Source organism: Paracidovorax sp. (genome assembly GCF_057642795.1).
In genome coordinates this window covers 1-55,827 of the sequence record NZ_JBXYZY010000011.1, presented here as the reverse complement: position 1 = coordinate 55,827, position 55,827 = coordinate 1, and the positions used below count along the sequence as shown (strand labels likewise).

The following is a 55,827-nucleotide window of genomic DNA, read 5'->3' as shown; positions in this document are numbered from 1 at the left end:
CGTGCACGTGGCGGCGGCGGCGCTGGGCGTGAGCGCGCTGCTGGCCACCTCGGCCGCGGCCTTCACGGTGCTCAAGTGGGCCGGCGCGGCCTATCTCGTCTATGTGGGCGTGCGCATGCTGCGCGCACGGCCGGGCCAGGGGCTGGCCGCCGTGGCGCGCAGCGCGGGCACGGCGGCGCAGGCCGCCACCACCACGCCGCTGGGCGAGGTGTTCAAGGGCGGCTTCTGGACCAACGTGCTCAACCCCAAGGTCGCCGTCTTCTTCCTGGCCTTCGTGCCGCAGTTCATCGCGCCGGGCACCGAGCACAAGGCGCTGGCCTTCGCGCTGCTGGGCACGCTGTTCAACCTCAACGCGATTCCGGTGAGCGTCGGCTGGGCGCTGGCCGCCGCCTGGATGGCGCGGCGCATCGGCGCCGTGCAGCGCGGCATGCACTGGCTGGACCGCGTGGCCGGCGCCCTGTTCGTCGCATTCGGCATCCAGCTGGCGCTCGCCGAGCCGCCGGCCCCCTGATCGGAGACCTCTTCCATGTCCATCACCCCCCAGGAAGCGCTGCAGCGCACCATCGAGCACCGCGAGATCTTCCACGACGAGATGCTGCACCTGATGCGCCTGATCATGCGCGGCGAGCTCTCGCCCGTGATGACGGCGGCCATCGTGACCGGCCTGCGCGTGAAGAAGGAAACCATCGGCGAGATCACCGCCGCCGCGCAGGTGATGCGCGAGTTCTCCCACAAGGTGCACGTGCAGGACACGCGGCACCTGGTGGACATCGTGGGCACGGGCGGCGACGGTGCGAATACCTTCAACATCTCCACCTGCGCGATGTTCGTGGCCACGGCCGCGGGCGCCAAGACGGCCAAGCACGGCGGGCGCGGCGTCTCCAGCAAGAGCGGCAGCGCCGACGTGATGGAGTCGCTGGGCGTGCGCATCGACCTGCCGCCCGAGGCCATCGCCCGCAGCATCGCCGAGGTGGGCATCGGCTTCATGTTCGCGCCCAACCACCACCCGGCGATGAAGAACGTGGCGCCGGTGCGCCGCGAGCTGGGCGTGCGCACGATCTTCAACATCCTCGGCCCGCTCACCAACCCGGCCGGCGCGCCCCACATCCTGATGGGCGTGTTCCACCCCGATCTGGTCGGCATCCAGGTGCGCGCGCTGCAGCGCCTGGGCGCCGAGCACGCGCTGGTGGTCTATGGCCGCGACGGCATGGACGAGATCAGCCTGGGCGCGGCCACCATGGTGGGCGAGCTGAAGAACGGCGAGATCCGCGAATACGAGATCCACCCCGAGGACTTCGGCCTCGCCATGGCCAGCAACCGCACGCTCAAGATCGAGACGCCCGAGCAGTCGCGCGAGATGCTGATGGGCGTGCTGCGCGGCCAGCCCGGCCCGGCGCAGGACATCGTCTGCCTGAACGCGGGCGCCGCGCTCTACGCTGCGGGCATCGCCAGCTCCATCGCCGACGGCCTGGGCAAGGCGCGCGCGGCCATCGCCAGCGGCGCGGCCCTGGCCAAGCTGGAGCAGCTGGTGGCCTGCACGCACAAGCTGGCGGATGCAACAGCCGCCGCACAACCGTAACCGGAGGGAACCCGGGCGGCCCCGCCCGGCTCCCTGTTCTGCAGGCCGGCGCGCACCGCATCCCTCCCGCCGCCGGCCGCCCTCCTTCCCCCATTTCTGCCATCCGAAGGTCACCACACCATGTCCGACATCCTGAACAAGATCGTTGCCGTCAAGCGCGAGGAAGTCGCTGCCGCGCAGAAGAAGATGCCGCTCGCCGCCATGCGCGCCGACGCCGAGAGCCGCGTGCTCACGCGCGACTTCGTCGGCGCCCTGCGCGCCAAGATCGCCCAGGGCCAGGCCGCCGTGATCGCCGAGATCAAGAAGGCCAGCCCCAGCAAGGGCGTGATCCGCGCGGACTTCGTTCCCGCCGACATCGCCCAAAGCTACGCCGATGGCGACGGCAAGGTGAGCGCGGCGTGCCTGTCGGTGCTGACCGACCGGCAGTTCTTCCAGGGCCAGCCCGACTACCTGAAGCAGGCGCGCGCCAGCTGCCAGCTGCCCGTGCTGCGCAAGGACTTCATGGTGGACCCCTACCAGATCTACGAATCGCGGGCCATGGGCGCCGACGCCATCCTGCTGATCGCCGCCTGCCTGGACGACGCGCAGATGGCCGATCTCGAAGCCATCGCCCTCGGCCTGGACATGGCCGTGCTGGTGGAGGTGCACGACCACGCCGAGCTGGACCGGGCCCTGAAGCTCAAGACCCCGCTGGTGGGCATCAACAACCGCAACCTGCGGACCTTCGAGGTGTCGATCGCCACCACGGTCGAGCTCAAGCAGCACGTGCCGGCCGACCGCCTGCTGGTGGGCGAATCGGGCATCCTGAAACCCGACGACGTGAAGACCCTGCGCGATGCGGGTGTGAACGCCTTCCTGGTGGGCGAAGCCTTCATGCGCGCGGACGATCCGGGCCTGGCACTGGCCCAGCTGTTCGCCTGAACCCGCCAACCCACCACCCTCCGATCGCTATCAATTCGATAGCTTACTGCGCTTGATCCACCTGGGCCAGAAGCCGATCAGACCATGAACCCCACGCACGGCACGCCCTCCGCCCCCGCCACCCAGCTGCAAAGCGCCGACCCGGCCGACTGGCCGGTGGCGCCCGGCTGGCAGCCGCTGGTGGACGACTTCTTCGCCAGCGGCCGGGGGCAGGCGCTGCTCGCCTTCCTGCAATCGCGGCTCGATGCCGGCGCCGTCATCTTCCCGCCCCGGCCGCTACGCGCGCTGGAGCTGACGCCGCCCGAGGCCGTGCGCGTGGTGATCCTGGGGCAGGACCCCTATCACGGCCGCGGCCAGGCCGAGGGGCTGGCCTTCTCGGTGGCGCCGGGCGTGCAGCTGCCGCCCTCGCTGCGCAACATCTTCAAGGAGATGCAGCGCGACCTGGGAACGCCCTTCCCCGCCTGGCCCGAGCCCGGCGGCAGCCTGGTGAAGTGGGCGAAGAACGGCGTGCTGCTGCTCAACACCGGTCTCACCGTGGAAGAAGGCCAGGCCGCCAGCCACGCCGGCAAAGGCTGGGAGCTGCTGACCGACGCGGTGATCCGCCATGTGGCCGAGAGCGGGCAGCCGGTGGTGTTCATGCTCTGGGGCGCGCACGCGCAGTCCAAGCGCGCACTTATCCCGCAGGACCGGGGCCATCTGGTGCTGCAGTCCAACCATCCGTCGCCGCTCTCGGCGCTGCGCCCGCCCGTGCCCTTCATCGGCAACGGGCACTTCGGGCAGGCGCGGGCCTTTCGGCTGCAGCACGAAGCACAAGGCTGACGGCAAGGCCGATCAGGGCTGATGGAGGCTGGATCCGCTGCCGCTACTCCGGCGCCGGCAGCCGCTGCGTGAGCAACTCCAGGAACGCCTGCGCGGCCACCGGCAGGCTGCGGCCGGCCAGCGTCTGCACCTCGATGTCGCGCAGGTCCATGCCCGCATCGGCCAGCGGGCGCGCCAACACCAGGCCCTCAGCCACCATGTGGCGGGCGCTGATCTCGCTGGACACCGAGACCCCGCCGCCGTGCGCGACGAAGTTCAGCAGGGTCTTGGCGTGGTTGGACTCCAGCACCGGCGCCAGCCGCAGGCCCTGGCGGCTGCAGGCGATGTCCACCATCTGCCGCACCGCCGTCTCGGGCGGCGGCAGGCCCAGCGGGTATTGCGCCATGCGCGCCAGCGTCACGCGCGGGGCCCGGGCCAGCGGATGGCCGGGCGGCAGCAGCGCCAGCACCGGCGCGCGCTGACGGTGCGCCACCTGGATGTCCTTCTGCGGCGCCCGGCTGAAGCACAGGCCGATGTCGGCCGCGCCCGAGCGCACCGCCTCGGACACCTGCGGCGTGGGCAGCGACTGCACGCCGAAGACGATGCCGGCATGCGTGCGCTGGAACTCCACGCACAGGCGCGGCACCAGCTCGTTGGCGAAGGCGTCGGAGGTCGCCAGCCGCACCTGGCCGGCGCGCAGGCCCTGCAGCGCGCCGATCTCGTCCAGCGCGCGCTCGGCGTCCAGCCCCGTGCGGCGGGCATGGGCGGCCAGGATCTCGCCGGCCGCCGTCAGCACCATGCCGCGCGGATGGCGCTCGAAGAGCGGCGAGCCGAGCTGCGCCTCCAGCCCCGCGATCTGGCGGCTCAGGGCCGAGGCCGCCACATGCAGCCGGGCCGAGGCTTCGGTGAGCGAGCCGCACTGTGCCACTTCGAGGAAGTAGCGCAGTGCAGTGTCCTGGAGCAGATGGCGACGCATGGGGTGGCGGGCAGCGAGGGATGGGGTGAGGAAAAAAGCAGCGGAGACAGCCGGCGGCAGCCTTGCCGGACCAGCCGCCCGAGTATCAACCGCTTTGCCGCTTCGGCAAACCGGATTGCCCAATCGGTGGTGGTCGCGCCAGCGCGGCTTTCCTAAGATGGCACGCACTGCACCGTGCCGCCGCATCGCCCCACCGACGGCCCCAGGCTGCGCACCGGCTTCACTCAGCAAAGGCCTTTTCCATGCGACTTTCCTCTCTTTTCGCAATCCTGCTGGCGGCCACCACCTGGGGCGCCCAGGCGCAGCAGCCCGCGGCCTGGCCGCAGCAGCCGGTGCGCGTGATCGTGCCCTTCCCCGCCAGCGGCGCGACCGACCTGGTGGCGCGCGTGGTCACGCAGCGCGTGGCGCAGGATCTGGGCCAGCAGTTCGTGGTGGACAACAAGCCCGGCGCGGGCGGCACCATCGGCACGGCCGAGGCGGCCAAGGCCAGACCCGACGGCAACACCCTGCTGCTGACCACCAGCAGCACGCACGCCATCTCGCCGCACCTGATGCCACGCCTGGCCTATGACCCGCAGCGCGACTTCGTGCCCGTGGCGCATGTGGCCGACGCGCCCAGCGTGCTGCTGGTCACGCCCTCGCTGCCGGTGAAGACGGTGGCCGAACTCATCGCCTACGCCCGTGCGCACCCGGGCCAGCTCAACTACGCCACCAGCGGCAACGGCACGATCGTCCACCTGAACACCGCCGCCTTCGCCGCGCAGGCCGGCATCGAGATGACGCACGTGCCCTACAAGGGCACGGCACTGGCCATTCCCGACCTGGCCGCCGGCCAGGTGCAGGTGCTGTTCGATTCGCTGCCCACCGGCATGCCGCACGTCAAGAGCGGCCGCCTGCGCGCCCTGGCCGTGACCAGCGCCCAGCGCAGTTCGCTGGCGCCGGAGCTGCCCACGCTGGCCGAAGCGGGCCTGCCCGGCTTCTCGTCGGTGACCTGGTTCGGCGTCTATCTGCCGGCAGGGGCCTCGCCCGCCCTGGTCAAGCGCGTGCACGACGCCTTCGCCCGCGCCATCCAGGCGCCCGAGGTGGCCCAGAGCCTGGCCCGGTTGGGCGTGGAGCCCGCACGCCCGAGCACACCCGCGCAGTTCGACGCGCTGGTGCAGGCCGACAGCGCTCGCTGGGCGAGCGTGATCCGGCAACACAAGATCACCCTGGAATGACCAAGAATCACACGCAAGGAGACTCTTCCATGACCGCATCGACCGCCGCTTCGGCCGCCCCCCTGGACTGGGCCCTGCCCTACGCCTCCCACCGCAGCGCGGTGATGGGCCGCAACGTCGTCTCCACCTCGCAGCCGCTGGCCGCACAGGCGGGCCTGTCCATGCTGCAGGCCGGTGGCAACGCCGTGGATGCCGCCATCGCCGCCGCCATGGCGCTCACGGTCGTCGAGCCCACCGGCTGCGGCCTGGGCAGCGACGGCTTCGCCATCGTCTGGGACGGCCAGGAGCTGCACGGCCTGAACGCCTCGGGCCGCTCGCCCGCCGCGTGGACGCCGGAATACTTCGAGCAGTTGGGCGGCACCATCCCCGAAACGGGCTGGAACGCGGTGACGGTGCCGGGCGCCGTCTCGGCCTGGGTGGCGCTTTCCCAGCGGCTGGGCAAGCTGCCCTTCGCGCAGCTGGCGCAGCCGGCCATCGGCTATGCGCGCCACGGCTTTCCGGTCTCGCCCACCATCGCCCGGCTATGGGCGCTGGGCGCGGCCAAGCTGGGCGGCCAGCCCGGCTTCGCCGAGTGCTTCATGCCCGGTGGCAGGGCGCCACGCGCAGGCGAGATCTTCCGCAGCGAGGCCCATGCCCGCACGCTGGAGCTGATCGCCGCCACCGAAGGCGCCGCCTTCTACAGCGGCGAGCTGGCCGAGCGCATGGCCGAGCATGCGCGCGCGAACGGCGGCGCGATGACGGCGGAAGACCTCGCGGCCCACCAGGCCGAATGGGTGGGCACCATCAGCCAGCGCTTCGGCGATTCGGTGATCCACGAGATTCCGCCCAACGGCCAGGGCATCGCCGCGCTGATGGCGCTGGGCATGCTGGACGCGCACGGCGTGGGCCGCCACCCGGTGGACAGCGTGGAAACCCTCCACGCCAGCATCGAGGCCATGAAGCTCGCGCTGGCCGACCTCTACCAGCACAACGCCGACGCGGCCCACATGCAGGTCGCCCCGGCCGATCTGCTGCAGGCGGACTACCTGGCCGAACGCGCCGCGCTGATCGACATGGCCCGCGCGGGCGATCCGGCCTACGGCGCGCCGCGCCCGGGCGGCACGGTGTACCTGGCGGCGGCGGATGCGTCCGGCATGATGGTCTCGTTCATCCAGTCCAACTACATGGGCTTCGGCTCGGGCGTGGTGGTGCCGGGCACCGGCATCAGCCTGCAGAACCGGGGCCACGGCTTCACGCTGCAGGCCGGCCATGCCAACCGCGTGGCGCCGCGCAAGCGGCCCTCGCACACCATCATCCCGGCCTTTGCCATGCATGCGGACGGCACGCCGCAGCTGGCTTTCGGCGTGATGGGCGGCCCGATGCAGAGCCAGGGCCACACGCAGATGGCGCTGCGCGTGCTGCGCTACGGCCAGAACCCGCAGGCTGCAGCCGATGCGCCGCGCTGGCGCGTGACGGGCGGCCGGGGCGTGGCAGTGGAGCCGCATTTCGACCGCGCCACGGTCGAGGCGCTGCGCGCCCTGGGGCATGAGGTGACGGTGGAGGACGGCAACGGCGTCTTCGCCTTCGGCGGCGCCCAGCTGGTGCTGCGCGAGGGCGGCCACTACATCGCGGGCTCGGACCCGCGCAAGGATGGGCAGGCCGTGGCGTTCTGAGCGATAGCTACCAAAACCATAGCGGAGAGCGCTTGTGTATCAAGCACTCCCCGCTCTTTTTCCATTCAACGCGTCTCGCGCACCGTGAGCCAGGCGCTGGCCGCGCCGCTCAGCACGATGGCTGCGATGCCGGCCATGGCCCAGGGGTCGGGCACATGCCGGAACACCAGCCAGCCGGCCAGCATGGCGAAGCCGATCTGGCTGTAGAGAAAGGGCGCGAGGGTGACCGGCGTGGTGCGCGCATAGGCCTGCATCAGCAGCATGTGGCCGCTGGCGCTGAGCAGCCCCATGAGCAGCATGCCCAGCCAGAGCCACAGGTCCTGGATCGGCACCCAGGCGAAGGGCACGGCCAGCGACACCAGCGCGGTGGCCAGCCAGCCGGTGTAGAGCTGCGTGGTCGCCGGGCTTTCGCGCCCGGCCATGCGGCTGCTGACGACCTGGTAGCCGGTGTTGGTCGCCAGCAGGCACAGCGGCCAGACCAGCGCCCAGCCGAAGGCCTGCCCGCCCGGGCGGATGATGGCCAGCGTGCCGGCCAGCCCCAGCGCCACCAGCACCCAGCGCGGCGCGCTCACGCGCTGGTGCAGCCAGAGCGCGGCCACCACCGTCACGCAAAGGGGCGTGGTGGCGACGATGGCGGTGAACTCGGCCAGCGGCATGTGCAAGATGCTCAGCAGGCCGCACAGGCTCATGGCCGCGAACAGCACGGCGCGCAGCACCTGGAAGCGCGGCTGCGTGGTGCGCAGCACGCCCGGGCCCTCGCGGTGCAGCACGAAGGCGGTGGTGAGCAGGGTGTGGAACAGGTAGCGCGCCCAGAGCATCATCACCAGCGGCACGGCACTGCCGACCTGCTTGGTGGTGAGATCCAGCAACGCGAAGCAGGCGCAGGCCGCCACGGTCAGCGCGATGCCCGCCAGCGCCCCGCCCGGCCGGGCGCCGGGCGGCACGGTGGTCGAGGCGCCCCGGCCGCGCGCGCTGCCGTCCCCGGTCATGCCACGCGGGGCCCGCTGCGTTCGAGCAGCATGGAGTCGCCATAGCTGAAGAAGCGGTAGCGCTGGGCGATGGCGTGGCGGTACAGGCCCATGACCTGGGCGTAGCCCGCGAAGGCGCTGACCAGCATCATCAGCGTGCTCTTGGGCAGGTGGAAGTTGGTGATGAGCAGGTCCACCACGCGAAAGCCGAAGCCCGGGGTGATGAAGATGTCGGTGTCGCCCGTCGCCTGGCCCGAGCGCGCCCATGATTCCAGCGTGCGCACGGTGGTCGTGCCCACCGCCACCACGCGCCCGCCGCGCTGGCGGCAGCGCTCCAGCGCGGCCAGCGTGGCCAGGGGCACCTCGTACCACTCGCTGTGCATGCGGTGCTCGGCCAGGTTCTCGGTCTTGACGGGCTGGAAGGTGCCGGCGCCCACGTGCAGGGTGACGCTGGCGCGCTCGATGCCGCGCGCCGCTAAACCGGCCAGCACGGCCTCGTCGAAGTGCAGCGCGGCGGTGGGCGCGGCCACGGCGCCGGGGGCACGGGCGAAGACGGTCTGGTAGCGCTGGCTGTCCTCGGCTTCGTCCGGGTCGTGGTCGGCGTTCTGCTGGCGCTCGATGTAGGGCGGCAGCGGCAGGTGGCCGTGGCGCTCCATCAGCTCCCACGGGCTTTCACCGGCCGGGCCGTGCAGCGCGAAGCGAAAGAGCGGGCCGTTGTCGTCGGGCCAGCGGCCCAGCAGGGTGGCATCGAAGCCGCCCGCGGCGCGGCCACCGGCCATCAGCACGGTGCTGCCGGGCAGCGGCTTCTTGCTGACCTTCATGTGGGCCACGACTTCGTTGCCTGTCAGCACCCGCTCGATCAGCAGTTCGAGCTTGCCGCCGCTGGCCTTCTCGCCGAAGAGCCGGGCCTTGACCACCCGGGTGTCGTTGAACACCAGCAGATCGCCCTCGCGCAGCAGGCCGGGCAGCTCGCGGAAGATGCGGTCGACAGGCTCGCGGCTGCGTCCGTCGAGCAGGCGCGAGCCGCTGCGCTCGGGGGCCGGGTGCTGGGCGATGAGCTCGGGCGGCAGCGCGAAGTCGAAGTCGCTGAGGGTGAAGGTGCGCGCGGGCGCGGCGGCGGCCTCGGCGCTGGGCGAGGACGAAGGCGAAAGAGAAGAAAGAGGCGTCTGCATGTCACTTGAGGGCCTGACAGGCCCGTGCCAAGGAGGAGGATCGGGGAAGGGAAGGAACGGGACAAATGGGCGGCCAGCGCCTGCTTTGTGCGCCGGATTCTCCCACGCAGCCGCTTTCAGCCCTGCGGGCCGCCCCAGAGCGCCGAGAGGTCGGTAAAGCCCCAGCTCGCCGGATCTTCGCGGGCGACGATGCGTTCGGTACAGCCCGGCGCTGCCAGATTCACCGGCTCGGGCGTAATGCGCAGGCCGGACTTGGTGGAAAAGAACACGTTCACGCAGGGCGCGATCAGCGCCTGGCCGGACTGCCGCATGACCACGCCCAGGCGCCCGGAGGTCAGCCGCACCAGCGAGCCCACCGGATAGATGCCGATGCTCTTGACGAAGGCCTGGAAGAGCCGCGGATCGAAGTGCGCAGGGCCCCACTCCGCCATGCGGCGCACCGAGTCCGCCGGGTCCCAGCCGCGCTTGTAGGCGCGGTCGGAGGTGATCGCGTCATACACGTCGCAGATGGCCGCCATGCGGGCGATCAGGCTGATGCCGTCGCCCCGCTGGCGGTGCGGATACCCGGAGCCGTCCATCTTCTCGTGGTGGTGCAGGCAGGCTTCGAGCACGAGCGCAGTCGCGCCGCCCACCTCCTGCAGCATGGCGTGGCCTTCCACGGGGTGTTCGCGCACGATGGCGAACTCCTCTTCGGTGAGCTTGCCGGGCTTGTTCAGGATATTGAGGGGAATCGCCGCCTTGCCCAGGTCGTGCAGCAGGCCCGCCATCCCTGCCTGACGCACTTCGTCTTCGGGTAACTGGACCTGCCGGGCCAGCGCCACCATCAGCGCACACACAGCCACCGAATGCAGGTAGGTGTAGTCGTCGGCCGTCTTCAGGCGCGCCAGGCTGATGAGGGCGCAGGGATTGCGGGTCACGGAATCGGTGATCTCCTGGACCAGATCCCGCGCGCCGGACGCATCCACGGCGCGACCCAGGCGCGCTTGGGCGAACATGCTGGCCACCGCCTCGCGCGCGCGGTTGCAGATCAGCGCGGCGGCGCGCAGTTCGGCCTCCATGGAGGTCGGTGGATTGCAGGGCGACGGGGCGGACGGTGGCGCCGCAGGCAGCTCGCAGGCCCCCTCGGCAGCCTCGGCCATCTCGGCGAACTGGCTGTCGATCTGGGAGTCGGCCTCTTCGCGGCTGACACCGGGCACGCCGCTGGCCACGTCCAGACCGCGCGAGGTGTCGATCCAGACTTCGCGGACGGCGGTCTCTCGGATGCGCGCCAGATCGTTCGGGTCTTTCAGCACGAACCCGCTGCGCCAGAATGGATGGTCCATCCACGAACCGCAGAACTGGTGCAAGTACATGCCCAGGGAAAGATCTCTGACGCTGATTCGCTTGAGCATGATGCCGATCGGCCCACGTGCTGCAGGCCCCAATACAGGCTGGGGAGATACCAGGGGAGCCATGGTAGCCTTTTTCCCCAATGATTCATTGCAAATTATTACAAAGCATCTCCCATGCCCCGCGCCCGCAGTGACAGCGCCGCGCCGCCACCTGCGTCTGCGGTAGCAGCGCCCCCCGCCGCCGCGGCAGCCACGCCCCGCAAGCAGCCCAGCCCCGCGCAGAAGGCCCTGCACAAGCTCGGGCTGGTGCGCGACATCGACCTGGCACTGCATCTGCCGCTGCGCTATGAGGACGAGACCCGCATCACGCCCATCCGCAACGCGCGTGACGGAGACACCGTGCAGATCGAGGCGACGGTCGTCGCCTGCGAGATCTCGCTGCGCCCGCGCCGCCAGCTGGTGGTGACGGTGGAGGACGACACCGGCACCTGCGAGTTGCGCTTCTTCAGCTTCTACCCCTCGCACCAGAAAACCATGGCGGTGGGCGCGCGACTGCGCGTGCGCGGCGAGATCAAGGGCGGGTTCTGGGGCCGGCAAATGCTCCACCCGGCCTTCCGGCTGGCAGGCGGCGAGCTGCCTGCCGCCCTCACGCCCATCTACCCCACCGTGGCGCAGCTGCCCCAGGCCTATCTGCGCCGGGCCGTGGCGGGCGCGCTGGTGCGGGTGGACCTGTCGGACACCCTGCCCCCGGACGCCCAGCCGCCCGTGCAGATGGCCTATGGCCCGGATGGCTTGCAGCGCTTGTGGAAGCTGCGCGAGGCGCTATGGTTTTTGCACCATCCAACCCCCGACGTGGCGCTGGCCACGCTGCAGGACCACAGCCACCCCGCCTGGCAGCGGCTGAAAGCCGAGGAGCTGCTGGCCCAGCAGCTGTCGCAGCAGCGCTCCAAGCGCGAACGCGACCAGCTGCGCGCCCCGGTGCTGCGCCCGCAGGCCGGCGCGGGCGCCGCCCCGCTGCATGAACAGCTGCTGGCCGCCCTGCCCTTCGGCCTGACCGGCGCCCAGCACCGTGTGGGCGAGGAAATCGCCCACGACCTGGCCCGCCCCGTGCCCATGCACCGGCTGCTGCAGGGCGACGTGGGCTCGGGCAAGACCGTGGTGGCGGCTCTCGCCGCCGCCGTGTGCATGGATGCGGGCTGGCAGTGCGCGCTGATGGCACCCACCGAGATCCTGGCCGAGCAGCACTTCGCCAAGCTGGTCGGCTGGCTGGAGCCGCTGCTGGCCGCCAGCGGCCGGCGCATCGCCTGGCTGGCCGGGGGGCAGAAGAAAAAGGAACGCGCCGCCATGCTGGCGCTGGCCGAAAGCGGCGAGGCCGCGCTGGTGGTGGGCACGCATGCCGTCATCCAGGAGCAGGTGCGCTTCAAGAACCTGGCGCTCGCCGTGATCGACGAGCAGCACCGCTTCGGCGTGGCCCAGCGGCTGGCGCTGCGCAAGAAGCTGGAGCACCACGGCATGGAGCCGCACCTCCTGATGATGAGCGCCACGCCCATACCGCGCACGCTGGCCATGAGCTACTACGCCGACCTGGACGTCTCCACCATCGACGAGTTGCCGCCCGGGCGCACGCCCATCGTCACCAAGCTCATCGCCGACAGCCGCAAGGACGAGGTGATCGAGCGCATCGGCGCCCAGGTGGCGAGCGGGCGGCAGGTCTATTGGGTCTGCCCGCTGATCGAGGAGAGCGAGGCGCTGGACCTCTCCAACGCCACCGCCACCCACGCCGACCTGGCCGAAGCCCTGCCCGGCGTGCAGGTCGGCCTGCTGCATTCGCGCATGCCCGGCGCCGAGAAGAAGGCGGTGATGGAGCAGTTCAAGAGCGGCGCAATGGGCGTGCTCGTCTCCACCACCGTGATCGAAGTGGGGGTGGACGTGCCCAACGCCTCGCTCATGGTGATCGAGCATGCCGAGCGCTTCGGCCTGAGCCAGCTGCACCAGCTGCGCGGGCGCGTGGGGCGCGGCGCGGCGGCCTCGGCCTGCGTGCTGCTTTATTCCACCGGCGACAGCGGCCGCCTGGGCGAGACCGCCCGCGACCGTCTCAAGGCCATGGCCGAGACCAACGACGGCTTCGAGATCGCCCGGCGCGACCTGGACATCCGCGGCCCCGGCGAATTCCTGGGCGCGCGCCAGTCGGGCGACGCGCTGCTGCGCTTCGCCGACCTGGCCACCGACGGCCTGCTGCTGGACTGGGCCCGCGAGCAGGCCGCGCTCATGCTGGACCGCTACCCCGAGCTGGCCGAGCGCCACGTGCAGCGCTGGCTGGGCGGGCGCTCGGACTACCTGAAGGCCTGAGGGCAGGCGGGGAGGCGGGGAGGCGGACAAGCAGCCCCCGACGACGGGGTCACCATCGCAGACGAGACAGTCACTATTGACGAGGAAAATCGGCCATACGAATGGAAAGCGGTTACGCTTGCCCCCTTTGGACGGGCGCCTCCTGTGGTAAGCACCCCGCGTGCGAGGCCGCCTGAGCGCATCAGGGCTCGGCGTGACGCCGTAGTGCCGATGCGCCGCCCTCTTCCGCCCCGACCACCCATGACTCTCACAGAACTCAAGTACATCGTCGCCGTCGCCCGCGAAAAGCACTTCGGCCGCGCTGCAGATGCGTGCTACGTCTCGCAACCCACGCTGTCGGTCGCCGTCAAGAAGCTGGAAGACGAGTTGGAAGTGAAGCTCTTCGAACGCAGCGCCGGCGATGTCTCGGTCACCCCGCTGGGTGAAGACATCGTGCGCCAGGCGCAGAGCGTGCTGGAGCAGGCCGCAGCCATCAAGGAAATCGCCAAGCGCGGCAAGGACCCGCTGGCGGGCGTGCTGACCCTGGGCGTGATCTACACCATCGGCCCCTACCTGCTGCCCGAGCTGGTGCGCCACGCCATCGCCCGCACGCCGCAGATGCCGCTGATGCTGCAGGAGAACTTCACCGTCAAGCTGCTCGAAATGCTGCGCACCGGCGAAATCGATTGCGCCATCATCGCCGAGCCGTTCCCGGACACTGGCCTGGCCATGGCGCCGCTCTACGACGAACCCTTCCTCGCCGCCGTGCCGAGCAGCCACCCGCTGGCCGAACAGAAGTCCGTCTCGGCCTCGCAGCTCAAGAGCGAAACCATGCTGCTACTGGGCGCGGGCCATTGCTTCCGCGACCACGTGCTGGAGGTCTGCCCCGAATTCGCCCGCTACGCGAGCAACGCCGAAGACATCCGCCGCACCTTCGAAGGCTCATCGCTGGAAACCATCAAGCACATGGTCTCTGCCGGCATGGGCGTGACCCTGGTGCCACGCCTGTCGGTGCCGCGCGACGCACTGGCCACCGGCTCGCGCCGCCGCAAGAGCGACGACACGCATATCCGCTATCTGCCCATCGCCGAAGACGACGGCAGCGCCCCGCCCATGCGCCGGGTGGTGCTGGCCTGGCGGCGCAGCTTCACGCGCTACGAGGCCATCGCCGCGCTGCGCAACGCCGTCTATGCCTGCGAACTGCCGGGCGTGACGCGGCTGTCCTGATGCGATGGCGGGGCGTGATGCACCGCCAGGCCCCGGAGCAGCGGACACGCCTCGGGCCAGACCGCCGGCGCGCCGGGTTGCGCTACAGTCTTTGTCGAGCGTCCGCAGCGCGTGCCCGCCACTCCCCCCGCGGCACGCCCCCCTTGCCTTTCACACCCAGGAGGTTGTTTCACCATGGCCAAAGCCCCCAGCAAGACCGCCGTCAGCAAGACCGGCGCCCCCCGCATCAACATCGGCATCAGCGACAAGGACCGCGCCGCCATCGCCCAGGGCCTGTCGCGCCTGCTGGCCGACACCTACACGCTCTACCTGACCACGCACAACTTCCACTGGAACGTGACCGGCCCCATGTTCAACACGCTGCACACCATGTTCATGGGGCAGTACACCGAACTGTGGAACGCCGTGGACCCGGTGGCCGAGCGCATCCGCTCGCTGGGCCACCCCGCGCCGGGCTCCTACGCCCAGTTCGGCAAGCTGACTTCGCTGCCCGACGTGCCGACCGAGCCGCCCCACGCGCTGGAAATGGTCCGCATCCTGGTCGAAGGCCATGAAGCCGTGGCGCGCACTGCGCGCGAACTCTTCCCCATCGCCGACAAGGCCAGCGACGAGCCCACGGCCGACCTGCTGACCCAGCGCCTGACGGTGCATGAGCAGACCGCCTGGATGCTGCGCTCGCTGCTCGAAGACTAAATTCGGCGCTTGCTGCGCCAAGCAGCCCACCGGACAACGCCCGCAGCCGCGGGCGTTCCCATTTCCAGCTCGGACTATTTCGCACCATGCCCCCCCACACCGCCGCTGAGCCCACGCCGCCCACGCCGCCCACGCCGCCCACGCCCCCCCGATCCCGCCTGTCGCTGTATCTCGACCTGATCCGCTGGAACCGCCCGGCCGGCTGGCTGCTGCTGCTCTGGCCCACGCTGTCGGCGCTGTGGATCGCGGCCGGGGGCTTTCCGGGCTGGCACCTGCTGGCGGTGTTCACGCTGGGCACCATCCTCATGCGCAGTGCCGGCTGCTGCGTGAACGATGTGGCCGACCGGCGCTTCGACCGCCACGTCAAGCGCACGGCCCAGCGGCCCGTGACCAGCGGCGCCGTGTCGGTGCGCGAGGCGCTGGCCGTGGGCGCCGCACTGGCCCTGGCGGCCTTCGCCCTCGTGCTGACGACCAACGCCGCCACCATCGCCTGGTCCGTGCCCGCGCTGGCCGTGACGCTGGCCTACCCCTATGCCAAGCGTTTCGTCTCCATGCCCCAGGCGGTGCTGGGCGTGGCCTTCAGCATGGGCATCCCCATGGCCTTCACGGCCGTGGGCCGCGAGGTGCCCTGGCTGGCTTTCTGGCTGGTGCTGGGCAACCTGTTCTGGGTGCTGGCCTACGACACCGAATACGCCATGGTGGACCGCGACGACGACCTGAAGATCGGCATGAAGACCTCGGCCATCACGCTGGGGCGCTGGGACGTGCCGGCGGTGATGGCGTTCTACCTGCTGCTGCTGGCGATCTGGGGGGGGGTGCTGGCGCCGCTGGGGCTGGGGGTGGCCTGGTATCTGGGGCTCGGGGTGGCGCTGGCGCAGGTGGGGTGGCACTGGACGCTGATTCGCGGGAGGACGCGGGAGGGGTGTTTTGCTGCTTTCAGGGCGAATCATTGGGTGGGGTTCGCCTTGTTTGCGGGGGTGGTGCTGGGGTTCGCCTTTCGGTGATTTGCTACTTTTTTCGTAGCTTCATGCGATTGTTCTTTCTGGGTTCTGGGCATTTTTTGTGCTGATCGAGTGATTGCTTCCCGGGGTTCGGGATGTGCGCCCGACAGCGCACTCACTTTCTTTTGCTTCGCCAAAAGAAAGTAAGCAAAGAAAAGGCGACCCCCAGTCTGCGACCCCTGCGCTTGCGCTACGGGGCAGACCTGCGTCGGGGCGCTTGCGGGGTGCCGCCGCAGAACTCACTTCGCGCTGCGCGCTCCGTTCGGACAGCCGCGGCGAGTCAGAGCACGAGGCATGCGTGTCCTTCGGCACGCATGCGCACCCCGCAAGCACCCCGCCGCAGGCGCAGCCAGCAGGGGGTGAACCGCCGCACACGGGCCATTGCTTCGCTCGGCCTGGCACGCGCGCGCTTCGCGCTGCGCTGGGCTTTCCCCATGCGAGGGCCGAGCGCAGCGATGGCCCGACTGGTTCCCCACTCCCTTCTGTGCGTGCCGAGAAGCGCAGCGCGGCGGGTGCGTGCGTGTGCCGAAGGACACACGCACTTCGTGCTCGGACTTGCCGCAGCATGTTTGAACGGAGCGCACGCAGTGCGCGCAGTGAGTTCTGCGGCAGCACCCGCCGACCGAGCATCGCAGGTTGCCCGTAGCGCAGCGGAGGGACACGCACAGTAGGGTCGCCTTTCTTTTGGGTACTTTTCTTTGGCGAAGCAAAGAAAAGTACCTCGCCCGCCGGGGCGAGACCCGGCCCCGGAAAACAACCACTCAGCAAAACCCAGCAACAAGCAGAGCAGGAATCAGCCCCCAGCCCCCACCCGATCCACCAACACAGCACTCGCCTCACTCAACCCCACCACCTCCACCCCACTCCCCTGCCCCCTGAACCGCTCCACCACCTTCTCAAGAGCCCCCACCGCCGTCACATCCCAGAAGTGCGCCCCAGAGACATCAATCCGCACCGCCCGCCCCCGGGCGGCCAGCACATCGAACGCCTCGATGAACGCATCCGCCGACGCGAAGAACACCTGCCCCCGCACTCGCCAGACGAGCGGCTCCGCCGAGCCGGCATCGAGATCGGCCTCCGAAGGCCCCTGCACGTCCAGCATCCGCGACACCTTGAACGCGAAGAACACCCCGCTCAGCAGCACCCCCACCGCCACGCCGGCAGCCAGGTTGTGCGTGGCGATGGTGACCACCACGGTCGCCAGCATCACCGCGCTGGACAGGCGCGGGTGCCGCAGCAGCTGGCCCAGCGACTTCCAGTCGAAGGTCGATGCCGACACCATCACCATGATCGCCACCAGCGCGATCACCGGCACGCGCGAGACCCAGTCCTTGAGCGCCACCATCAGCACCAGCAGGAACACGCCCGCGAACAGCGTGGACAGACGCCCGCGGCCGCCGTACTTCACGTTGCTCACCGCCTGGCCGATCATTCCGCAGCCCGCGATACCGCCGAAGCAGCTGGCCGCCATGTTCGCCAGGCCCAGGCCGGCGCATTCGCGGTTCTTGTCGCTGGGCGTGCCGGTCAGATCGTCCACCACGGCCGCCGTCAGCACCGACTCCAGCAGGCCGACCAGCGCGATCGCCAAAGCCGGCAGCGCGATGATGCGCAACGTCTCCCACGAGGCGGGCACGGCCGGCAGGCCGAAGAACGGCAGGCTGTCGGGCAGCCGGCCCAGGTCGGCCACGGTGGGCAGGTGCAGGCCCAGGGCGGATGCCAGCAGCGTGAGCGCCACCACGCAGATCAGCGGCGACGGAATGGCCGTGAGCGCCCGCAGCCCCAGCCGCCGGCCCAGCCAGGACAGGCCGTAGATGATGGCCAGCCCCAGCTCCAGGAAGGCCCAGGTGGCGGGCTGCGCGTCCTTCAGGTGCGGCAGCTGGGCCGAAAAGATCAGCACGGCCAGCGCGTTGACGAAGCCCGTGCGCACGGAGCTGGAGACGAAGCGCATCAGCACGCCCAGCTTCAGCAGCCCGAACACCACCTGCACCGCCCCGGCCAGCAGGCCCGCCGCCAGCAGATAGCCCAGGCCGTGCGCCGCCACCAGGGGCGCGGCCACCAGCGCCACCGAGCCCGCCGCCGCCGACACCATGGCCGGCCGCCCGCCCGCGAAGGCGATCACGATGCTGATGACGAACGAGGCGAACAACCCCACCGACGGATCGACCCCGGCGACGAAGCTGAAGGCGATCACCTCCGGGATCAGCGCGAAGGTGGCGACGGCGCCGGCCAGCAGCTCGCGGGGAACGCTGGGCGCCCATTCGGCGCGCAGGCGGGAGATCAAGGCGGTGGTGCTCATGGGAAGAACGGCGAAGAAAGCGAAAAAAGCAACGCGCGCCGAAGCGCGCGTGGAATCAGGGGCCAGCAGGACGCGACCGCAGGGTCGCCGTCAACTCAGTTCACGCCGCAGCACTTCTTGTACTTCTTGCCGCTGCCGCAGCTGCACGGGTCGTTGCGGCCGGGCGTGTCGGCGCGGCGCACGGCCTCGACGCGCGGACCCATGCTCTTCCAGAGACGGCGCAGGTCGTAGATGGCCCAGATGGCTTCGCCGAAGGCCTCGACGCGGGCCTGGCTGGTGCTGGGCGGGCCGTCTTCGGAATACATGCAGACCTCGGGCTTGCCGGTGTCGTCCTCGGTCAGCGCGACGATGGCGTCCAGCGCCTCGTTGAGCCAGTCGGCGGCCTCGCGGTCGCGCGGCGCGGCCCATTCCTCGGGCCAGTTCTCCACGGCGAACATGAAGCCCAGCGCCCAGACCTGGCCGAAGGACGGGATCTCCTGGCCCTCCATGTCGGCGCGCTCTTCTTCGGGCAGGCTGGCGATGGCGCCGCGCATGTCCATGGCCTCGGGCTGGAAGGCGTCGTCTTCGTCGAGCGACTGCACGTCGGCGTCGAGCTGGCTCACCACCTCGTTCCAGCGCAGCGTCCACAGCTCCAGGAAGCGCGCCTGCTGGGCCGCATCGGCGAACGCCGGCAGCAGGGGCAGGGGCTCGCCCTCGGCCACGTCCAGCTCGCCGCCGTCGCCCAGCAGCATGGGTAGCCATTCGGCGACGGGCACGGGCCGGCGGGTGCAGGCCAGGGCAGTGAGGAAGCCGTCGCAGAACTCCCACTGCGGGATTTCTTCCGCGCGCGAGCGCAGGTCGTCCAGCAGGGTGTCGAGTTCGTCGAGCTGGTCAGCGCCGAGCGCGGCGGAGGGCTCCTGGGAGCTATCGGGGGTTGGGGACATGGTGGTGGCCTGGCGTGTGGGGTTGAAGACGTGAGCAGGAAGGGGGCGGAAGGCGCTGCCGCCGGCCGGCACGGGCCGTCGGGGCCACCCGCAGGCGGCGCTGCGGCGCCACCGGGAAAGGCCGGCAGTTTAGCCGGCCCGCCCCCGCCCCGCTGCGGCAGGGCCTCGTCGTCAGTCATCCCGCGCTGCCACCGCCGGCGGCTGGTGCGCGCCGGCCGGGTGGACGCAAAAGGTTGCGGCGCCCTTCAGGCGCGATGGGCCGCCAGCGCCTGCGCACGCTGCTGCTCGTATTCCTGCGCGCTCACCGGCTTGGCATCGACGTCGCCCAGCTGGCTCATGGGCACGCGGAAGGTTTCGCGGGCGGTGAAAGCCGCCAGTGCGGAGATCACGGTGACGCCAAAGGCGATGGCACCCACGGTGAGCCAGATGTTGGCCGCGCCGGGGGGCGCCACGGCGGTGAACAGCGCCGGCAGCATGGCGGTGATGGCGGTGCCCACGTTCTGGGAAATGGCCATGGCGGACACGCGGGTGCGTGTCGGGAACAGCTCGGGGTAGAACGATGGGAACACGGCGTTGTAGCCCTGATAGACCAGGCCCCACATCAGCAGCGACATGCAGATCGCCAGCGGCACGTTGCGGATGCTGATGGCGTAGAGGTAGCCGAAGGCCAGCAGCCCTGAAAGCAGCGCGCCGATGATGATGGGCGGGCGACGGCCGATCTTGTCGGAGAGGTTGCCGACCAGAGGGATCACCAGCACGGCCAGGATGTTGCCCAGCACGGGAATCCACAGGTAGATGTCCTTCGCGAAGCCGATGCCGTAGGCCGGCTGCACGGCATAGGCGGCGCCGAAGATGGTGGCGACCACGGGAATCACGTTCATCAGCGCCATGCAGACCACGCGCAGCATGTCGGGCCAGTGGTACTTGAACGCATCGACGATGGGCGAGCGCACGCGCTCCTGCTGCGCAGTCTCGTCGGTGAAAGCCGGGGTTTCGGCCACTTCGCGGCGGATGATCCAGCCGGCGATGATGACGATGAAGCTCAGCAGGAAGGGAATGCGCCAGCCCCAGCTGTTGAACTGCTCGGTGGGCATGTAGTGCGCCAGCGGCAGGAACACGGCGGCGGCCAGGATCTGGCCGGCCTGCACGCCCTGCAGCGTGAAGCTGGCGAAGAAGCCGCGGCGGCCGAAGGGCGCGTGCTCCAGGATCATCGAGCTGGCGCCGGAGATCTCGCCGGCCACGGCAAAGCCCTGGATCAGGCGCATCAGCACCAGCAGCGCGGGCGCCCACAGGCCGATCTGGTCATAGGTGGGCAGCAGGCCCACGGCGATGGTGGAAAAGCCCATCAGGAACATGCACCACACCAGCACCTGCTTGCGGCCGTGCGTGTCGCCGATATGGCCCAGCACGAAGGCGCCGATGGGGCGCGCCACGTAGCCCACGCCGTAGGTGGCGAGCGAAGCGATGATGGCAATCGCCGGATCGCCCTTGGGGAAGAAGATCTGCGGAAAGATCAGCGCCGCCGCGGTGGCGTAGATGAAGAAGTCGTAGTACTCCAGCGCGGAACCGATCCAGCCGCTGGCTGCGGCTTTCTTCGACTGGTGCCGGCCTTGCGGCTCGGTAGCGGGTGCATGGGCCATGGTGATGTCTCCAATGTTGGCGGGAAAACGGAAAACTCGTCGTTCTAGGTGGAAGGGATCAAGGACAGGAAAAGGTGCCGGCAGGGATGAGGGCCCGGGTTCAGCGCTGGGCCAGCGAGGCCAGCCGCGCCGCTGCGTTGGCAGCGCCCCAGCCGTCGTAGCCGCCCACGCGCTGCGCGATCTCGAAGAACAGGCCACCGGCCTGGCTTTCGGTATAGGCGTGCAGGTAGTCGCCCTCGGGGGAGCGGTCGAACAGCACGCCGGCCGCACGCAGACGTTCCAGCAGGCCGGGCGCCAGGTCCAGGCGGGCCTGCAGGTCGTCGTAGTAGTTGCCGGACACGGGCTCGAAACGCACGCCGCGCGCCTGCAGTGCGGCCACCGACGCGAAGATGTCGTCGCAGCCGAAGGTGATGTGATGGACCGCTCCCGCGCCGGTCACGCCTAGCTGGCGCGCCGTGGCCGTGCGCTGGCTCAGCGGCACGTTGAGCACCAGGCGCAGGCTGCGCTCGGCATTGGCCACGCCCTGGCTGCGCACCAGGCCGAAGGGGTCGGCCAGGTCCAGGCTCTCCATGCAGTCGAGCCCCAGCACGGCGCGGGTGAAGAGCGCCCAGGTGTCGCGCTGGTCCTGGCCCAGGCCCAGCGTCAGGTGATCGACGCATTGCAGGCCGGGCACCGGCCCCGCGTCGTCCTGCGCGGCGGCGTCCCGCACGAAGTCGGACTCGAACAGGCCATCGGCGCCCAACGCGGCCGGCACGAAGTGGATCAGGTTGCCACCCGGCGCCACGGTGGCGGGCACGCGCTGCTCGTGCGGACCGAGCGGGCTGTCGTAGGGCAGCGAGCGCATGGCCTTGGCGCGCCCCAGCGCGCCAATGGCGTCGTCGCAGCGCAGGCCCAGCGCGCAGACGGAGGTGCCATGCAGCGCGAAACGGCCGCGCGCGAACGAGTCGGGCTGGGCGTTGACGATGAGGTGGATGTGGCCCTGGCGATAAAGCGTTGCGGCCTTGGAGCGGTGACGCCCCACCCGCGCGAAGCCCAGGCCGCGCAGCACGCCGTCCAGTGCCTCGGCCGCGGCTTCGTCGGCCGCGAATTCGATGAACGACACGCCCTGGAAGGTCGGCGCGGGCGGCGGGTTGAAGAGTTCAACGCGCAGAGGCGGCGCAGAGACCGGGGCGCGCGCGGCAGCGGACTGCGCGGTGGACTGCGGGGTGGTGAGGCGCTGGCGCACCTCGCTTTCCAGATAGAGCAGCGAGCGCATGGCGTCCACCGCCGTGCGGCGGTTGGGCGTTTCTCGGAACAGGTCGTTGAAGATCTCCAGCGACAGAGGCCCGGTGTAGCCGGCGCGCAGCACCTGCTCGAAGAAGCCGATCACGTCGAAATCGCCCTGGCCCGGGAACACCCGGTGGTGGCGGGCCCACTGCAGCACGTCCAGCGACATGAGCGGCGCATCGGCCATCTGCACGAAGAAAATGCGGTCGCCCGGAATGCCAGCGATGGGCGTCGGGTCGTCGCGCAGCGAGAGGGTGTGGAAGCTGTCCAGGATCAGGCCCAGGTGCGGGTGGTCGGCCCGCCGGACGATGTCCCAGGCCTGGCCGAAGCGCGAGGTGTGTCGGCCCCAGGCCAGCGCCTCATAGCCCACGCGCAGGTTGCGGCGGGCGGCGCGCTCGGCCAGCGTGTGCAGCTGGGCGGCGGCCAGGTCTGGATCGTCGGTGGAGTGCGGCAGGGTGTTGGAGCAGCACAGCACCAGGGGCGCGCCCAGTTCCTGCATCAGGTCGAACTTGCGCTCGGCGCGCTCCAGGGCGCGGGAGAAAGCGACGTCGGGCAGGCCTTCCATGTCGCGCAGGGGCTGGTAGAGGTCGATCGACAATCCCAGATCCGCCGCGATGCGGCGCAGTTGGGCCGCCGAGCCCTGGAAATGGATGAAGTCGGCCTCGAACAGTTCGATGCCGTCGAAGCCGGCGGCCGCGACGGCCTCCAGCTTCTGGCGCAGGGTGCCGCTGAGCGAGACGGTGGCAATGGAACGGTGCATCGAAGGAGCCGCCATGGCGGTCAGGCAAGCGCGCCGCGCACGCTGCAGGCCCAGGCCATCACGGTGCCGGCGGCGGCCTGGAAGCAGCAGAAAAGTGCGCGAGTGGAAAACATGGCGGGACTGTAGGAGCCCGCCTGCGGCCAAACAACGCTTGGCGCGCCACGAGCGATCGATGATCGATCAAATGCGTTCGATATTCGCGCGGAATGCGGGATTGACCTAGGTCATTGCGGGGGCTGCCATTCTCGCAGCGCCCGCACCTGTTCCCGCGCGATACGGCCCGCGCCTTCGGCGAGCGATGGGCTGAACCACTCCTCGGCTACCGTGCGCGGCAGCCCCGCGCACGCGCTGGCGATGTGCTCGGCCATGCGCTCCGGGCGCACCTGCAGCCCCGGCAGTGCCACGGCCAGGGCGCGGGCGCCAGCGTGCGCGCAGCGCAGCAGCTGCGGCCATTCGGCCAGCTCGGCCTGCATGCCGCCCAGCCCGCGCTCATGCTGCTGCACCATGGCCGCGAGCAACGCGGCCACGCGCTGCGGAGCGCGCTGGGCGGCTGCCAGCGCCACCATGGAGGCCACTGGGTTGCGCTTGTGCGGCATGGTGGTGGCCGCGCCCCGCCCGGGCTCGTGCGGCTCGGCCACCTCGCCGACCTCATGCTGGCCCAGCAGCACGATATCGCCCGCGATCTTGCCCAGGCTTCCCGCGATCACGCCCAGCTCGCAGCCCAGCGCCACCCATTCGTCGCGCTGGGTATGCCAGCTGCCGCCGGGGTCGGCCAGGCCCAGCTCCTGCGCCATGCGGCGGCGCACGGCAGCGCCCTGCGCGGGCGGCATCTGCGCCAGCGTGCCCACGGGCCCGCCCAGCTGCAGCTGCAGCGCCCGGCCGGCCGCCGCGTGCAGGCGGCTGCGTCCGCGCACCAGCGGCGCGGCCCAGCCGGCGCATTTCAGGCCGAAGCTGGTGACCGAGGCCGGCTGCATCAGCGTGCGTGCCAGCAGGGGGGTGGCGGCATGGCGCTCGGCCAGCGCCAGCAGGGCCTGCACGGCGCGCGCGAGGTCGGCATCCAGCAAGGAGACGGCCTCGCGCGTAGCCAGAGCCATGGCCGTGTCCACCACATCCTGGCTGGTGCTGGCGTAGTGCACATGGCGCGCCGCATCGGCGTTGAAGAGCGCCACCGCCTCGGTGAGCGCGCGCACCAGTGGAATGGCGATGCTGCCGGCGCAGGCGCTGTCGCGCACGATCTTGGCCACGTCGAACAGCTCGACGCGGCAGCTCGCGACGATGGAGCGGGCCGCATCGGGCGGGATCAGCCCTTCGGCGGCCTGGGCACGGGCCAGCGCGGCCTCGAAGCGCAGCATGCCGGCGACGATGGCCTGGTCGCCGAAGGCTTCTAGCGTTTCGGGCGCACAGAGAAAGCCTTCGAAGACGCTCATGCGCGCCGTGGCTGCCAGCCGGTCCGCAAAGTGTGTGGCCCCATGGGTCTGAGCCAGTTCAGCGCTAGTACTGCAGCCGGGCCACGGCACGCAGCTCTTCGGGCGTGGCGGTGCCGAAACCGAAGAATTCCAGGTAGGCGGGGATCATCTCGAACAGCATGTCGGTGCCGACCTGCACCGCGCAGCCGCGGGCGCGAGCGGCCTGCAGCAGCGGCGTGTATTCGGCCTTCATGACCACCTCGCCCACGAAGGTGGATGGCGCAATGCGCTCTACGTCGAAGGGCAGCGGGTCACCCTCACGCATGCCCAGCGGCGTGGCGTTGACCACCACGTCGTAGCCGGCCGGATCGTTGGAGCCCGTACGGACCACAAGCTGCGCATAGTGCTCGCGCAACCGCGCGGCCAGCGCTTCAGCCGAGGCGGCATTCATGTCGAACAGCATCAGCTCGGCCGCGCCAGCCGCCGCGATGGAGGCGGCAATGGCCGAGCCCACGCCCCCTGCGCCCGAGACCAGCACGCGCGTGCCGGCGAAGGGCCGGCCCTTGCGCTCCACGCCGCGCACGAAGCCGGCGCCGTCGAACTGGTCGCCCAGCATCGTTCCGTCCGGGCGCAGCAGCACGGCGTTGCAGGCGCCGGCAATGCGAGCGGTGGGCGTGACCTCATCGACCAGCTCCATGGTCGCGACCTTGTGCGGCATGGTGACGAGCGCGCCGCGCAGGTTGGTGAAGCGAAAAATCTGGCGCAGCGAGGCGGCGTAGTCCTCGGGCTTGACGCCCATGGGCACCACCACGGCGTCAATGCCCCGGCTGTCGAACCAGGGGTTGTAGATCATCGGGGCCTTGAAGGTCTCGGTGGGGTAGCCGATGTGGGCGATGAGCGTGGTTTTGCCGGAGATCATGGGAAAGGCGTTCAAAAGCGGGAGAAAACGAGGGACGACGCGAGAGCCGCCGTTCAGGCGACGCTGGCCGAGCGGTAGCGGATGGGCGCGGCGATCTCGGCGCGCATGGCGGGTGGGTAGATGATTTCGCGCAGGAAGGTCATGTCCTCGCAGAGCGCGTCGGCCACCTCGGAGTAGCCGAAATAGCGGAAGTAGTGCGGCATCTGCTGGATCAGCATCTCGAAGCCGGCCTGTGCATGCAGTCCGCGCGCGCGGGCGGCACGCACGAGGGGCGTGGGCTGGTTGCGCAGCAGGATGTCGAAGAGCGCGGCATGGGCGTCCATGCGCTGCACGTCCACGGGGCTGGCGTCGGCGTCCTGCAGGCCCAGCGGCGTGGCGTTGATGACGAGGTCGTAGCCCTCGGGCGCGTTGCTGTCCACGGCCACGATGGTGGCGTCGAAGAAGGCGTCGAGCTGGGCCGCCACACCGGCGGCCTTGCCCGAAACCGTGTCGTGGAAGGCGATGCGTTCGGCGCCATTGACGGTCCCTCCCTCGGCCAGCGCCAGGCCGATCGCGGCCGCGCTCACGCCCGCGCCCAGGATGAGCACGCGCTTGCCGCGAAACGGGATGCCGTAGTGGTCCAGCGCGTCGAGCAGTCCATCGCCGTCGAACAGGTCGCCCTCGAGCTGGCCCTCATCGGTGCGGCGCACCACGTTGACCGACTCGGCCACGCGCGCGCAAAGGCCGCAGCTGTCCAGCAGATCGACCACGCGCGGCTTGTGCGGCGGCGCGATCACCATGCCGCGCAGGTTGTGCGCCAGGAAAGAGGCTCGGAAATGCACGGCGAAGTCACGCACGGGCACCTGCACCGGCACCATCACGGCGTCGATGCCGAAGCGCGCGAAGACGGCATTGAACATACGCGGCAGCCGCACGTTGCGCACGGGGTCGCCGGGCAGCAGATACACCTGGGTATCACCGGTGATGGGTTGGCTCATGGGACAGGCACTCCGAGGATCCGAACGCAACGCGCCCACCGGGGCGGCTGCACCCCCCGGTTTATAGCCGGCGCCCCGCCCTGCATGAGGGCTTGAACCCTGATAACGATCGTTTAACGCACGCCAGCGTCCGATAATCGAACAAAAGCAGGGTTTTCGCCAGAATGCCCCCCGCCCATTCCATTCCAACGCCAGAGGCACACTCCAGCCCATGCTTGAAGAAGAATCCACAGCCCCCGCAGGGCTGGACAAGCGCGACTGGATCGCAGGGCTGGAGCGGGGCGTGAGCATCATCGAGGCCTTCGACGACGCGCACCCGCGCATGACGGCCAGCCAGGCTGGCCAGCGCACGGGGATGACCCGCACCGCGGCCCGGCGCTATCTGCTCACGCTGCAGCACATGGGCTATATCGCCAGCGACGGCAAGCTTTTCTGGCTGACGCCGCGCGTGCTGCGGCTGGGGCGCTCCTACCTCGAATCGGCGCGGCTGCCGCGCGTGGTGCAGCCCTTCCTGCAACGGGTGGCGGCCGGCACCAGCGAGATCGCCTACCTGAGCGTCATGGACGGCGACGAGGTGGTCTACATCGCCCGCAACGGCCCGAACCGCAGCATGAGCACCGGCTACGTGCTGGGGGCGCGCGTGCCGGCACAAGTGACTGCCTCCGGCATGTTGATGCTGGCCCTGCGCAGCGATGCCGAGCTGGCCGAATGGCTGGCCAGCCGCCCGCTGCAGGTGTTCACGCCCTACACCATCGCCAGCCTGGAGCGCATGCAGCTCGAGCTCGCGCGCATCCGCGCGCAGGGCTGGGCGCTTTCCGAGCAGCAGCTGGACCTGAACTCGCGCGGCATTGCCGTGCCGCTGCGCGACCGCCATGGCACCCTGGTGGGCGCGCTCAACATCACCATGCCGATGGGCCATGAAAGCTCGGACGATGCGGTGGCCCGCGTGCTGCCCGTGCTGCGCGAGACCGCCCAGGCCATGCGCAACCTGATCTGAAAGCAGTGCTCGGACTTCGCTGACGGAGCGACGCGCGAACCGGCTCGCCAGCTGCGATCGCGGACGTTTCCGTAGCCCCGCGTGGGCCGCGTCCGACAGCTACATGCCGCGCTGCAACCTATCGTTCCGTGCAGCGCTCCTGCCCCGTCCTGCACCTTTTCGCATGCCTTCCTCAGCCACCGCCGCCGCAGCCCCCCTGCCCGAGGCTGCCGCCGCCCCTCCTCGGGAGGGCTCGGACCCGGCGCGGCATTCGCCCTCGCTGTCACTGGCCGCCTGGCGGCAATTCATGACCGTGGCCAAGCCCTACTGGCAGGGCGACAAGCGCTTTGCGGCCTGGTCACTCATGGGCCTGCTGGTGCTGCTGATGCTGCTGGAAACCCAGCTGGCCGTGATGCTGGTCGATAGCTCCGGCGAGATCACCTCAGCCCTGGCCGCGCGCGAGCGCGAGCGCTTCTGGCATGCCGTCCACACCTGCCTGATCGTGCTGGCCTTCGCGGTGCCGGTCTACGCCTTCTACTACTACATGCGCGACGCCTTCGCCAACCACTGGCGGCGCTGGCTCACGCACCGCTTCCTCGACGGCTACCTGAACGGCCGGCGCTACTACGAGCTGAACGCCCAGGGCACCATCGACAATCCCGACCAGCGCATCAGCGAAGACATCAACAGCTTCACCGGCCGCTCAACCCACTTTCTGCTGATCTTCATCGGCGCAGGCATGCAGCTGGTGGCCTTCAGCGCCGTGCTGTGGTCGATCTCGCACGTGCTGGTGGCATTCCTCGCTGTGTATGCGCTGGTGGGCACGGTGGTGGCCCTGTACGTCTTCGGCGCGCCGCTGATCCGGCTGAACTTCTGGCAGCTGCGGCGCGAGGCCGACTTCCGCTTCGGCCTGATGCGCCTGCGCGAGAACGCCGAATCCATCGCCTTCTACCGCGGCGAGGCGCAGGAGCGCGCCCAGCTGGACCACAGCTTCCAGGCGGTGTTCAACAACTACGCGCGGCTCATCAAGCGCCAGCGCTCGCTCAACCTCTTCCAGCGCGCCTTCAGCCAGCTCACGGTGGTGATCCCCAGCATCATCCTGGCCGAGGCGGTGCTGTCGGGCGACATGGAAGTCGGCCGCGCCATCCAGGCCGCAGGCGCTTTCGCGGCGGTGCTGGCCTCGGTCTCGCTGATCGTGGACAACTTCGAGAGCCTGAGCCGCTTCGTCGCCGGCATCGGCCGGCTGGATACCCTGCACCAGGCCCTGCTGGGAGCGCCGGAGCGCCACGAGCCGCCCGAGCCCGAAGCCGTGACGGCTGCAAGGCGCGCGCGCCGGCAGGAGCTGCGCGAGCGTCGCCAGGCCCGCCAGCGCCGCAGCGCCGGCGCGATGGGGGAGGACGCCGACGCTGCCCCCTCCCGCGCCGCCGCGCCCGTGGCCTCGCTGTCTCCGCGGCCGCAGAGACGCCCCCCGGCACCGAGGGCTGGCCGTGAGATCGAGGCCCGCCCTGGCGAGCGCTTCGCCATCGAGGCGCTGACGCTCTACACCCCCGGCTACGCCCGCCTGCTGGTGCGTGATCTGACACTGGAAATGCAGCCCGGCGACGCCCTGCTCATCACCGGCGCCAGCGGCTGCGGCAAGAGCTCGCTGCTGCGCGCCATTGCCGGGCTCTGGCGCACGGGCGAAGGCGTGGTGCATCACCCGCCGATGGAGGACGTGTTCTTCCTGCCCCAGCGCCCCTACATGCAGCCCGGGTCGCTGCGCAGCCAGATGATCTATCCGGCGCAGTCCACCCAGCGCTCCGATGCCGAACTGCTGCAGATCCTGCGCGACGTGCAGCTACCCGACCTGGCCGAGCGCGTGGGAGGGCTGGACGCCCAGCGCGACTGGGAAAAGCAGCTTTCCATGGGCGAGCAGCAGCGCCTGGCCTTCGCCCGCGTGCTGGTGCGCCGGCCGCGCGTGGTGATCCTGGACGAGGCCACCAGCGCGCTCGACAGCGCCAACGAGGCCCGGCTCTACGGCAGCCTGCGCGAGGGCGGCGCCACGCTCATCAGCATCGCCCACCGCGCCGCCGTGCTCGCGCACCACACGCACGTGCTGCGACTGACGGGCGACGGCGGCTGGTCGCTGCACCCGGCGGACGGGTTCCGCTTCGACGGGGATTGAAAGAGCGGCGCCGCGAGGCGCTCAGACCGCGTTCGCAGCGGTCTCGGCGACGGCGGCGGACTGTTCTGCCAGCACCAGCGCCGTGGCGATGTCCGCGCCCAGCAGCATCAGCCGCTTGCGCATGCAGAGCACGGCTTTGTCCTTGCTCAGCAGAATGGCGGCGTGGGCAGCGGCCAGGTCGATGAACTTCTGGTCGTCCGCGTCCTTGCACACATAGGCCACGCGCGGCGCCACGTCGCGCAGGCGCGCCTGCGCGTCGAAGGCGGCAAGCACCTGGGCGGCGCTCACGCCGTAGAACTCCATGCGCGCCACGATGTGCGGATAGGCCAGCACGCGCTCCAGCTCGTCGCGCATCACCTGGGTGGCGATCCACTCCAGCCGCCCCTCGGCCAGCGCCTTCCGCAGCGGGACGGTGCGCGGGTCCGAGAAGATCAGCAGATCGAGCGCGACGTTGGTGTCCACCACCACGGGGCGCACCGCCTCGCCCTCGCCCGGCACGGCGGGCAGGCGGAATTCAACCGGCATCGGCAGCACCACCCGCTGCCGGTGCGGCAGCGGCGGACTTGGGCCCGCGCTCGCGCACCGCGCCCTTGATCATGTCGAAGCGGAACAGCCGGCATTCGATGGGGCCGTTCCACATCGGTACGCGGCGCGACTCCTTCAGACGCATCTGGCTGGGCAGCTTCAGGTCGGGGGTCAGCATCCACGCGGTCCAGCCGCTGTAGTTCTTCTTCCAGTGCGAGGCGAGCTGGCTGAAGAACTCGCTGCCGTCCTCGGTCTGCGCGGTTTCGCGGCCGGCGCGGTCCAGCTGGCTCATGCGCTCCGCCGCGTTGCGGCCGAAGGTGCCGGCGGCGGCGATGCGCTCGCCATACGGCGGGTTCAGCAGCAGCACGCCGGGCTCCTCGGTGGGCGGCATGCGCTGCAACGCGTCGCCGCCGCGCAGCTGCACGGCCTGGGCTACGCCCGCGCGCTCGGCGTTGCGCTGCGCGAAGTCCACCATGCGGTGCGAAACGTCACTGCCGAAAACCGGCGCAGCCGGGGCAATGATTGCACCTTCCGCTTCATTTTTAATAGCAGACCAGACATGGGCCTGGAAGGGCAGCAGCTTCTCGAACGCGAAGCGCCGCTGCATGCCGGGCGGAATGCGGCAGGCGATCTGCGCGGCCTCGATGGCGATGGTGCCGCTGCCGCAGCAGGGGTCATAGAGCGGCACGGGCGCATCGCCCAGCGGGTCCCAGCCGCTGGCGGCGATCATGGCGGCGGCCAGCGTTTCCTTGAGCGGCGCGTCGCCCTTGTCCTCGCGCCAGCCGCGCTTGAAGAGCGCCTCGCCCGAGGTGTCGATGTAGATCGTGGCCTCGTCGGTGGTCAGGTGCAGGTGGATGCGCACGTCGGGCCACTGCGTGTTCACGTCGGGGCGGGCGCCACCCTTGGCGCGGAAGCGGTCGGCGACCGCGTCCTTCACCTTGAGCGCGGCGAAGTTGAGGCTGTTGAGCGGGCTGTGCTGGGCGGTGACTTCGATCTTGAAGCTCTGGTGCGTGGTGAACCAGATCTCCCAGGCCACGCCGCTGGCGAGGCCGTAGAGGTCGCCCTCGTTGCGGTAGGGGCGGTGGGCCAGTTGCACCAGCACACGCTGGGCCAGCCGGCTGTGCAGGTTCAGCCGCATGGCGTCGCGCCACGAGGCGCGCACCAGTACGCCACCGCGCCCGGTGAGCAGGTCGTGCCCGGTCAGGCCGGTAATGGCGTGGACTTCGTCCGCCAGATAGCCCTCGACGCCGGCGGCGCAGGGCAGGAAAAGTTGCAATTGATTCATAGAGAGGCGCCAAGGATACGCGCAGTGTGCCCGCAGGCCCGCGGGCGGACGGCGACTCATTCGCACTCCCGCCAGAGTGCTGGTGGCGCCGGCACCGCTGTGCGATAGTCCGCCCATCCTCCCACCCCATCCGCTGCATCCATGCTAAACACTCTGCGCGCCCGGCTGATCGGCATTTGCGTGGCCATCACCGTCCTGTCCCTCTTCGCGCTGGCTCTCGCGACGTTCCTGGTCGTGCGCAAGAACACGCTGGAGGGCCTGGACGAGCGCATCGGGCAGCTCACCCGCACCCATGCCGCGGAGCTGGCTGAGTGGGTCCGCGACAAGCAGCGCGTCACGGGCTCCCTCAAGGCCGCCGTGGGCCAGGCCGAGCCCGTGCCCTTCCTGCTCGCGGCCAAGGAGGCCGGTGCTTTCGACGACACCTACTTCGTCTACGCCGACAAGCGCAACATCTTCTCCCACCCCATGCCGCCAGACTACGACGGCACAGCACGCCCCTGGTACAAGCAGGCGGTGAAGGCGGGCGGCCCGGCACTCACGCCGGCCTATGTGGACGCCAGCACCGGCAAACTCACCATCAGCTTCGTCGAACCCGTGGGTCCGGCCGGCCAGCCCACGGCCGTGGTGGGCACCGATATGCACCTGGACACGGTGACCCGCAAGGTCAACGCCATCCACCCCATCCCCAAGAGCTTCGCCTTTCTGCTGGACGGCGACGGCCACATCCTCTCGCACGCCAAGGCCGAGCTCGCACTCAAGCCGGTGACCGCCATCGCGAAGGAGCTCGACGCCGCGCAACTGCGTGAATTGGCCGAGCGCGGCGGCTATGCCGAAGCCGTGATCGACGGCGCCGACCAGCTGCTCTACGCCGCCAAGGTCGAGGGCACTCCGTGGACGCTGGCCGTTGCCATCGACCGTGCGCAAGCCACGCAGTCGGTGCAGAACCTGCTGCAGGTCGCGGCCGGCATCACCGCGCTGTGCGTGCTGATGGCCGTGGCGCTGCTCACGGTGGCTGTGAGCCGCCAGCTGCGCCGCCTGGCGCTGGTGCGCGATGCGCTGGAAGACATCGCGTCTGGAGAGGGCGACCTGACCCGCCGTCTTGCCACCCACGGCAATGACGAGCTGACGCAGATCGCCAGCGCCTTCAACCGCTTCGTGGACAAGATCGCTGCCGTGCTGATCCGCATCCGCGATTCATCCGAATCGGTGCGCGTGGCCACCAGCGAGATCGCCAGCGGCAATCATGACCTGTCCGCCCGCACGGAGCAGCAGGCCAGCTCGCTGGAGGAAACCGCAGCGGCCATGGAGCAGCTGACGGCCACCGTCAAGCAGAACGCCGACAACGCGCGCCAGGCGCGGCAGCTGGCCGACCAGGCCTCGGAGGTCGCCGTGCACGGGGGCGGCGTAGTAGGCCAGGTGGTGACGACGATGGGAGGTATCGAGGCATCGGCCCGCAAGATCGTGGACATCATCGGCGTGATCGACGGCATCGCCTTCCAGACCAACATCCTCGCGCTGAACGCCGCTGTCGAGGCCGCCCGTGCGGGCGAGCAGGGCCGGGGCTTCGCCGTCGTCGCCAGCGAGGTCCGTACCCTGGCCCAACGCAGCGCCACCGCGGCCAAGGAGATCAAGCTCCTCATCGACGGCTCGGTCGCCCAGGTCAACGCGGGCAGCCGGCTGGTGCAGGATGCTGGAAGCACCATGGACCAGGTGGTGGACAGCGTTCGCCGCGTGACCGCCATCGTGGCGGAGATCAGCGCCGCCACCCAGGAGCAGAGCACGGGCATCTCTGAGGTCGGCAGCGCCGTGAGCCAGATGGACCAGGCCACGCAGCAGAACGCCGCGCTCGTGGAAGAGGCGACCGCCGCCGCGCAGTCGCTGCAGCAGCAGGCGGCGCAGCTGGCCGATGCCGTGGCGGGCTTCAAGCTGGCGGCGGGAGGCGACGCCGCGCTGCCGGCGCTGCCGGCGCTGCCGGCGCTGCCGCGGCACTGAGCCCCGTGACCGCACTGAGCGGTCAGCGCATGCGCCGGGCCTCGCATGAGGCACTTTTCGGGCTGCAGCGCTTGTTCTGCCAGCGCAATGTGCTATTCAATCAATAGCAAACTGAACCATGGAAAAGGCCGGTACGCCGCCCGATCCGCGTGCGGTCTTACAGACACTGGCGCATGAAGGGCCGCACCGGCAGCATCCGCCACCCCCACAGTGCAGCCATGTCATTTCACGCAGCCCCCCGCCCCCGCTTCACCGCCCACACCTGGCTGGCCCTGGCCGGCTGGCTGGCGCTGACCTTCGCCACGGCCGCCATCGGCGGCGTAGCCTCGGTGCAGGCTCCGGCCTTCTACGCGCAACTCACGCAGCCTTCGTGGTCGCCGCCGCCCGGTGTCTTCGGTCCGGTCTGGACGGTGCTCTACGCGGTGATGGCCATCGCCGCCTGGCTGGTGTGGCGTGAGCCCGCCAGCGGCGCGCGCCGCCGGACGCTGACGCTCTTTTGCTTGCAGCTGGTGCTCAACGGTCTCTGGAGCTGGCTGTTCTTCGCCTGGCATCTGGGCGCCTGGGCGCTGGCTGACATCGCCCTCTTGTGGCTGACGGTGGCCGCCACGCTGACGGGCTTCTGGCGCATCAAGCCGCTGGCGGGTGCGCTGCTGGTGCCCTATCTGGCCTGGATCAGCTTCGCCGCGGCGCTCAACGTCACGCTCTGGCGCATGAACCCGCAGCTGCTGGGCTGATCACAGCGCCTTGCGCAGGTTGGCCGGGGCGATGCGCAGCGCCTCGCGGTACTTGGCCACCGTGCGGCGGGCGCATTCGATGCCCTGCTCCTTGAGCATTTCCGCGATCTGGCTGTCCGACAGCGGCTTGGCCGGACTCTCGGCCGAAACGAACTGCTTGATGAGCGCCCGCACGGCCGTGCTGGAGGCATTGCCGCCGGTTTCGGTGCCCAGGCCCGAACCGAAGAAGTACTTCAGCTCGTAGGTGCCCTGGGGCGTGGCCATGTACTTGGCCGTGGTCACGCGGCTGATGGTCGATTCGTGCAGGCCGAGTTCGTCTGCGATGTCGCGCAGCACCAGCGGCCGCATGGCCAGCTCGCCATGCACGAAGAAGTTGCGCTGGCGGTCCACGATGGCGCGCGACACGCGCAGGATGGTATCGAAGCGCTGCTGGATGTTCTTGATGAACCAGCGCGCCTCCTGCAGCCGCTGCTGCATGGCCTGGTGGCCCTCGCCGCCCCGGTTGCCGCGCAGCGCGCCGGCATAGACGTCGTGCACGCGCAGGCGCGGCATCACGTCGGGGTTGAGCTGCACGCTGAAGTTCTGCTGCGCGCCGCGCCCGGTCTTCTTGACGATGACGTCGGGCACGATGATGTTGCGCTCCACCTCGACGAAGCGCCGGCCCGGCCGGGGCTCCAGCCGTGCGATCAGCGCCATGGCGGCGCGGGTGCGCTCTTCGCTGCCGCCGCCGCACAGCGGCGTGAGGCGGCGCACGTCGCGCTTGGCCAGCATCTCCAGCGGCTGCTCGCAGATGCGCAGCGCGACCTGCAGCACGTCGGCATCGGCCTCGCGGGCTTCGGCCAGGGCGCGCAGCTGCAGCGTCAAACATTCGGCCAGGCCGCGCGCGCCCACGCCGGTGGGCTCCAGGCTCTGCAGCAGGCGCAGGGCGACGGTGAAGCGGTGGACCAGCTCTTCGAGCTGTTCAAGGTCGGCATCGCCGGCCAGGCTCCGGGCCAGCGATTCGAGCGACTCGTCGAGGTAGCCGTCGTCGTTGAGGGATTCGATCAAAAAGCGCAGCGCCGCCGTATCCAGCGGCGAGAGGCGCAGCGAAAGCGCCTGGCGGTGCAGGAAGGCGGTGAGCGATTCACCGCTGCGGGCCAGCTCGGTGGCATCGGCCTGGCCGTCTTCGTCGCCGGTGCGGTTGCGTGCCGGGGCGTCGCCGCCCCATTCGCTGTCGTCGGGCGAGAAGTCCACCGTGCCGTCGCCTTCCCAGTCGGGCGCTTCGGTGACGGCGTCGGGGCCTGCGGGCACGTCGGCATCGCCCCCGCCCTCGGCGGCCGTGGAAGTGGTGGTGCTGGCCGATGCGGCGCCGTAGGGCGACTCATCTTCCGTCACGGGCGTGTCGGCCTGGGGCAGGCCGAACTCTTCGCGCGGTGCGTCTTCGAGGTTGCGCTCCAGGAAGGGGTTGTCGTCGAGCATCTGCTCGACTTCCTGCGACAGTTCCAGCGTGGAGAGCTGCAGCAGCCGGATCGATTGCTGCAGCTGGGGGGTGAGCGCGAGGTGTTGGGAGACCCGCAGGGAAAGGCCAGGCTTCATCACATCCGGAAATGCTCGCCCAGGTACACGCGGCGCACCTCGGCGTTGTCCACGATGTCGGCGGGCGTGCCCTGCGCCAGCACGGTGCCGTCGCTGATGATGAAGGCGTGGTCGCAGATACCCAGCGTCTCACGCACGTTGTGGTCGGTGATGAGCACGCCGATGCCGCGCTCCTTCAGAAAGCCGATGATGCGCTGGATCTCGATCACGGCGATGGGGTCGATCCCGGCGAAGGGCTCGTCCAGCAGGATGAAGCGCGGCTGCGTGGCCAGCGCCCGGGCGATCTCGACGCGGCGGCGCTCGCCGCCCGAGAGGGCCAGCGCGGGCGAGGCGCGCAGGTGCTCCACGCGCAACTCCTGCAGCAGCGCCGTCAGCCGCTCCTCGATCTCCGCGCGGGAAAGCGGCTTGCCGTCTGCGTCCTTCTGCAGCTCCAGCACCGCCCGCACGTTCTCTTCCACGTTCAGCTTGCGGAAGATCGACGCTTCCTGGGGCAGGTACGACAGACCCAGGCGCGAGCGCCGGTGGATGGGCATGTTGGCGACCGACTGGCCGTCAATGACGATGTCGCCGCCGTCGCTGCGCACCAGCCCGACGATCATGTAGAACGACGTGGTCTTGCCCGCGCCGTTGGGTCCCAGCAGGCCGACGACTTCGCCCTTCTGCACGGTGAGCGACACGTCCTTGACCACCTTGCGGCTGCCGTAGGACTTCTGCAGGTGGCGTGCCTCCAGGCGGCTGCCCGGGGCCGCAGCGCTGGCGGCCGCGGACGTGGAAATGGGGGAGGAAAAGGATTCGCTCACTTGCTCGCGCCGCTCTTCATATCGGTACTGGGCCGCAGGGTGGGTGCGGGCGTGGCGGGCGCAGGCGTTGCCGCCGGCGCATCGGGAGCGGACTCCTTGGGCGCCAGCACCGCGCGCACGCGGCCGCCGGGGGTGCCCGAGGCGGTGCCCGCAGGCGCCGTGCGCTGGCCATCGACGGTCAGCACATCGGTCACGCTGTTGTAGAAGATGACCGCACCCGCCATCTCGTCGGAGAGCGCACCGCCGCGGTAGCGGCGCATTTCGGCGCGTCCGATGAGCTTGACCGTGTCGGCGCGGCCGTCGTATTCGATGGTCTGGGCCTCGCCTTCGACGAATTCATCGGGCGCGCCGGCCACGGTGTCGCGCTTCTGGCGGAAGAAAGCGCGCTTGCCGGGCTCGGCCGTCACCACTCCGTGCTGGAAGCCGTCCGGGTCCTGGCGGACATCGACCCGCGCGCCCCGCAGCACCATGGTGCCCTTGGTCAGCACGACCCGGCCGGTGAAGACGCTGGTCTGCTGGAGCTCATCGTGGCGCAGGGAATCGGCCTCGATGTTCATGGGCTTGTTGCGGTCGGCCTTTTCGGCGCGGGCGCCCCACGAGGCACAGGCCAGCGCGCAGAGCAGAAGGAGCGGGAGCAGTCTTGTTCTCATAGGGCACGAATCTTGCAGACATTGTACTGACCTGACGATTCAGGTCCGCAGAAAGCGTTTGCCGAGCCGGGTGAGCCTGAGTGGCACACCAGACGGCAAGCCCAGCATCATGCACGGCCTGCGCGGCCCGGGTAAGAAGCCTGCATGAATTTCCCGCACCCAGCGGCTTGCGACCCGCAAGGCCTGCGGCAGCAAGGCCAGACACCATGGCCCGAGCCACCGGAGTCACCGCGCATCTGCGGAAAGAAAAAAGCGCGCCAGAGGCGCGCCTTGGATGTCCGGGCGTCAAGCCGGGGCTACGCCCCGCGCCTTCTTCAGCCCTTGCGGGCCTGGGCGGCCAGATAGTCCACCACCTGCAGCACGCTGGACATGCTGCCAGCCATGGTGCCGTCGGTGTAATAACGGCCAGCGACGCCCATCGAAGGTACCCCTTCCACGCCATAGGCCTCCTGCAGCTGCGTCGCCTTGCGGACCAGGTTGGACACGGAGAACGAGTTGTAGGCTTCCTTGAACTTCGCCACGTCAACGCCCTGCTTGCCGATCCAGTCGAAGATCAGCTCGTCCTTGTTGAGCGGCAGGCGCTCGACATGGATGGCGCGGAACACCTTGACGTGCAGCTCGGGCACCTTGCCCATGCTCTCCAGCGCGAAGTAGAGCTTCTGTTGCGGCACGAAGCTGGCATTGAAGGCCACGGGAACACGGCGGATCACCAGCTCCTTGGGCGCGGCCTTGATCCAGGCGTCCAGCTCAGGCTCGAAGGCGTTGCAATGCGGGCAGCTGTACCAGAAGAACTCGATCACCTCGACCTTGCCGGCCGGTGCTTCGCTCTGCACCGGCTTGGCCAGCCGCACATAGTCCTTGCCTTCCTTGAACTGGCGCGGCTGCGCCAGGGCGGGGGTGGCTGCCGGCAGGGCGACGGCAGCAGCGGCCAGCGCTGTGGCGGTGGACAGGGAAAACTCGCGGCGTTTCATCAAGAGATCACTCCTAGTTCATGACAGAACATTTGAGCGGCCAGAGGCCGCAAAGTTTCACAGGGCCGCCAAGGCGCAGGCCATAAGGCCCGCCACGAAGGCTCAGCGCTGCACGCGCACCAGGGCGGATTCGACGCCAGCGCCGTCCAGCTTGCCCTTGAGCGAGTCAGCATCGTCGCGTTTGGCGAAGGGGCCCACGCGCACGCGGTAGACCGTACGGCCGTTCTGCTCGCGCTCGCTCACGCGCGCCTCCCAGCCCAGCATGGCGAGCTTGGCGCGCTGCGCATCGGCATCGGCCTGGGTGCGGAAGGCGCCGGCCTGCACGAAATAGTCGAACGGATCGGCACCAGAGGCCGCGGCCGGCGCCGCCGGACTCGGGCTGGCCGCCGAGCGGGCCTTGGCCAGATCGCCCAGCGGGTCCGCGCTGGCCGTGGCCGGCTTGCTGGCGGCAGTGCGCGGTGCGGAAGCGGTGGCGGCCACGGGCGGCGCCGTCACCGGGCCAGCCGCGGGGGCAGCCGGAGTGGAGGGAGAGACGGCGCCTGCAGCGGTGGGATCGCCAGGCGTGGCCGGCACGGCCGGGCGCGCGGGGTTCTTGCCGTACAGGGGCGAATTCGGGTCCCAGTTCTTGTTGCGCTGGGCCTCGTCCTGCTCGGAGCCGCGTGCGTTGCCCTTATTCAGGAAGGGCACCGGCACCTTGGTGACGTACACCGCCACGGCCAGAGCAACCCCCAGGCCGACGATCATTCCGATAATGAGGCCGACGGCCGTCCCACCGCGTTGCTGCTGTTTCATCTTTTGGTCTTTGCCGTTCACATTCTGGCGGGCGCATCCACGCCCAGCACCTTCAGGCCATTGTGCAATACCTGCGCTGTGGCGGCGACGAGGGCCAGGCGGGCCCTCTTCACAGTCTCGTCGTCCACCAGGATGCGCTCGGCGTCGTAGTAGCTGTGGTAGCTGGCGGCCAGGTCGCGCAGGTAGAAGGTCACGTCGTGCGGGGCCTCTCCCTCGGCGGCGGCGGTGAGCATCTCGGGGTACTTGGCCAGTTGCAGCATGAGAGCCTGGGCCTGCGGGCCTTCCAGCGCCGAGAGGTCCACGTCCTTGAGCGATGCCACGTCACTGCCGCCGGCCTCTGCCCAAGCGCGCAGCACCGAGCAGATGCGCGCATGCGCGTACTGCACGTAATAGACCGGGTTGTCGTTGTTCTGCGCCACGGCCAGATCGACGTCGAAGGTGTATTCGGTGTCGGGCTTGCGGCTGAGCAGGAAGAAGCGCACCGCGTCCTTGCTGGTCCACTCGATCAGGTCGCGCAGCGTGACGTAGCTGCCCGCACGCTTGCTGATCTTGACCTCTTCGCCGCCCTTGACCACGCGCACCATGGTGTGCAGCACGTAGTCGGGGTAGCCCTGCGGAATGCCCACGTCGGCGGCCTGCAGGCCGGCGCGCACGCGGGCGATGGTGCCATGGTGGTCCGTGCCCTGGATGTTCACGACCTTGGTGAAGCCGCGCTCCCACTTGGCGATGTGGTAGGCCACATCAGGCACGAAGTACGTGAACGTGCCGTCCTGCTTGCGCATGACGCGGTCCTTGTCGTCGCCGTAGTCGGTGCTCTTGAGCCAGAGCGCGCCGTCCTGTTCGTAGGTCTTGCCGTTGGCGATGAGCCTGTTCACCGTGGCCTCGACGCGGCCGCTGGTGTACAGGCTGGACTCCAGGTAGTACTCGTCGAACTGGAGGTTGAACGCCTGCAGGTCCTTGTCCTGCTCATTGCGCAGGTAGGCCACGGCGAACTGACGGATGTTGTCGTAGTCCTCGACATCGCCATTGGCCGTGAACTCGCGGTCGTCAGCCTTCACCGTGGCCTTGGCCTTGAAGGCCTCGGCGATTTCGGCGATGTAGTCACCGTTGTAGAAGTTCTTGGCCAGCGGGTTGTCGCTGCCGGTGGGCCAGCAATCGTCGCCGGGCTTGAAGCCCTTGGCGCGCAGCTGCGTGCTCTTGGTCAGGGTGTCGATCTGCACGCCCGCGTCGTTGTAATAGAACTCGCGGTGCACCTTCCAGCCCTGGGTGCTGAACAGGTTGCAGATCGCATCGCCGAGCGCCGCCTGGCGGCCGTGGCCCACGTGCAGCGGGCCGGTGGGGTTGGCGGAGACGAACTCGACCAGCACACGCTGGCCGTTGTCGGGCTGATAGCCGAAGCGCTCGCCGGCGGCCAGCACCTCGCGCACCACTTCCTGCTTGGCGGCGGGCTTCAAACGAATGTTCAGAAAGCCGGGGCCGGCGATCTCGATGGCATCGACCCAGCGGGCAAAGGCCGGCGTGGCCTCCAGTGCAGCCTTGAGCTGCTCACCCAGCGCACGCGGGTTGAGCTTGAGCGGCTTGGCCAGCTGCATGGCGGCGGTGCAGGCGAAGTCGCCGTGCGCGGCCACCTTGGGCGATTCGAAGGCGGCTCGCCCAGCAGCGCCGGGCGAGAGTTTTTCCAGCTCGCCGGCCAGCGCCGCGAGCAATTCCTGTTTGACGGAGAGCATGGGGGCGGATTCTACGGGGGCCGGTCATCCGCTCGAACCACCGGAGCGTTATGCTCCCTGGGCCCTGCCAAACACTGCCGATACCCGGCGCCAGACAGGGCCTGACTACCCCTCAACTGCAGGAGCATTACATGAAGAGTCTGCTTTCCCTGGTGTCCGCCGCCACCCTCGCCCTGACGCTGGGCGCTGCCGCCCATGCCGCCGACGCACCGGCCGCTGCCGCATCCGCCCCGGCGGCGGCCGCCTCGGCTCCCGCCAAGGCGCACACGGCGCAGCAAGGCAAGATGGCCACCTGCAACGCCGAAGCCAAGGACAAGACGCTCAAGGGCGACGAACGCAAGGCCTTCATGAAGGACTGCCTGTCCGCCAGCAAGCAGGAAAAGCAGCAGACCAAGATGAAGACCTGCAATGTCGAAGCCAAGGAAAAGACGCTCAAGGGCGACGAACGCAAGGCCTTCATGAAGGAATGCCTGAGCAACAAGCCCGCCGCCTAACCCCCGGCCCGGCCCATGCCGCCAGCCTGGCGGCCGGCCCCGACCCCGCCCGCCGCACCCCGGCGCGCGGGGTTTTTCTTTGGCAGATCGGCAAGCACCGTCAGCGCGTGCCCACGCCGCGCGCGAGGAACACGGCCAGCAGCGGGATCACGGCCAGCAGGTGCGCCTCGACCATCACCAGCCGGCGCGTGGAGCGCACCTCGTCCGCGGCGGGCAGCGCGCCACCCGCACGCACGGCGCCCAGCCAGCGCCGATAGCGCAGCGTGGGCACCAGCGACAGCACGCCGACGGCGACGAAGAGCGTGACCTTGGCGTGCAGCAGCGGCTGCGACCAGTACCACCCGAAGCCCTTGATGCCCCACCAGGTGCGCGCCAGGCCGGTGGCCAGCACCAGCAGCGCAGAGACCCCGTAGAGCAGGTCCACGCGGGCCAGGCGCTGCAGGGCAGCGGCATTGAGCCACTCGGTGCGGCACAACGCCGCCTGGCTGGCCACGAAGGTGACCATGGCGAGAATGGAAAGCAGGTGGGCGTAAGCCAGCAGAGCTTCGGTGGTCATGGCAGATGGACGCTCAAGAGCGTATGTCGTGGGGAAGGGCGCCCCAGGGCGCGCAGCGGCCCGGGGCGAACGCCGCGCCATGCTACCTGCCCGCACGCGCAGGCGCATGACAGCCCCCTCCCGCAGCCCGGTGGCAGTGGTCGGTCAGCCGGCGCGGGGCGGGAATTCGCGGCGCAGCCAGGCGTCGAGCAGCGCCTTCTCGGCGCCCAGCGGATCGGCTGCAGCGGACAGCCGCGCGGGTGCAGGCGATGAATCTCCCAGCTGCCGGCGGCCCTGGCGCAGCACGCGGCCGCCTTCGGTGCGCAGCGTGAATTCCAGGTCGATGCGCGACATGCCTGCCCGGCCGGCGCGCTGCACGTCGGCCAGCCGCACATCCAGCAACTGCCCGGGCGCCAACAGCGGAGCGGCCCGATCCGCCACGTAGAGACACAGTGCGTCGAGCCAGGCTCGGCGGGCTTTGGCGGACTCGCCGGGCGACATGCGCGCATCGCTCATCGTCGCCGGATCGGCATAGGTGATGCTGACGATGCCGGCAGGGATGCCGCCCTGCGCTTGCGCGGGGGGCTGGACGGAGGGCTGCTGCGCGCAGGCCCCCAGCAGCAGGGCCGCCGCTGCTACCACGGCGGGCCGAAGGCCCCGCAAGCGGACGTGGCGGCCGGCGCAGGCCACGGCAGCGACGGGCGGATGGATGGGCTGCGGCAGGCGCATGGCGGTGTTCTCCCTCTCTCTCGGTCTGTGATGGCAATGGATGCAGTTGCAGGTACGGCTGTGCGGCGGCCCGACACGGCCTCAGCCGCCGACGCGGCGCCAGAAGTCGGGCTGGGCGTAGTGGTGCTTCAGATAGTCGATCCACAGCCGCACACGCAGCGGCAGGTGCTTGGCATGGGGAAAGACCACGTAGATCCCGTTGGGCGGCGCCGCGAACTCTTCCAGCACGGCCACCAGGCGGCCCGCGGCGATCTCGGCCTCGACCTCCCAGGTGCTGCGCCAGGCGATGCCCCAGCCGCCCAGGCACCAGTCGTGCAGCACCTGGCCGTCGGAGCAGTCCAGCGGGCCGCCGGGCTTGAAGTGCATCACTTCGGGCACGCCGTCGCCCTCGCGCGGCAGGCGGAAGGCCCAGCCGCGCGTCTGCGAGGCGTCGCTCGACAGCGTCAGGCAGTCGTGCTGGGCGAGCTGGCTCGGGTGGGTGGGCACGCCGCGCCGCTCCAGGTAGCCGGGCGTGGCGACGCACAGGCGCCGGTTGTCGGCGATACGCACGCTGACCAGCGACGAATCGGGCAGGTCGCCCACGCGCACGGCGCAGTCGAAGCCTTCGCCGGCCATGTCCACCACGCGGTCGCTCAGGTTCAGCGAGATGGTGACTTCGGGGTGCAGGTCGCGAAAGCGCGGCACCAGCGGAGCGACATGGCGGCGGCCGAAGCCCGCCGGCGCGGTGATGCGCAGATGGCCGGTGGCCCGCACGCCGCCGGCGGAGACGCTCGCCTCGGCATTGGCCACATCGGTCATCAGGCGCTGGCAGTCTTCGAGAAAGGCGCTGCCTTCGTGCGTGAGGCTGATGCGCCGGGTGGTGCGCACCAGCAGCTTCACGCCCAGGTGTTCTTCCAGCGCATCGAGCCGGCGGCCCATGATGGCCGGGGCCACGCCTTCGGCCCGCGCCGCGGCGGTGAGGCTGCCGCGTGTGGCGACCGAGACGAAGGATTCGAACGCCTTGAGCTTGTCCATGGGCGGCGATTATGCGGAGGGATGTCACGGCTGGACACAGAAAACGCCAGGATTACCCAGACGAAAATCTGATCCATATCGGGCTCCAGCCCATGATCCGCGTCGGCATTTAGCTATTGAATTGGTAGCAATTCACATCCCCAGCGACCCGCAGATGGGCTCCACAGGCGCGCGCCCCAGCCGCCGCGCCCCCCCTCGCGGCTCCACTTTTGCGCAAAAGTCACTGGTTTTGCGCTTCGCACGCCGTTTATGTGGATAAAGAATTCAAATACAGTGATCTCGTGGTTCTCGCCGGTGAGATGGCCTGAACCTTTGCTTTCGCTCAGACCTCCCCCTCGTTCCACCGCACACAGAGACATTCCATGACCGACCGCACCACCGTTCACGGCCTGCAAGTGGCCCACTCCCTGCATCGCTTCATCGAAGACCGCGTGCTGCCCGGCACCGGCATCGACTCGGCCGCGTTCTGGTCCGGCTTCGATGCCCTCGTCGGTGATCTGGCTCCGCGCAACATCGCCCTGCTGGCCGAGCGCGACCGCCTGCAGACCGAGCTGGACACCTGGCACAAGGCCAACCCCGGCCCCATCACCGACATGGTGGCCTACCGCTCCTTCCTGGAGAAGATCGGCTATCTGGTGCCCCAGCCCCAGGGCGTGCAGGCCACCACGGCCAACGTGGACGATGAGCTCGCCACCCAGGCCGGCCCGCAGCTGGTGGTGCCGATCCTGAACGCACGCTACGCGCTCAACGCCGCCAACGCGCGCTGGGGCAGCCTGTACGACGCGCTCTACGGCACCGACGCCATCTCCGAAGAAGGCGGCGCCGAAAAAGGCAAGGGCTACAACCCCGTGCGCGGCGCCAAGGTGATCGCCTTCGCCCGTGAGGTGCTGGACCAGGCCGCGCCGCTGGCCAGCGGCTCGCACAAGGACGCCACCGGCTACCGCGTGGCCGGTGGCCAGCTGGTCGTGCAGCTGCAGGGCGATGCCACCACCGGCCTGCAGGATGCCGCCCAGTTCGTGGGCTACCAGGGCGACGCCGCAGCGCCCTCGTCGGTGCTGCTGCGCCATAACGGCCTGCACCTCGACATCCAGATCGACCGCACGACGCCTATCGGCAAGACCGACCCGGCCGGCGTGAGCGATTTGGTGGTGGAAGCCGCGCTCTCCACCATCCTCGACCTGGAAGACTCCGTGGCCGCCGTCGATGCCGAAGACAAGGTGGCCGGCTACGCCAACTGGCTGGGCATCCTGCAGGGCACGCTGACCGAATCCTTCACCAAGGGCGGCCAGACCGTCACCCGCGGCCTGAACGGCGACCGCATCTATACCGCGCCCGGCGGTAGCGGCGAGGTGCGCCTGCACGGCCGCTCGCTCATGTTCCTGCGCAACGTGGGCCACCTGATGACCAACCCGGCCGTGCTCTGGACCGACGCGCAGGGCACGCAGCGCGAGATCCCCGAAGGCATCCTGGACGCGGTGGTCACCACCACCATCGCCCTGCACGACCTGCAGGGCAAGGGCCAGAACGGCATCCGCAACTCGCGCAAGGGCAGCGTCTACATCGTCAAGCCCAAGATGCACGGCCCGGCCGAAGTGGCCTTCGCCAGCGAACTCTTCGCCCGTGTGGAGCGCCTGCTGGGCCTGCCGGAAAACACCGTCAAGCTGGGCATCATGGACGAGGAGCGCCGCACCAGCGTGAACCTGAAGGCCTGCATCGCCGCCGCCTCGGCCCGCGTGGCGTTCATCAACACCGGCTTCCTGGACCGCACCGGCGACGAGATGCACACCGCCATGCAGGCCGGCGCCATGGTGCGCAAGGGCGACATGAAGGCCAGCGCCTGGATCCAGGCCTATGAGAAGAACAACGTGCTGGTGGGCCTGTCGTGCGGCCTGCGCGGCAAGGCGCAGATCGGCAAAGGCATGTGGGCCATGCCCGATCTGATGAAGGCCATGCTGGAGCAGAAGATCGCCCACCCCAAGGCCGGCGCCAACACCGCCTGGGTGCCCAGCCCCACCGGCGCCACGCTGCACGCCCTGCACTACCACCAGGTCAACGTGGCCGAGGTGCAGAAGGAACTGGAAAAGACCAGCGCCGACGCCGAGCGCGACAACCTGCTGACCGGGCTGCTGACCATCCCCGTTGCAGCCAAGCCACAGTGGAGCGACGCGGAGAAGCAGCAGGAACTGGACAACAACGCCCAAGGCATCCTGGGCTACGTGGTGCGCTGGGTGGACCAAGGCGTGGGCTGCTCCAAGGTGCCCGACATCCACAACGTGGGCCTGATGGAAGACCGCGCCACGCTGCGCATCAGCAGCCAGCACATCGCCAACTGGCTCCTGCACGGCGTCGTGACCGAAGCCCAGGTGCGCGAGACCTTCGAACGCATGGCCGCCGTGGTGGACCAACAGAACGCAGGCGACCCGCTGTACCAGAAAATGGCCGGCCGCTTTGCCGAGTCCGCCGCTTACCAGGCCGCCTGCGACCTGGTCTTCAAGGGTGTGGAGCAGCCCAGCGGCTATACCGAGCCGCTGCTGCACGCCTGGCGCCTCAAGGTGAAGGCCGGCGCTGCGCGCTGAAGCCCCCGGCCCCGCGACACACAGGCCTTTCGCTGACCATCAAGGGCGCCCCATCGGGGCGCCCTTTTTTCATCGTGAGCAGCTATGTCAATAGGCGCAGTCCCACTGCAGAAAGTACGGAAAGGAGCCGATAAATCAACAAAACCCTTACCCTATAGGGTTTTCCCTTAAAAACACTCACCCTCCATTTCCATGAACCTCCATCATTTCTCCATAGGCAAACGCCTGGGCCTGGCATTCGGCCTGATGACGTTGTTCATCATCGGCATGGTGGCTTCCGCCACGGGGCGCCTGCACTCGGTGGCGGACGACACGGCGACCATGATGAACCTGCCGCTCACCAAAGAGCGGCTGATCTCCGACTGGTACCGCGCCATCTACAGCAACGTCTCGCGCCACGCTCTGGTGGCACGCACCAGCGATCCCACCCTGGGCAGCCGATTCGTGCAGGAGAACGCCGAGGCGTCGCGCACGTCCACGGCCCAGCAGCAGCAGCTGGCCAAGCTCATCTCGGGCGCCGAGGAGCAGGCCCTGTTCGACCGGGTCAGCGCACTGCGCCAGCAGTTCATCAAGGCCCGCGACGCGATCTACAAAGCCAAAGCCGAGGGCCGTGAGGACGATGCCCAGCGCATCCTCGACGCCGAATTCATGCCTTCCGCCAAGGGCTACCTGGATGGGCTGCAGAGCCTTCTGGACTTCCAACGCCAGGAAATCAATGCAGCGGCCCAGTCGGTGCAGCACAACTACGAAAGCGGCCGCAACGCGCTGATCGCGATGGGCTCGCTCGCCGCTGCGGTCGCGGTGGCCCTGGCCTGGGCCATCACCCGCAGCGTCACCCGCCCGCTGCACCGCGCGGTGGAGGTGGCCGAATCGGTCGCCGCTGGCAACCTGTCCGTGCGCGCCGAAAGCACCGCGCGCGACGAATCCGGCCAGTTGCTGCGTGCTCTGGACGCGATGGGCCGGCAGCTGAGCGATACCGTCGGCAAAGTCCGCCATGGCGCGGACAGCATCGCGATGGCCTCCAGCGAGATCGCCAACGGCAACCTGGATCTCTCCAGCCGCACCGAAGAGCAGGCCAGCGCGCTGCAGCAGACCGCCGCGTCCATGGAAGAGATGACAGCGACCGTGCGCCGTAACGCCGACAGCGCCGCACTGGCCGATCAGCTCGCGCGCTCGGCGTCCGAGCTGGCGGTGCGCGGCGGCGACGTGGTGGGCAATGTGGTGAGCACCATGGGCGGCATCCACACCTCCTCGCGCAAGATCGTGGACATCATCGGCGTGATCGACTCCATCGCGTTCCAGACCAACATCCTGGCCCTGAACGCTGCCGTGGAAGCGGCCCGCGCGGGTGAACAAGGGCGTGGCTTCGCCGTGGTCGCGAGCGAAGTGCGCACCCTGGCACAGCGCAGCGCCACCGCCGCCCGGGAGATCAAGGCCCTCATCGACGATTCGGTGACGCAGGTGGATGCCGGCAACCGGCTGGTCGAGGAGGCCGGCAAGGTCATCAGCGACGTGGTGGCCGGCGTGCGCCGAGTGACCGACATCGTGGGCGAGATCAGTGCCGCCAGCCAGGAGCAGACGCGCGGGCTGGAGCAGGTGAACCAGGCCGTCACGCAGATGGACCAGGTCACCCAGCAAAACGCGGCGCTGGTCGAAGAGGCGGCCGCCGCCACGGCCTCGCTGGAGGCGCAGTCCGCCCAGCTCGCCCAGGCCGTCGCCGTGTTCCGCCTCACCGCCTGACGCTGCGCGGCATTTCGGGCAAGGATGCCGGACAACGCACCTTGCTATGCAAAAGATAGCCAAAGATCGGCACACAGCGAGGGCGCGAAGCCCCTTTGGCTTGAAGTCCCGCCCAACCCAGCACTCCCCGGCCTACCCTGCCCGCCCATGCCGCCCGCCGCCACTCCGAACGACAGCCCCCTGGACCCGACCCGCTGCCCGGTCTGCGGGCAGCGCAATCAATGCGCCATGGAGGCCGGCCGACCTGCGGCGCACTGCTGGTGCATGCAAGCGCCCATGGACCCAGCCGTGCTCGCTGCCATTCCAGCGGCAGCGATCGGCCTTGCCTGCCTGTGCCCGCAGTGCGCAGCAGGCGCGGCGGCCGGCGCCACGGCAGGGCCGCCGATATGATGGCGGACTGATTTTCCGCCTCTCCCACTCCCTCATTTTTCCATTCGAGAAGGACCGAAACCATGCCTACCTACCACGTTGAAATGATCGAAGGCCGCACCGTCGAACAAAAGAAGAAGCTGGTCGCCGAGATCACCCGTGTGTCCGTCGAAGTGCTGGGCGGCTCGCCCGATTCGGTGGACGTACTCATCACCGACGTGAAGCGCGAGAACTGGGCCACCGGCGGCACGCTCTGGTCCGAACGGCAGTAAGCCGGACCCCTCTGCGCGGCACCGCGATCAGGCGCCGCGCACACCGCACGGCCCGTCCGCACGGCCCCTCCTTCTTTTCACCCAAGACCTGACATGACCGCTTCCGCCGCCCTGCTGCGCGAGCGCTACGGCGAGCGCTACCGCTGGCTGGTGCTGCTTTCCGTGATGGTGGGCACGATGGCCTCCATCATGTCGTCCACCATCGTGAACGTGGCCATCCCCGACCTGAGCCACCACTTCGCGCTGGGCCAGGAACGGGCGCAGTGGGTCACCTCAGGCTTCATGGTGGCCACCACCGTGGCCATGCTGACCACGCCCTGGCTGCTGGCGCGCTACGGCTACCGCGCCACCTATGTCGGCTCCATGGTGCTGCTGTTGGCCGGCGGCGTTGGCGGGGGCCTGGCCGGCGATTTCAATGTGGTGCTGCTCGCCCGCGTGCTCGAAGGGCTGGCGGCGGGCGTGGTGCAGCCCATTCCGGCGGTCATCATCCTCTATGCCTTCCAGCCTCATGAACAGGGCCGCGCCAGCGGCATCTTCGGCATGGGCGTGGTGCTGGCGCCGGCCATCGGACCCAGCATCGGCGGCCTGCTGGTGGACTGGTTCGGCTGGCGCTCGATCTTCTTCATGGTGGTGCCGTTCTGCGTGGCCTCCATCGCCCTCGCCTACAAATACGTGCCCGTGAGCAGCCCCGGCGGCCAGGCCGCCAACCGCGCGGGCGAAAGCCTGGACTGGCGCGGCCTGCTGCTGGGCGCCGCGGGCACGCTGTGCCTGCTCAACGGCCTGGTCGCGCTGCGCGGAGGCACGGCGCAGGAAGCGGCCGGCCTGCTGCTGGCCGCGCTGGCCGCGCTGCTGGCCTTCCTGTGGTGGCAGCGCCGGCTCCAGCAGCAGGGCCGCCGTCCGCTGATGGACCTGCGCATCTTCCAGTTCCGCCCCTTCGCCATGGGCAGCATCGTGGCTTTCATCTACGGCACGGCGCTGTTCGGCTCCACCTACCTGCTGCCGGTGTTCATGCAGCTGGGGCTGCAGCTGTCGGCCTCGAACGTGGGCACCATCATGCTGCCGGCCGGCATCGTTCTGGCGCTCACCATTCCGCTGGTGGGCCGCATGGCCGACACGCGACCCACGCACCTGTTGGTCAGCATCGGGCTGGCATTGCTGGCACTTTCCTTCGGCCTGATGCTGCTGGTGGATCTGCACAGCAGCCTTTGGCTGCTGGTGGCCTTCGCCGTGCTGGGCCGCATCGGCCTGGGCTTCATCCTGCCCTCGCTCAACCTGGGCGCCATGCGCCCGCTGGACAAGCCGCTGATCTCGCAAGGCTCCAGCGCCATCAGCTTCGTGCGCATGCTGGGCGGCGCGGCCGGCGTGAGCCTGTGCGGCATCGTGCTCGAATGGCGCATCGCCGCGCATGGCGATTCGCTGCGCCTCGCAGCCAGCAGCCCCGCACGCATCGCAGCCTTCGGTGAGACCTTTCTGCTTCTGACCGCCCTGTGCCTGCTGGCGCTGATCGCCGCCTGGCAGCTGCGCGCCCCGCCCCAGAGCGACTGACCGCACCCTTCTTCGTCTTCTTCGTCTTTCTGGAAAGCGCCGTCCGCCCGCCATGTGCCAATTGCTCGGAATGAACGCCAACACGCCGACCGACGTGACCTTCAGCTTCAGCGGGTTCACGCAGCGCGCGGGCAACACCGCCGACCATTCGGACGGCTGGGGCATCGCCTTCTTCGAGGACCGGGGCCTGCGCCATTTCGTGGACCACCAGCGCGCGGTCGATTCGCCGGTGGCCGACCTGATTCGCCGCTACCCGATCCGCAGCCAGAACGTGATCGCCCACATCCGCAAGGCGACGCAGGGCAGCGTGGCGTTGCAGAACTGCCATCCGTTCGTGCGCGAGCTCTGGGGCCGCTACTGGGTGTTCGCCCACAACGGGGACCTGAAGGACTTCCGCCCGCGCCTGCACGCGCATTTCAAGCCCGTGGGCAGCACCGACAGCGAACACGCCTTCTGCTGGATCATGCAGGAGCTGTCCAAGTCGCATGCAGGCGTGCCCAGCATCGCAGAGCTGACGCTGACGCTCAGGGAACTCGCCGCGCAGATCGCGCCGCACGGCACCTTCAACTTCCTGCTGTCGAACGGGCAGGCGCTCTGGGCGCATGCCTCCACCTCACTCTTCTACATCCAGCGCCAGTACCCGTTCTCGCAAGCGCAGCTGTGCGACGAAGACCTGCGCATCGACTTCTCGGCCCACACCACGCCCAGCGACAAGGTCGCGGTGGTGGTGACGGCGCCGCTCACCACCAACGAGGAGTGGACCGCCTTCGAGCACGGCGAGCTGCGCGTGTTTGTGGACGGCGAGTGCCTGCCCCGGCTGGGCTGATGCTTCTCCATCGCCCCATAAGCCGACCCGGACCGGCCATGACACCGGCACGTCAGCACCGGCAGCGCGGCACTCAGCCCAGCGGCTTCCAGACCGGCGGCTCCGGCTCCGGCAGCAGTACCTGCGCGGAAGCGGATGGCCGCATCAGCATCGCTTCGCGCTGACGCTGGCGCTTGATATCGCGAGGCTTGGGCTTGTCAGGCTGATGGCGATACGTCTTGGACATGGCGTGCTCCCGTGGGTGGACTGCATCCATTAAAAAAAGCCTGGGAATGCGCAGTTGTCGGACACCGCCGCTGCCGCGCATCGGACACGCTGGCGCAGCGATCCAAACCGCCGCCGCCTGCGTACACGGCACATCCGACAAACGCTCCATACAACGAGGTATTCCATGGCCATCGCTGCCGCCATCCGCTGGGTCGAACAGGGCCGGATACCCGACCCCGTCGTACGCCAGGGCATCCGCCGGCTGCTGCGTCAGCGACTGGCCTCGCTGCACAGCGGCGACGCCGAATTCACGGCCGAGGCCACCCGCGCCTTCCTCGCTGACATGCGCCAAGCCGATCTGGCCCTGGTGCCCGAAAAGGCCAACGAGCAGCACTACGAGGTGCCCGAGATCTTCTTCGGCCGGGTGCTGGGCCCACACCGCAAATACAGCTGCGGCTACTGGCCCGCGGAGAACACCACGCTCGAGCAGTCCGAAGCCCACGCACTGGAGCTGAGCTGCGAGCACGCCGGACTCGAAGACGGCCAGGATGTGCTGGAGCTGGGCTGCGGCTGGGGTTCGCTCACGCTGTGGATGGCGCAGCGCTACCCGCGCAGCCGCATCACCGCTGTCTCCAACTCGCACTCGCAGCGCACCTATATCCAGGCGCAGGCCCAGGCACGGGGGCTGAACAACGTGCGCATCCTCACCTGCGACTTCAACGTGTTCGACACCGAAGAGCGCTTCGACCGCATCGTGTCCGTCGAGATGTTCGAGCACCTGCGCAACTGGCCCCGCGCCTTCGCCCACGTGGCGCGCTGGTTGCGGCCCGCCGGGCGCTTCTTCATGCACGTCTTCGCCCACCGCGAGGCGCCCTACCCCTTCGTGGTGCGGGACGCGAGCGACTGGATGAGCCAGCACTTCTTCTCGGGCGGCATGATGCCCAGCGACGACCTGGCCCTGCACTGCCAGCAGGACCTGTTGCTGCTGGACCGCTGGCGCTGGAACGGCACCCACTACCAGCGCACGGCCGAGGCCTGGCTGGCGCAGATGGATGCGCAGCGCAACGCGCTGATGCCGCTCTTCGAGGCCACTTACGGCGAGGACGCCGCCATCTGGTGGGTGCGCTGGCGGCTCTTCTTCCTCTCGGTGGCGGAACTCTTTGGCTACGCCGATGGCCAGCAGTGGTGGGTCACCCACTATCTCTTCAGCAAGCGCTGACACGCCGCGAACCGCACGGCGAGGACACTTCAGGCCATGACCGAACCGCTTTCCACTGCCCTGGCCGGCCTCGCCTGGATCGCCCTGCTGGGCCTGGCCACCTGGGTGGCGAGCCTGCTGCGCCATGACGCGAGCCTGATCGACCGCGTCTGGGGCCCGTGCATTGGCGGCGCAGGCTGCGTCTATCTGGCGCTGCAGCCCGCGCCCGGCGCGCGGGGTATGGCCATGGTGGCGCTGGGCGCGGCCTGGGCGCTGCGGCTGGCCGCCTTCATCACCTGGCGCAACTGGGGCCACGGCGAAGACCGGCGCTACCAGGAGATCCGCGCGCGCAACCAGCCGCATTTCGGCTGGCGCAGCCTGTACCTCGTCTTCGGGCTGCAGATGCTGCTGGCCTGGATCGTCTCGGCCCCGTTCTTCGCCGGCGTGCGCAGCGACGCGCCGCTGGGCCCGCTGGACATGGCCGGGCTGGCGCTGGCCGCCTTCGGCATCGTCTTCGAGGCCATCGGCGATGCGCAGATGGCGCGCTTCAAGGCCGAACCGGCGAACCACGGCCAGGTCATGGACCGGGGACTCTGGCGCTACACGCGCCACCCCAACTACTTCGGCGAAGCCTGCCTTTGGTGGGGCCTCTGGTGCGTGGCCCTGGCCGGCGCCGGCTGGGCCGCCGCGTGGACGGTGGTCTCGCCCCTGCTCATGACCGTGCTGCTGCTGCGCGTTTCCGGCGTGGCCCTGCTGGAAAAGGACATGGCCGAGCGCCGCCCCGCCTACCGCGACTACATCACCCGCACCAATGCCTTCGTGCCCGGGCCGCCCCGGCGCAGCTGATCGAATCGTTCTCCGACCTCCCCGCCACTCCAGCCCAGAAAGCCACGCCATGATCCGCACCTTCGCCACCGCCTACGGCGCCTTTGCCATGGTCTTCCTCGCCATGGACGCCGTCTGGCTGACCTTGATGGCTGACCGCCTCTACCGCCCCTCCATCGGGCACCTGATGCGCGCAGATGGCTTCAGCACGCCCCCTGCCGTGCTCTTTTACGTGCTGTACGTAGCGGGCGCCGTGGCCTTTGCCGTCCGCCCGGGCCTGGAAAGCGGCAGTCCCGCCATCGCTCTGGGCTGGGGCGCCCTGCTGGGTCTGCTGGCCTACGCAACCTACGACCTCACCAACCAGGCCACGCTGCGCGACTGGCCCTGGCAGGTGACCATCGCCGACCTGTGCTGGGGCACGTTCGTCACGGCCGTGGCCTCGGGGGCCGCGTGCTATGCGGCGCTGCGGTGGGGATCGAACTGAAAGTGCCCGGCGCTTGGCTGAAATGAGAATCCCGGCGCAAGGGCCGGGACCTTGTGCGGGAGCGCCGGTTGCTGCCCCACCGCTCCCGCTCCGAGCCGCTACATGCCGACCAGACCGCCGATCGTGCGGGCGATGACGCCGTCGAAAAGCAGCCGGCCATCCACGCTGGCCAGGCAGATGCACATGCCGTCTTCAGCCACCACGGGCTGGTGATGGATGTCGCCGGCGGCGGAGTCGAAATCCCCCGCCCCGAAGCTGGCCCGGCCATCGTCGAAGCGGCCATAGAGCACCTGGGTCATTTCCAGGTCGCTATGGGTGTGGGTGGGAAGGCGCTTGCCAGCGCCGATGCGCAGCAGGAAGAGCTTGGCCGCAGGGTCCTGAGGCACGGTGACCCGGCTCCAGTACATGCCCGGGCCCATCCAGCGCCAGCCGGTGGCGCTGCAGCCCTGCAGAGCCGCCGGCCAGGGCGTGCCGGGCGGCAGGGCGGGGCGCCGGGGCGCGGCCGGAGCCGCCTTCGGCAGCGGGGCGGATGTGCCCGGTGTGGCATCGATCGCGGCCAGCGCCCGTGCCAGCGCATCGGGCGCGAGCGCGGCGGGAGCGGCAGACTCCAACAGCGTGCCGCCCAGGGCTTCATATTCGCGGACCCGCTCGCGGCAGTGCGGGCACGACTCCAGGTGGCTGGCCACCACCAGCGCAGGGCCCGTCGGCAACTGCGCGGCAGCATGGGCCAGCAGCAGAGCGTCTTCAGGATGGTGACGGATCTTCATGGCTCGAGAGCGCCGAGCAGCCGGCGCAGGTGGTTGACGGCAAGTCGCACGCGCGACTTCACGGTGCCCAGCGGAATGCCCAGTTCTTGGGCGATGCGGGCATGGGGGTGTTCCTCGAAGAACGACAAACGCACGATCTGCGCCTGCTCATCGGAGAGCTGACGCATGGCCTCGCGCACCCGGATTTCGCGCTCCCGGGTGCTGAGCAACTCGTCGGGCTGCGGGCCTTCGTCGCGCAGCGCCTCGGCCTCGCCCTCGTCGGCATCGGTGCCGATGGCCAGACCCTTGCGGCGTAGATGGTCCACCCGCAGATTGCGCGCAATGGTGAATATCCAGGTCGAGACCCCGGCATGCCTGGGGTCGTAGAGCACCGCCTTGCGCCAGACGCTGACCATGGTTTCCTGCACCAGATCCTCTGCCTGCGCCTCGGACGTGCCCAGCCGCATGAGGTAGGCCTTCACGCGCGGAGCGAAATGCTTGAAGACGGCGGCGAAGGCCTGGCGGTCCTGACGGGCAGCCACCGCCTGCAGCCAGGAGCTCAATTCATCGCCGTTCGGCGGTGCGCCGCGAGGTTGCTGGGTGGTCACGATCGACAGGTAAGGCGGCCGTGACCTTGCCGCCTGGGCAGGCCACTCTGACGGCTGAGGAACGGTAGTCATGCTGCTGTTACGCAACGCTCGGGGCATTAGATCACAGCGACTTCCAGCCTGCAGGCTGGGCTTGCGCTCAGCCGAAATGCAGCGCCGCTACCTGGCCTAGAGCGTTCGCGCGGGCGAAGCGCAGCGCCTTGCCACGGCCGCCTCCGCCCTGCAGGCGAGCCGGCGACAGCCCCCGCACCCGCACGCCCGCGCAGAGGCCCGCGGCCCCAGGGGCATGGCCCAGTGGGACCGCATCCATGCCCTGGGCCCGCGGCCCCACGTGGCCGTGCGGTGGCCGGCCGTGCGGCGATGCCGACGTGGGATCACTCCACGAGGTCTTCACGCCCAACGGCGCCGTCGTGCCCGAGCATCCGGACGTCATTCCCGGCGTGCTCGATACCGTCGCCGCGGCCAAGCTGCTCGCCGCCGCGCGCACTACGTGCTCGACACCGTGGCGGACCTGCTGCCCGTGCTGGGCGACATCGGCGCCCGCCTGCCGCCGGACCGGCCTTGGACAGCAGACCATGCCGCGCCCCGGGCCTCCGGGGGGCGCCCCGGTCCGGGAATACCCTGCCATGCTCCGCCCGCCAACTTGATGAATATCAAGAAAGGGGCGTCCCGCAGTGCTACGGTGGGACGATCGCAACCAAGCTCGAAGCTGGAGGATCGCTATGCACTTCTTCAGGAACGTCCAACTGGGAACCATGCTGGGCACCGGTTTCACCATCGTGATCGCCATCGGCCTTCTGGTCGCCGCCTACGGTCGCTTCGAGCTCGGGCACACCGGAACCAACCTCCAGCTTCTGTCGCGCGACCGGCTCGACATCCTGCTGCAGTTGCAGCGGGTCAAGGACAACACCAACGTCGTCGCCCGCACCGTGCGCAATCTCGCCCTGCTGGAAGACCCGGGCCCCATGGCGGAGGAGAAGAAGAGGCTCGACGGCGTGATCGCGGAGACATCACAGCTGATGAGTGTCCTGCAGCAGCGCGTGCGCTCTCCCGAAGGCCTCAAGCTCATGGACCAGATCTCGCAGGCTCGACCGCAATTCCTCGCCACGGTGGACAAAGCCGCGCAGCTCGGCCTCGCCAATGACATGGTCAACGCGCGCAACGTGGTGCTCGGCGAAATGCGCGCCGCGCAGAACGTCTATTTCAAGGCGGTGGAGGACATGACCGCCTACCAACGCAAGATGACCAGCGACATGGCAGAAACCTCCAGCACCGCGGCCCTCGCTGCCGGCAACACCATGCTCCTGCTGGCGGCCCTGGCGGCCGCGCTGGGCGCGTTGGTGTCCTGGGCGATCACGCGTCGCATCAAGGGGCAGCTGGGCGGGGAGCCGGCCGAAGCCGCCCGCATCGCCCAGGAA

At 69.5% G+C, this 55,827-nt stretch carries 50 protein-coding genes and 1 pseudogene (1 of these 51 only partly in view); 25 read left to right on the top strand and 26 right to left on the bottom strand.

Going from position 1 to position 55,827, the window contains the following annotated elements; genetic code table 11:
- From AC3A84_RS05715 to AC3A84_RS05700, 4 genes are all read left to right on the top strand, one after another.
- A protein-coding gene (locus AC3A84_RS05715) for a LysE family translocator (protein ID WP_487968682.1) crosses the window boundary here: on the top strand, positions 1 to 511 show its 3' portion. The gene continues 167 nt to the left of window position 1, outside the view; 511 of the gene's 678 nt are visible here — the last part of the coding sequence; its start codon lies off the left edge, out of view; the stop codon is at positions 509 to 511.
- 15 nt (positions 512 to 526) lie between these two features.
- Positions 527 to 1,579, top strand: coding sequence for an anthranilate phosphoribosyltransferase (gene trpD / locus AC3A84_RS05710; protein ID WP_487968681.1), 1,053 nt, complete (start codon positions 527 to 529; stop codon positions 1,577 to 1,579).
- A gap of 120 nt (positions 1,580 to 1,699) precedes the next feature.
- Positions 1,700 to 2,500 (top strand): indole-3-glycerol phosphate synthase TrpC, encoded by an 801-nt coding sequence (gene trpC, locus AC3A84_RS05705; RefSeq protein WP_487968680.1) that lies wholly within the window; start codon positions 1,700 to 1,702, stop codon positions 2,498 to 2,500.
- 84 nt (positions 2,501 to 2,584) lie between these two features.
- Positions 2,585 to 3,319, top strand: coding sequence for a uracil-DNA glycosylase (locus AC3A84_RS05700; protein ID WP_487968679.1), 735 nt, complete (start codon positions 2,585 to 2,587; stop codon positions 3,317 to 3,319).
- Between the two features lie 43 nt (positions 3,320 to 3,362).
- Here AC3A84_RS05700 and AC3A84_RS05695 read toward each other — a convergent pair whose 3' ends face one another.
- Positions 3,363 to 4,274 (bottom strand): LysR family transcriptional regulator, encoded by a 912-nt coding sequence (locus tag AC3A84_RS05695; protein ID WP_487968678.1) that lies wholly within the window; start codon positions 4,272 to 4,274, stop codon positions 3,363 to 3,365.
- Positions 4,275 to 4,516: 242 nt separating this feature from the next.
- On the opposite strand from AC3A84_RS05695, the gene AC3A84_RS05690 reads away from it, so the two are divergent.
- Together AC3A84_RS05690 and AC3A84_RS05685 are read left to right on the top strand one after the other, a co-directional pair.
- Positions 4,517 to 5,491 carry a Bug family tripartite tricarboxylate transporter substrate binding protein gene (locus tag AC3A84_RS05690; protein ID WP_487968677.1) on the top strand — a complete coding sequence of 325 codons (975 nt, stop codon included), beginning with the start codon at positions 4,517 to 4,519 and terminating at the stop codon, positions 5,489 to 5,491.
- A 29-nt stretch (positions 5,492 to 5,520) separates the two neighbouring features.
- Complete coding sequence (locus AC3A84_RS05685) at positions 5,521 to 7,143, top strand: gamma-glutamyltransferase family protein (protein WP_487968676.1); 1,623 nt, start codon at positions 5,521 to 5,523, stop codon at positions 7,141 to 7,143.
- Between the two features lie 65 nt (positions 7,144 to 7,208).
- On the opposite strand, the gene AC3A84_RS05680 is transcribed toward AC3A84_RS05685, so the two are convergent.
- The 3 genes from AC3A84_RS05680 to AC3A84_RS05670 form a co-directional block, all read right to left on the bottom strand.
- On the bottom strand, positions 7,209 to 8,132 hold the full coding sequence (locus AC3A84_RS05680) for a DMT family transporter (RefSeq protein WP_487968675.1): 924 nt from the start codon (positions 8,130 to 8,132) through the stop codon (positions 7,209 to 7,211).
- Positions 8,129 to 9,283: a tRNA preQ1(34) S-adenosylmethionine ribosyltransferase-isomerase QueA gene (queA, locus tag AC3A84_RS05675; RefSeq protein WP_487968674.1), complete on the bottom strand. Its 1,155-nt coding sequence runs from the start codon at positions 9,281 to 9,283 to the stop codon at positions 8,129 to 8,131. The genes AC3A84_RS05680 and queA overlap by 4 nt, the downstream gene beginning before the upstream one ends.
- A gap of 116 nt (positions 9,284 to 9,399) precedes the next feature.
- A complete protein-coding gene (locus tag AC3A84_RS05670; RefSeq protein WP_487968672.1) occupies positions 9,400 to 10,674 on the bottom strand; it encodes a cyclic di-GMP phosphodiesterase in 1,275 nt (424 codons plus the stop codon).
- Positions 10,675 to 10,788: 114 nt separating this feature from the next.
- On the opposite strand from AC3A84_RS05670, the gene recG reads away from it, so the two are divergent.
- The 4 genes from recG (at position 10,789) to ubiA (ending at position 15,866) form a co-directional block, all read left to right on the top strand.
- Positions 10,789 to 12,963, top strand: a complete 2,175-nt coding sequence (gene recG / locus AC3A84_RS05665; protein WP_487968671.1) for an ATP-dependent DNA helicase RecG — start codon at positions 10,789 to 10,791, stop codon at positions 12,961 to 12,963.
- Positions 12,964 to 13,203: 240 nt separating this feature from the next.
- Entirely contained in the window at positions 13,204 to 14,169 is a 966-nt protein-coding gene (locus AC3A84_RS05660) for a LysR substrate-binding domain-containing protein (RefSeq protein WP_487968670.1), read from the top strand.
- A 174-nt stretch (positions 14,170 to 14,343) separates the two neighbouring features.
- Positions 14,344 to 14,862, top strand: coding sequence for a Dps family protein (locus AC3A84_RS05655; RefSeq protein ID WP_487968669.1), 519 nt, complete (start codon positions 14,344 to 14,346; stop codon positions 14,860 to 14,862).
- 86 nt (positions 14,863 to 14,948) lie between these two features.
- On the top strand, positions 14,949 to 15,866 hold the full coding sequence (ubiA, locus tag AC3A84_RS05650; RefSeq protein WP_487968668.1) for a 4-hydroxybenzoate octaprenyltransferase: 918 nt from the start codon (positions 14,949 to 14,951) through the stop codon (positions 15,864 to 15,866).
- A gap of 790 nt (positions 15,867 to 16,656) precedes the next feature.
- Here the strand turns inward: ubiA and AC3A84_RS05645 are convergent.
- The 7 genes from AC3A84_RS05645 to AC3A84_RS05615 form a co-directional block, all read right to left on the bottom strand.
- Complete coding sequence (locus AC3A84_RS05645) at positions 16,657 to 18,159, bottom strand: SulP family inorganic anion transporter (protein ID WP_487968667.1); 1,503 nt, start codon at positions 18,157 to 18,159, stop codon at positions 16,657 to 16,659.
- Between the two features lie 95 nt (positions 18,160 to 18,254).
- Positions 18,255 to 19,082, bottom strand: coding sequence for a YecA/YgfB family protein (locus tag AC3A84_RS05640; protein ID WP_487968666.1), 828 nt, complete (start codon positions 19,080 to 19,082; stop codon positions 18,255 to 18,257).
- Between the two features lie 245 nt (positions 19,083 to 19,327).
- A complete protein-coding gene (locus AC3A84_RS05635; RefSeq protein ID WP_487968665.1) occupies positions 19,328 to 20,722 on the bottom strand; it encodes an MFS transporter in 1,395 nt (464 codons plus the stop codon).
- A gap of 100 nt (positions 20,723 to 20,822) precedes the next feature.
- Positions 20,823 to 22,748, bottom strand: coding sequence for a bifunctional sugar phosphate isomerase/epimerase/4-hydroxyphenylpyruvate dioxygenase family protein (locus AC3A84_RS05630; protein ID WP_487968664.1), 1,926 nt, complete (start codon positions 22,746 to 22,748; stop codon positions 20,823 to 20,825).
- Between the two features lie 224 nt (positions 22,749 to 22,972).
- A complete protein-coding gene (locus AC3A84_RS05625) occupies positions 22,973 to 24,175 on the bottom strand; it encodes a lyase family protein (protein WP_487968663.1) in 1,203 nt (400 codons plus the stop codon).
- Between the two features lie 64 nt (positions 24,176 to 24,239).
- Entirely contained in the window at positions 24,240 to 25,073 is an 834-nt protein-coding gene (locus tag AC3A84_RS05620; RefSeq protein ID WP_487968662.1) for a shikimate dehydrogenase family protein, read from the bottom strand.
- Positions 25,074 to 25,126: 53 nt separating this feature from the next.
- Positions 25,127 to 26,050 carry a shikimate dehydrogenase family protein gene (locus AC3A84_RS05615; RefSeq protein WP_487968661.1) on the bottom strand — a complete coding sequence of 308 codons (924 nt, stop codon included), beginning with the start codon at positions 26,048 to 26,050 and terminating at the stop codon, positions 25,127 to 25,129.
- Between the two features lie 211 nt (positions 26,051 to 26,261).
- Between AC3A84_RS05615 and AC3A84_RS05610 the strand changes: the two genes are divergently transcribed.
- Positions 26,262 to 27,047, top strand: coding sequence for an IclR family transcriptional regulator domain-containing protein (locus AC3A84_RS05610; RefSeq protein ID WP_487968660.1), 786 nt, complete (start codon positions 26,262 to 26,264; stop codon positions 27,045 to 27,047).
- Positions 27,048 to 27,210: 163 nt separating this feature from the next.
- Positions 27,211 to 29,190 (top strand): ABC transporter ATP-binding protein/permease, encoded by a 1,980-nt coding sequence (locus tag AC3A84_RS05605; protein ID WP_487968659.1) that lies wholly within the window; start codon positions 27,211 to 27,213, stop codon positions 29,188 to 29,190.
- Between the two features lie 21 nt (positions 29,191 to 29,211).
- On the opposite strand, the gene AC3A84_RS05600 is transcribed toward AC3A84_RS05605, so the two are convergent.
- Both AC3A84_RS05600 and AC3A84_RS05595 read right to left on the bottom strand, forming a co-directional pair.
- On the bottom strand, positions 29,212 to 29,715 hold the full coding sequence (locus tag AC3A84_RS05600; RefSeq protein ID WP_487968658.1) for a putative toxin-antitoxin system toxin component, PIN family: 504 nt from the start codon (positions 29,713 to 29,715) through the stop codon (positions 29,212 to 29,214).
- Entirely contained in the window at positions 29,705 to 31,000 is a 1,296-nt protein-coding gene (locus AC3A84_RS05595; protein WP_487968657.1) for a THUMP domain-containing class I SAM-dependent RNA methyltransferase, read from the bottom strand. The genes AC3A84_RS05600 and AC3A84_RS05595 overlap by 11 nt, the downstream gene beginning before the upstream one ends.
- Before the next feature lie 141 nt (positions 31,001 to 31,141).
- Between AC3A84_RS05595 and AC3A84_RS05590 the strand changes: the two genes are divergently transcribed.
- Together AC3A84_RS05590 and AC3A84_RS05585 are read left to right on the top strand one after the other, a co-directional pair.
- Entirely contained in the window at positions 31,142 to 32,992 is a 1,851-nt protein-coding gene (locus AC3A84_RS05590) for a methyl-accepting chemotaxis protein (protein ID WP_487968656.1), read from the top strand.
- A gap of 218 nt (positions 32,993 to 33,210) precedes the next feature.
- Positions 33,211 to 33,726, top strand: a complete 516-nt coding sequence (locus AC3A84_RS05585; protein WP_487968655.1) for a TspO/MBR family protein — start codon at positions 33,211 to 33,213, stop codon at positions 33,724 to 33,726.
- Here AC3A84_RS05585 and AC3A84_RS05580 read toward each other — a convergent pair whose 3' ends face one another.
- The 6 genes from AC3A84_RS05580 to argS all read right to left on the bottom strand — a co-directional run bounded on the left by AC3A84_RS05580 (position 33,727) and on the right by argS (position 40,241).
- Entirely contained in the window at positions 33,727 to 35,301 is a 1,575-nt protein-coding gene (locus AC3A84_RS05580; protein WP_487968654.1) for an RNA polymerase factor sigma-54, read from the bottom strand.
- Entirely contained in the window at positions 35,301 to 36,101 is an 801-nt protein-coding gene (gene lptB, locus AC3A84_RS05575) for an LPS export ABC transporter ATP-binding protein (RefSeq protein WP_487968653.1), read from the bottom strand. The genes AC3A84_RS05580 and lptB overlap by 1 nt, the downstream gene beginning before the upstream one ends.
- Positions 36,098 to 36,751 carry a lipopolysaccharide transport periplasmic protein LptA gene (lptA, locus tag AC3A84_RS05570; protein WP_487968652.1) on the bottom strand — a complete coding sequence of 218 codons (654 nt, stop codon included), beginning with the start codon at positions 36,749 to 36,751 and terminating at the stop codon, positions 36,098 to 36,100. Before lptA ends, lptB begins: the two co-directional genes overlap by 4 nt.
- A 314-nt stretch (positions 36,752 to 37,065) precedes the next feature.
- Complete coding sequence (locus AC3A84_RS05565) at positions 37,066 to 37,722, bottom strand: thiol:disulfide interchange protein DsbA/DsbL (protein ID WP_487968725.1); 657 nt, start codon at positions 37,720 to 37,722, stop codon at positions 37,066 to 37,068.
- 102 nt (positions 37,723 to 37,824) lie between these two features.
- A complete protein-coding gene (locus AC3A84_RS05560) occupies positions 37,825 to 38,514 on the bottom strand; it encodes an SPOR domain-containing protein (protein WP_487968651.1) in 690 nt (229 codons plus the stop codon).
- Between the two features lie 17 nt (positions 38,515 to 38,531).
- Positions 38,532 to 40,241: an arginine--tRNA ligase gene (gene argS, locus AC3A84_RS05555; RefSeq protein ID WP_487968650.1), complete on the bottom strand. Its 1,710-nt coding sequence runs from the start codon at positions 40,239 to 40,241 to the stop codon at positions 38,532 to 38,534.
- Between the two features lie 131 nt (positions 40,242 to 40,372).
- Between argS and AC3A84_RS05550 the strand changes: the two genes are divergently transcribed.
- Positions 40,373 to 40,735: a PsiF family protein gene (locus AC3A84_RS05550; protein WP_487968649.1), complete on the top strand. Its 363-nt coding sequence runs from the start codon at positions 40,373 to 40,375 to the stop codon at positions 40,733 to 40,735.
- 100 nt (positions 40,736 to 40,835) lie between these two features.
- On the opposite strand, the gene AC3A84_RS05545 is transcribed toward AC3A84_RS05550, so the two are convergent.
- The 3 genes from AC3A84_RS05545 to AC3A84_RS05535 form a co-directional block, all read right to left on the bottom strand.
- Positions 40,836 to 41,291, bottom strand: coding sequence for a DUF2214 family protein (locus AC3A84_RS05545; RefSeq protein WP_487968648.1), 456 nt, complete (start codon positions 41,289 to 41,291; stop codon positions 40,836 to 40,838).
- Between the two features lie 144 nt (positions 41,292 to 41,435).
- On the bottom strand, positions 41,436 to 41,999 hold the full coding sequence (locus tag AC3A84_RS05540) for a DUF3016 domain-containing protein (RefSeq protein WP_487968647.1): 564 nt from the start codon (positions 41,997 to 41,999) through the stop codon (positions 41,436 to 41,438).
- Positions 42,000 to 42,080: 81 nt separating this feature from the next.
- A complete protein-coding gene (locus AC3A84_RS05535; RefSeq protein ID WP_487968646.1) occupies positions 42,081 to 43,013 on the bottom strand; it encodes a LysR family transcriptional regulator in 933 nt (310 codons plus the stop codon).
- Positions 43,014 to 43,375: 362 nt separating this feature from the next.
- Here AC3A84_RS05535 and AC3A84_RS05530 point away from each other — a divergent pair, with 362 nt between their 5' ends.
- From AC3A84_RS05530 to AC3A84_RS05505, 6 genes and pseudogenes are all read left to right on the top strand, one after another.
- A complete protein-coding gene (locus AC3A84_RS05530) occupies positions 43,376 to 45,589 on the top strand; it encodes a malate synthase G (RefSeq protein ID WP_487968644.1) in 2,214 nt (737 codons plus the stop codon).
- A gap of 192 nt (positions 45,590 to 45,781) precedes the next feature.
- The gene (locus AC3A84_RS05525) at positions 45,782 to 47,329 is read left to right on the top strand and encodes a methyl-accepting chemotaxis protein (RefSeq protein ID WP_487968643.1); all 1,548 of its coding nucleotides are present in this window, start codon (positions 45,782 to 45,784) and stop codon (positions 47,327 to 47,329) included.
- A 24-nt stretch (positions 47,330 to 47,353) separates the two neighbouring features.
- Positions 47,354 to 47,719, top strand: coding sequence for a cysteine-rich CWC family protein (locus AC3A84_RS05520; protein ID WP_487968641.1), 366 nt, complete (start codon positions 47,354 to 47,356; stop codon positions 47,717 to 47,719).
- Positions 47,720 to 47,760: 41 nt separating this feature from the next.
- Positions 47,761 to 47,970: pseudogene (locus AC3A84_RS05515) on the top strand (4-oxalocrotonate tautomerase); the annotation flags it as partial.
- Between the two features lie 93 nt (positions 47,971 to 48,063).
- Complete coding sequence (locus tag AC3A84_RS05510; protein WP_487968640.1) at positions 48,064 to 49,515, top strand: DHA2 family efflux MFS transporter permease subunit; 1,452 nt, start codon at positions 48,064 to 48,066, stop codon at positions 49,513 to 49,515.
- A 52-nt stretch (positions 49,516 to 49,567) separates the two neighbouring features.
- On the top strand, positions 49,568 to 50,341 hold the full coding sequence (locus AC3A84_RS05505) for a class II glutamine amidotransferase (RefSeq protein WP_487968639.1): 774 nt from the start codon (positions 49,568 to 49,570) through the stop codon (positions 50,339 to 50,341).
- 73 nt (positions 50,342 to 50,414) lie between these two features.
- Here AC3A84_RS05505 and AC3A84_RS05500 read toward each other — a convergent pair whose 3' ends face one another.
- On the bottom strand, positions 50,415 to 50,567 hold the full coding sequence (locus AC3A84_RS05500) for a hypothetical protein (RefSeq protein ID WP_487968638.1): 153 nt from the start codon (positions 50,565 to 50,567) through the stop codon (positions 50,415 to 50,417).
- A gap of 165 nt (positions 50,568 to 50,732) precedes the next feature.
- Here AC3A84_RS05500 and AC3A84_RS05495 point away from each other — a divergent pair, with 165 nt between their 5' ends.
- Genes AC3A84_RS05495 through AC3A84_RS05485 form a run of 3 tightly spaced genes read left to right on the top strand, consistent with a single transcriptional unit; the run spans position 50,733 to position 53,055 of the window.
- Entirely contained in the window at positions 50,733 to 51,767 is a 1,035-nt protein-coding gene (locus AC3A84_RS05495) for an SAM-dependent methyltransferase (RefSeq protein ID WP_487968637.1), read from the top strand.
- Positions 51,768 to 51,803: 36 nt separating this feature from the next.
- The gene (locus AC3A84_RS05490; RefSeq protein ID WP_487968636.1) at positions 51,804 to 52,592 is read left to right on the top strand and encodes a DUF1295 domain-containing protein; all 789 of its coding nucleotides are present in this window, start codon (positions 51,804 to 51,806) and stop codon (positions 52,590 to 52,592) included.
- 49 nt (positions 52,593 to 52,641) lie between these two features.
- Entirely contained in the window at positions 52,642 to 53,055 is a 414-nt protein-coding gene (locus AC3A84_RS05485; protein WP_487968635.1) for a DUF2177 family protein, read from the top strand.
- Positions 53,056 to 53,153: 98 nt separating this feature from the next.
- Here the strand turns inward: AC3A84_RS05485 and AC3A84_RS05480 are convergent, their stop codons facing one another.
- The 3 genes from AC3A84_RS05480 to AC3A84_RS05470 form a co-directional block, all read right to left on the bottom strand.
- Positions 53,154 to 53,822 (bottom strand): ChrR family anti-sigma-E factor, encoded by a 669-nt coding sequence (locus AC3A84_RS05480; protein ID WP_487968634.1) that lies wholly within the window; start codon positions 53,820 to 53,822, stop codon positions 53,154 to 53,156.
- The gene (locus tag AC3A84_RS05475) at positions 53,819 to 54,409 is read right to left on the bottom strand and encodes a sigma-70 family RNA polymerase sigma factor (protein WP_487968633.1); all 591 of its coding nucleotides are present in this window, start codon (positions 54,407 to 54,409) and stop codon (positions 53,819 to 53,821) included. The genes AC3A84_RS05480 and AC3A84_RS05475 overlap by 4 nt, the downstream gene beginning before the upstream one ends.
- A gap of 139 nt (positions 54,410 to 54,548) precedes the next feature.
- Entirely contained in the window at positions 54,549 to 54,842 is a 294-nt protein-coding gene (locus tag AC3A84_RS05470; protein ID WP_487968632.1) for a hypothetical protein, read from the bottom strand.
- A gap of 289 nt (positions 54,843 to 55,131) precedes the next feature.
- Between AC3A84_RS05470 and AC3A84_RS05465 the strand changes: the two genes are divergently transcribed.
- Positions 55,132 to 55,827, top strand: a 696-nt coding sequence (locus AC3A84_RS05465) for an MCP four helix bundle domain-containing protein (RefSeq protein ID WP_487968631.1), incomplete at its 3' end; no start/stop codon positions are given.

Bases quoted from the DNA above. Each gene is read 5' to 3' on its own strand.
- AC3A84_RS05565 (WP_487968725.1), bottom strand. From the start codon at position 37,722: ATGAAACGCCGCGAGTTTTCCCTGTCCACCGCCACAGCGCTGGCCGCT.
- AC3A84_RS05625 (WP_487968663.1), bottom strand. From the start codon at position 24,175: ATGAGCGTCTTCGAAGGCTTTCTCTGTGCGCCCGAAACGCTAGAAGCC.
- trpC (WP_487968680.1), top strand. From the start codon at position 1,700: ATGTCCGACATCCTGAACAAGATCGTTGCCGTCAAGCGCGAGGAAGTC.
- AC3A84_RS05520 (WP_487968641.1), top strand. From the start codon at position 47,354: ATGCCGGACAACGCACCTTGCTATGCAAAAGATAGCCAAAGATCGGCA.
- AC3A84_RS05700 (WP_487968679.1), top strand. From the start codon at position 2,585: ATGAACCCCACGCACGGCACGCCCTCCGCCCCCGCCACCCAGCTGCAA.
- AC3A84_RS05645 (WP_487968667.1), bottom strand. From the start codon at position 18,159: ATGAGCACCACCGCCTTGATCTCCCGCCTGCGCGCCGAATGGGCGCCC.
- AC3A84_RS05615 (WP_487968661.1), bottom strand. From the start codon at position 26,050: ATGAGCCAACCCATCACCGGTGATACCCAGGTGTATCTGCTGCCCGGC.
- AC3A84_RS05685 (WP_487968676.1), top strand. From the start codon at position 5,521: ATGACCGCATCGACCGCCGCTTCGGCCGCCCCCCTGGACTGGGCCCTG.
- AC3A84_RS05635 (WP_487968665.1), bottom strand. From the start codon at position 20,722: ATGGCCCATGCACCCGCTACCGAGCCGCAAGGCCGGCACCAGTCGAAG.
- AC3A84_RS05580 (WP_487968654.1), bottom strand. From the start codon at position 35,301: ATGAAGCCTGGCCTTTCCCTGCGGGTCTCCCAACACCTCGCGCTCACC.
- AC3A84_RS05640 (WP_487968666.1), bottom strand. From the start codon at position 19,082: ATGTCCCCAACCCCCGATAGCTCCCAGGAGCCCTCCGCCGCGCTCGGC.
- AC3A84_RS05545 (WP_487968648.1), bottom strand. From the start codon at position 41,291: ATGACCACCGAAGCTCTGCTGGCTTACGCCCACCTGCTTTCCATTCTC.
- AC3A84_RS05485 (WP_487968635.1), top strand. From the start codon at position 52,642: ATGATCCGCACCTTCGCCACCGCCTACGGCGCCTTTGCCATGGTCTTC.
- argS (WP_487968650.1), bottom strand. From the start codon at position 40,241: ATGCTCTCCGTCAAACAGGAATTGCTCGCGGCGCTGGCCGGCGAGCTG.
- AC3A84_RS05505 (WP_487968639.1), top strand. From the start codon at position 49,568: ATGTGCCAATTGCTCGGAATGAACGCCAACACGCCGACCGACGTGACC.
- AC3A84_RS05535 (WP_487968646.1), bottom strand. From the start codon at position 43,013: ATGGACAAGCTCAAGGCGTTCGAATCCTTCGTCTCGGTCGCCACACGC.
- AC3A84_RS05595 (WP_487968657.1), bottom strand. From the start codon at position 31,000: ATGAATCAATTGCAACTTTTCCTGCCCTGCGCCGCCGGCGTCGAGGGC.
- lptA (WP_487968652.1), bottom strand. From the start codon at position 36,751: ATGAGAACAAGACTGCTCCCGCTCCTTCTGCTCTGCGCGCTGGCCTGT.
- recG (WP_487968671.1), top strand. From the start codon at position 10,789: ATGCCCCGCGCCCGCAGTGACAGCGCCGCGCCGCCACCTGCGTCTGCG.
- AC3A84_RS05655 (WP_487968669.1), top strand. From the start codon at position 14,344: ATGGCCAAAGCCCCCAGCAAGACCGCCGTCAGCAAGACCGGCGCCCCC.
- AC3A84_RS05550 (WP_487968649.1), top strand. From the start codon at position 40,373: ATGAAGAGTCTGCTTTCCCTGGTGTCCGCCGCCACCCTCGCCCTGACG.
- AC3A84_RS05470 (WP_487968632.1), bottom strand. From the start codon at position 54,842: ATGACGTCCGGATGCTCGGGCACGACGGCGCCGTTGGGCGTGAAGACC.
- AC3A84_RS05540 (WP_487968647.1), bottom strand. From the start codon at position 41,999: ATGCGCCTGCCGCAGCCCATCCATCCGCCCGTCGCTGCCGTGGCCTGC.
- AC3A84_RS05510 (WP_487968640.1), top strand. From the start codon at position 48,064: ATGACCGCTTCCGCCGCCCTGCTGCGCGAGCGCTACGGCGAGCGCTAC.
- AC3A84_RS05585 (WP_487968655.1), top strand. From the start codon at position 33,211: ATGTCATTTCACGCAGCCCCCCGCCCCCGCTTCACCGCCCACACCTGG.
- AC3A84_RS05590 (WP_487968656.1), top strand. From the start codon at position 31,142: ATGCTAAACACTCTGCGCGCCCGGCTGATCGGCATTTGCGTGGCCATC.
- AC3A84_RS05480 (WP_487968634.1), bottom strand. From the start codon at position 53,822: ATGAAGATCCGTCACCATCCTGAAGACGCTCTGCTGCTGGCCCATGCT.
- AC3A84_RS05560 (WP_487968651.1), bottom strand. From the start codon at position 38,514: ATGAAACAGCAGCAACGCGGTGGGACGGCCGTCGGCCTCATTATCGGA.
- AC3A84_RS05600 (WP_487968658.1), bottom strand. From the start codon at position 29,715: ATGCCGGTTGAATTCCGCCTGCCCGCCGTGCCGGGCGAGGGCGAGGCG.
- queA (WP_487968674.1), bottom strand. From the start codon at position 9,283: ATGCAGACGCCTCTTTCTTCTCTTTCGCCTTCGTCCTCGCCCAGCGCC.
- AC3A84_RS05500 (WP_487968638.1), bottom strand. From the start codon at position 50,567: ATGTCCAAGACGTATCGCCATCAGCCTGACAAGCCCAAGCCTCGCGAT.
- AC3A84_RS05495 (WP_487968637.1), top strand. From the start codon at position 50,733: ATGGCCATCGCTGCCGCCATCCGCTGGGTCGAACAGGGCCGGATACCC.
- trpD (WP_487968681.1), top strand. From the start codon at position 527: ATGTCCATCACCCCCCAGGAAGCGCTGCAGCGCACCATCGAGCACCGC.
- AC3A84_RS05630 (WP_487968664.1), bottom strand. From the start codon at position 22,748: ATGCACCGTTCCATTGCCACCGTCTCGCTCAGCGGCACCCTGCGCCAG.
- AC3A84_RS05680 (WP_487968675.1), bottom strand. From the start codon at position 8,132: ATGACCGGGGACGGCAGCGCGCGCGGCCGGGGCGCCTCGACCACCGTG.
- AC3A84_RS05525 (WP_487968643.1), top strand. From the start codon at position 45,782: ATGAACCTCCATCATTTCTCCATAGGCAAACGCCTGGGCCTGGCATTC.
- AC3A84_RS05690 (WP_487968677.1), top strand. From the start codon at position 4,517: ATGCGACTTTCCTCTCTTTTCGCAATCCTGCTGGCGGCCACCACCTGG.
- AC3A84_RS05490 (WP_487968636.1), top strand. From the start codon at position 51,804: ATGACCGAACCGCTTTCCACTGCCCTGGCCGGCCTCGCCTGGATCGCC.
- ubiA (WP_487968668.1), top strand. From the start codon at position 14,949: ATGCCCCCCCACACCGCCGCTGAGCCCACGCCGCCCACGCCGCCCACG.
- AC3A84_RS05695 (WP_487968678.1), bottom strand. From the start codon at position 4,274: ATGCGTCGCCATCTGCTCCAGGACACTGCACTGCGCTACTTCCTCGAA.
- AC3A84_RS05605 (WP_487968659.1), top strand. From the start codon at position 27,211: ATGCCTTCCTCAGCCACCGCCGCCGCAGCCCCCCTGCCCGAGGCTGCC.
- AC3A84_RS05610 (WP_487968660.1), top strand. From the start codon at position 26,262: ATGCTTGAAGAAGAATCCACAGCCCCCGCAGGGCTGGACAAGCGCGAC.
- AC3A84_RS05530 (WP_487968644.1), top strand. From the start codon at position 43,376: ATGACCGACCGCACCACCGTTCACGGCCTGCAAGTGGCCCACTCCCTG.
- AC3A84_RS05620 (WP_487968662.1), bottom strand. From the start codon at position 25,073: ATGATCTCCGGCAAAACCACGCTCATCGCCCACATCGGCTACCCCACC.
- AC3A84_RS05670 (WP_487968672.1), bottom strand. From the start codon at position 10,674: ATGCTCAAGCGAATCAGCGTCAGAGATCTTTCCCTGGGCATGTACTTG.
- AC3A84_RS05660 (WP_487968670.1), top strand. From the start codon at position 13,204: ATGACTCTCACAGAACTCAAGTACATCGTCGCCGTCGCCCGCGAAAAG.